Raw genomic sequence first — 47,237 nt, forward strand, 5'->3', positions numbered from 1 at the left:
TTCGGTTAGCTTGGAGAACTCTTGATCGTCTAATGGCTTGCCGTCAATAATGGGTGAAAAGCTAACCGCACCGTTTTCTTCATAGAGCACAACCTGCTTTTCCAGGGCTTTTTTCTCAACACGCTCAATGGCTTGTTCATAGCGCTGATCAAAAGAACGATGAATAGCTTTCTTTTTACGCTGATAACCTGGGTTATCAAAAGCGGCCGGAAAGGTGTCTAACAGCTCATCAATTAAGGCTTCCAGTTTTTTCACCAGTTGCCGGCCTTCACCGGGTAGCAACCGTAGCGTATTAGGTACCCGTTCATCATCAAAGTTACTTAGGTAGCACCATTCATCCGGCGTCGCCTTTTCACTGGCAGCTTGCTGCAAAATATCCTGTACCAGAGTAAAACGGCCCAACGCCGGCTCACCCATGACATATAAGTTATAACCTGGCATATCCATGCCAATAGCAAACTCCAATGCTGTACGCGCCCTATCCTGACCAATAAAGGCGGGAGGTAACTCTTGCTTCTGAAGTGCCTGACTAATCAGTTGTGGGTCCAGTTGCGTAGACAACTGTAGAGGGTTAAGCGCCAGCGAATGGCTTTGCTTTGTCATGTATCGCCTTAAAATCTATTGAACTGTCTATTTATTCAGGAAGTTGTTGTCAGGCAGCAATTTCAATAGCTGACAACAGCTTCGCTATACTAGCAAAAAGCCACCGGCTCTGCCCAGCGCTAAAGTTTCAGTAAAGCCCGCCGATAACAAAATAACTTAATGAACATTGTTAGCGGAGCCTTGCATGAACGAGCGTAGTTGCCTGGAAAAGATTCGTAACCTTGGGGTGCGCTTGCATGAATTGGAGTTAGCCCAACCCTTACCGGGGAAATCTTACGCCTCGGCAGCTCTGGATTTTTTATTTAATGAACATCAAATAGCGCGCCCCAGTGGGGCACCACTTGACCATACCTTGCAAACGTTAGGCAAAGCCTTGATAGAGAAACAGCAATTGAAATTTCAACGGCTGGATGCCGATAGTGTTATTGACTATTTTTGTCGGTTTTACCGGGTGCACTGAGTAATTTAAATTATTATTACCAACGCCACAAACGCCTGCTGAGTAACCAGCCAAAAGCCACAACAATACTGGCCGCTAACAAATATGCCGTTGCCAAATAAACCAACGCATCTACTGGGCAATGCAAACTGTAGACAGTAGCAGCCAGCAGCGCGGCACACAGTGGCACGGCCAAACGCAACGAACTCCGTTGTCCTGGCCTGGCACGACGCAGCAAACGCTGTAATATCAATACTGCCACCACACCAACGCCCCCAACCCAACTAACGCAGGCCCAGAACGAGCCGACTTGCATCGCCTCTTCAATGCTCAGTTCCATACCTAGTGCGGTAAATGCGATAAACAAAACACCGGCACAAAGTAGTAACAAGAACAAGCTCCAGCTATTTTGCCAAGAAGGTTGCTCTGGCCTACTCACGACTAAAGTCAGTTTCAGCGATGCCATGGTTAGGGTTAATAAGGCTGCACTTTTCAATAAGGCGGCTGCATGCCAGTCAGCCCGCAATCCCAACGGCATTAAGATAATCAAGGCACAGCCCGCTATCATCAGTAACGCCAGCAACAATAGGGGCTTAACTTTAAGCGGTGTTACCGCACGGTGCGAAGCAACCAGTTTCTCAATTAAAAAATCAGTGTTATCCGACATTACGCTGCTCCTCGTGGCTTGATACCGTCATCTTACCTTTATTAATTAAGGCGCTACTTCTCTGCTAATTCGGTGCGAAGTAACTGTATGGCCCGATACACATTAACCTTTACCCAAACGGCACTTCGCTGCAAAAGGGTTGCCGTTTCAGTAATGGATAATTCTTCAACCTTCGTCGCATACAATGCTTGAGCCTGTACCTCGCTCAAGGGCGCTAACAGGCGACTCACGGCACTGTATTGCTCATCTTCATCCAGTTCGACCGTGGGGTGCCAGCTTTCATCTTCGGCTAACGACTGCGTTCTCTCCTGTGCAGTTTGGCGCCAACTTTCATAGTGTTTGTGCTTTAGGATACCGCTTAGCCACGGCTCAACCGGTAAATCACCCTGATAGGTGTGCAAAATACGGTGTAGTGTGAGTAAAACATCCTGCACAAAATCATCTAGTTGCTGTGGTGCAACATAGCGGCGGGCACGCATGCGTAAAAACGGCACTACGGCCTTTAAAAAGGTATGGTAGGCCTGCTTATCCCCTTGCTGGGCACGCTGCAGCAGCGCTGGCCATTCATTCATACTTTATCCTGTTAACTGCAGTTCACTTCTACATATTGTCAACCTGGGCACCAAAGGTTACAGAAAAAATAAAAATATTTTTTGTAACCTTTTTCAATCTTACGACCAATTACTTGTTGTGGGCCCCTCTTAGCTCATCTAATAAACCTATCTAGCGGAGTACTGTTATGTTTAACACAAATATCACTAGAACTAATCTAAAACAGCTGGCTTTTACGGCAACGTTGTTACTAGGGCTGGCTGCTCAGCCCGTGTTAGCCACTAACCTGAGCTTACCAAGCTACAGCGCCGCACAACTGGCTGAAGTGGAGCAAAACGGCAGTTTTGTCCTGGTTGCGACTAAACCTGGCTGTCCGGTCTGTGCACGCCAGGTACCTGCTATCAAAGCCGCTTTGATGGATCCTGCCTTGCAAGATCTTACTGTTTTGCAATACAACCAACTCACTGAAAAAGCCTTGAACCAACGGTTTAACGTGACCGGACAAAGCACCATTATTGTGTTTCGTCAGGGCAAGGAGGTGTCTCGTAGTCGTGGTATGACCGACGAAATGGCCATTAAAGCCGAACTAGCCAAAGCCCTGTAACTCGGAGTGGTACCATGATCGATTATAGCTTGCTTCCCTTGTTATTACTGGCCGGAATGCTTATTACACTGTCACCTTGCATCTTGCCAGTGCTCCCGGTGATGGCAAGCTCAGGATTAGCCAAACATAAGCTTGCCCCAGTTTTTACTGGGGCAGGTTTAGCGCTCGGTTTTGCCTTGATGGGCATGCTATTGCATGGTCTAGGTCATGCTTTAGGTTTGAGCGAAAGTGTTACCCGCCCGCTCTTTGCCAGTTTACTGGTAGTATTTGGCTTGGCTCTGGTGCTACCCTGGCTTAAACAAGGTAGCACTGGCTTGCTAGCGCCCCTTGCGGCAAAAGCAGATCAACTGGCAACGCTGTTAGAGCAAAAGCCTGGCGGTGCATTTTGGTTAGGTATGTTGTTAGGAGCAATTTGGAGCCCTTGTGCTGGGCCCATTCTGGGGGCAGCCTTAGGCTTAGCTGGCACCTCAGGTTCAATAATAAACGCGGGATTGCAAATGCTCATCTTTGGAATTGGCGCGGCCTTACCTTTAATCGCTATTGCTTATCTTTTTGCGGGTTCAGCCAGAAAATACTTACCTAAGCTAGTGGCGGGGGGTGAGTTAGCCCGGAAAATCTTAGGCTACAGCCTAGTGCTAGTTGGTTTGATGATTTTAACTCAGTTAGATAAACTGCTGTTGATTTGGGCAACAGAGCATTTGCCGCAAGCCTGGTTAAATTTAGTAACACAGTACTAGTGGATGTTTTGTGCTAATACCCACTGAGATACTTGTGGCTTTACACCGTAACCATAACTGTTTAGGCTTAGACTATAATTAACGCTGTATGCAAAACATTTAGCTATCATGCAGCGAACTCCTATGAGGAAAGTAACATGAATAAACTAACCAAAACTCAATTAACACTTGCGCTTGGCGCTCTGGCGTTAAGTGCAGCAGCGACTGCGGCTGACAACCCTAATCCATTTCAAGCCCAGCAACTGACAATGGCATACCAGTTAACGGACGACAAAACTACGGGTAGTGGTGTAAAGGTTAAAGTCAAAGAGCAGGCTAACGAGAAAGCCAAAGAAATGAAATGCGGTGAGGGCATGTGCGGTGCCGATATGCAAAAAAAAGCGGCTGACGCTAAAAAAGCCGGTGCCGATAAAGCCAAAGAAATGAAGTGCGGCGAAGGCAAATGCGGTGAAGGCAAGTGTGGCGCTGAGATGCAGAAGAAAATGGCCGATGCCAAAAAAGCCGGAGCCGACAAAGCAAAAGAAATGAAATGTGGTGAGGGCAAATGCGGCGCTGAAATGAAAAGCAAAACCGCCGACAAAGCTGCTGATAAAGCAGCTGATGCCAAAAAGAAAGCCAGCGATAAAGCCAAAGAAATGAAGTGCGGTGAAGGTAAATGCGGTTCGATGTAACCTAAATGTACAGCACTATTAAGCCACAGAGCGCAGGCCTTGGTCTGCGCCGAGAAATGTTGCCGGAATTACTGCACGCCAAGCCATCCGCAATAGATTTCTTTGAAGTCGCCCCCGAGAACTGGCTGCCTTATGGTGGCAAGTTACAACGCGACTTTCGAACACTGACTGAACGCTATCCCTTTTTCTGCCATGGCTTATCGCTTTCTATCGGTAGCCCAGATCCACTAGACTGGCGCTTTATTCGCCAGCTCAAACAGTTTCTTGATGAACATAATATCCTGCTTTACAGCGAACACCTGAGTTACTGCTCTGCGGGTGGTCATCTATATGATTTAATGCCCATTCCTTTTACGGAGGAAGCGGTAAGCTATGTTGCCAACCGTATCCGGCAGGTGCAAGACATGCTGGAGCGACCGTTAATTATCGAGAATGTGTCCTACTATGCAGCTCCCGGCCAGCAACTTAGTGAGCAAGCCTTTTTGCTGGCGGTATTAAACGAAGCGAACTGCCAATTGTTGTTGGATGTTAATAATATTCATGTTAACGCCGTCAATCATGGTTACGATGCTAGCACTTTTTTAAACGCTATGCCGAGCGAACGCATTGCCTACTATCATGTCGCCGGGCACTATCAGCAAACCGAGACACTGTTAATTGATACCCATGGTGCTGATATACCTGATCCAGTCTGGCATTTACTCACGCAAGCCTATCAATGTCATGGCGTAAAACCTACCCTGTATGAGCGGGACTTTAATCTGCCGCCGATGTCCGCACTATGTGCTGAACTGCAGCAGATTAAAACCTTGCAACAACGCGCGACTTTGGAACTAACCTAATGTCAGCCTTAAGTGAAACACAGCTGGCTTTTGCTAACTATATCCGGGATCCGGCACAATATCCGGCGCCCGAAGCCATCGAAATTGAGCGGCTTGAGGTATACCGAGAATTATTTTTTAACAATGTGCGGGGCTTTCTCGACAATGCCTTTCCGGTTTTACATAGCCTTTACCCGGCAGACGCTTGGCTAACGCTGCAACAACAGTTTTTTGCTGGTTATGCCTGCCAATCTCCCTATTTTTTGCATATTGCCGAGCAGTTCGTCAGCTTTTTGCAACAGTACCCGCTGACAGCACAAGATCCGCCTTTTTTAACCGAACTAGCGCATTATGAATGGGCTGAGCTGTATATCGGCACTAAACAAGCACGCCACAGTTTACAACGACTCGCACCAGTGGAACTTACAACGAGCTCACTGGCGTTATCAGAACTGGCAATGTTAGCCGCCTATCAATACCCAGTGCAGCGGATCAGCAATCACTTCCAACCGAGTACAGCTGGTGACTTACAATGCTTCTTAATCTATCGGGATTATCAGGATGAGGTGATCTTTGTCAGTTTAAATCAAGCCACTCTGCTGTTGTTAAACCAATTAAGCGAAAAACCCGGACAAACGCTCTCTGAGCTAACTCAAGCATTAGCGCCTAGTTTAGCGCCGCTAACCCCAGCTCAATTAGAGGCAGCGGCGCTACCGCTATTGCAAGAGCTTGCCGCTAAAGGTGCCATAGTGCCAGCGTTTAAATAACCATTCAGGCGCTTCAAAAAATGAGTACAACGTTTACATAAGTTTAGCGCAACGCAGCTGCTTGAATTTTTTTCATGTAGCAACCAACAAATTTCAATTAACTTTAGATGGCCAGCCATCTAAATAGCTGTATACTACCTTTATAGCAATTTCAGCTGCGAGCTTTTTGAGGTATCTGTATTATGGCGTTATCATTACAGCAAAAAATTACCGATCCTAAACAAGGCGTCTATCTCATAGGTACCACACCACCTAAAACTGATACTGCTGCTGATAAAGTCGCGCGCATTGCCAAAAAATTGCTCGGTCGCTTAAATGAAATTGAGTACGATGGTCTAATTGTTTACGATATTCAGGATGAAAGCAGCCGGGTAGCTGCAGAGCGCCCTTTCCCGTTCCATAGCACTTTAGATCCGCGGGAATACGGGCAATTATTGCGCCAACTGGCCCAGCAAGATGTTATTACCTATAAAAGTGTGGCGCAGCGTGATGCCGCCGAGTTTAAGAGCTGGCTCTCGCAAACGGCTGAAGAATATCAATTACAAAATCTGGTATTAGTTGGCAGCCCTTCATCCAGTGGTGAGATCAAGCTTAGCCTGCCTGAAGCCTATCAACATCTGACAGAGCACAGTACCCTATTTTATCTGGGTGGCGTTGCCATTGCCGAGCGTCATGCCAAAAAAGGCAACGAACATTTACGTTTAATTGAAAAGTCAGTGCAAGGTTGTGAGTTTTTTATCTCGCAGGCTGTCTATAACGCGCAAGCGACTATAGATCTACTGACCAGCTATGCCAGAAGCTGCAAACAACAAGGCCTTAGCCCAAAGCGGATTATTCTTACCTTTACCCCCTGTGGTGGCGAACAAACACTGGACTTTATGCAGTGGCTGGGTATTTCTGTCCCAGAGGGTAGCAAATACCGTATTTTGGACGCAGATAACCCACTGAATGAATCAATAAAAATTTGCCGCGATAATTTGCAACAAATTTTGCAGCACTGCGCCAACCTGGATATTCCGCTGGGTTTAAACGTAGAAAGCCTGACCAACAGACGCGAAGAAATTGATGCTTCTATTCGTTTATTCAGGCTATTAAAAGCACTGATGGAACTGCACTTAGCTGAAAAGCAGGTGGCCTGATTCTCTTGTGCTTGTTTAAAACAACAGTCGTAACGTACGGCTACGACTGCTTAACAAGGCATCATCACACTTTAGGCTAGCTTTGGCGCATCAAAATTGGCTGGCTCATCACTGTAAATACAGACATTCCAGTCGGCTGCCAGGCCATCTTCGGCTAAACAATAGCGCTCGAAAAACTGTACTATTTCTGCACGTTGGCAATGCGCTTCAAAGCTCGGCAAGTCAGCCCAAATCTCATTAAAAGCAATTGGGAAGCTTTTACCTTCAGCAAAAGGACTGCTGATCTGACGCGTCACGATATATTGCAAACAACCATCTTCACGCAGCGTGTTAGGCTCTAAGCGTTGTAGTACCTGAAATAACTCAGCGTCTTTACCTTTTTTAGGTAAAAACTGCGCCACACAATAGACTTTTTTCGACATAAACCACTCTCTTATTCATCGCCCACCGCCAGCGGAGGTGGGCGTGATGTTTCTTAAGGACGACCAAAGATACTAAAAAGTTCGGCATTTAACCATAAATGACAGATCACACTGGCGGCATACCCTAACAAAATAACCGGTGCCCACTTTAAATGCCCGACAAAGGTGTAGTAACCACGTGCCTGCCCCATTAAAGCGACACCCGCCGCAGATCCTATCGACAATAAACTACCACCAACGCCCGCAGTTAAAGTAATAAGCAACCAGTGACCATGTGACATTTCCGGATTCATCGTAAGTACCGCAAACATCACCGGAATGTTGTCCACTACTGCCGACATTAACCCTAAAACCACGTTGGCGGCAGTCGGGTTCCAATTGGTATAAAGTGCGGTGGATAACAATTCCAGGTAACCAATAAATCCTAAACCACCAACACAAACCACTACCCCATAGAAAAACAATAAGGTATCCCATTCTGCCCGAGCTACCCGGCTAAACACATCAAAGGGTACCACCTGGCCCAAGGCACGGATCCGCTCCATATCGCCTTCACGCTCAGCAATCGCTTTTTTTCGTGCCAGCGAACCGGGCAAGGTTTTGCGTAGAAAGAAACCAAAAAACTGTAAGTAGCCAAGGCCGGTCATCATACCTAAAACCGGTGGCAACCCTAGGTACGAATGGAAAGCGACAGCAGTGGCGATAGTGAGTAAAAACAAAGTAAGAATACGTAAAGCCCCACGCTTTAATTCGACTTCCTCAGAAAAACCACCGGGCGAACGCTTCTCTACAAACAGGCTCATAATCAACGCTGGTACTAAAAAGTTCACTACAGCTGGGATAAAGAGGGTAAAAAATTCATTAAAGCTAATAATGCCTGCCTGCCAGACCATTAATGTGGTGATGTCGCCAAAAGGAATAAAGGCGCCCCCCGCATTGGCAGCTACTACAATATTGACGCAGGTAAGGTTTATAAACCTTTTATCCCCTTCCGCTACTTTCATGACAACAGCACACATCAACATGGCAGTAGTCATATTATTAGCAAACGAAGAGATAACAAAGGCTAAAACCCCGCTAATCCAGAACAGGCTGCGATAGCTGAACCCTGAGCGAATTAACCAAGCGCGCAGCGCATCGAACAGTCGTCGTTCTTCCAGGGCATTGATATAAGTCATCGCCACCAACAGGAATAGCATTAACTCCGAAAACTCGAGTAGTGTATGCCGAAACGCCGACTCTGCCGCTTCCGGCATCCCTGCTTGCATGTAGCGCCAGCCAATAAGAGCCCAGATAATACCGGCAGCCACCAATACCGGTTTAGATTTACGTAAATGAATCTTTTCTTCAGCCATAACTAGCATATACGCTAAAACAAATAAGCCTAACGCAATTAGACCTATGGGGCTTAGCGTTAAATTAATTGGGCCGGAGGCAGCAAAGGCCGTAGCAGGAATACATGCCACGGAAATCAGTAATACCGCGAAAGTTCTGAAATTAAACATGATGGCTTCTGTAACGTTATTAAGCAGGAGGAGGGTCTCTGCCTACCCCAGTGCAATAAGTGCACGGTGGCGACATTGAGGGCATATGATACGCCCTTTTCTCTAACAATACAGGCCTAAATCTGTATTACTGGCTACCTTAGCCCTAGCATTTAGTCTAATAAAACGGCAAACAGCGTAGGATAGTTAGCGCAGCACCAATAAAGCACATTTTGCATTGCGGATCATGGCCGTCGTAGTGCTGCCCAAAATAAACTGACGGATGCGAGAATGGCCGTAAGCGCCCATAATCATTAAGTCGATATGATGCTCTTGCTGATATTGGTTCAAAACGTTTTCTGGCTCACCAGCGATGATGGCAGTTTGAGTGGTAAAGCCCGCCGCAGCCAACTGCTCTGCAGCAGCATCCAGCTTGACTTGGCTGTCTTCAGCACGTCCCGTTGCTAACACGATATGCACCAATAACCCGCGGCATAGTGGGCTGGCAGCAAGCATCGCCAAACTTTTTTGCGCAGTGGCACTACCATCGAAAGCCAGCATAATTCGCAGTGGAGCCTTAAAGCGTTGCTGTGTTAATAACACCGGTTTATCTAAAGTACGAAGCAATTGCTCAACATGTAAGCCTAACTGACCATGCTCTTCAGCACTGCTGGCACCTCGCTTGCCTATCACTAATAAACGTAAGTCTGGCGCCAAACTTTTTAACGAATTTAACAAGGTATCAGGTCGCAGTATTTCTGCAACGGCACTAAGACCCGCTTGCTCGGCTCTCGCTCTGGCAGCAGCTAATATAAACCGTCCCCGCTCCAGCGCTAGGGTGCTCTGCTTTTCATCCAACTCGGCTAACTGTTGTAATAAAACTTCCTGTGAGCCCAAACCTAAGCTACCGCTTAAATCTGGGGTTTGGGTATGCTGAGCCTTATCAATGGCATGCAGTAAGGTCAGCGACGTCTGTAATTGAATCGCTGCCCACACCGCGTAATCACATACGGCTTCGGCATAAGGTGAAGCATCAATGCAGGCAACAACCTTAGCCTCTGTATTTAGCGCTGTCATCATTTACTACCTTATACTGCGTTCAAACTGGCAAGCCATCCCGGAAAAACTGCACACCACCACAATGGGCACAGCACAGCATCTCTGTAGGATGGGTATAATCGATACTCTGCTGGCATTGACTGCAACGGTAGCGCCCCATGCCAACATATTCGCCCTGATAGTAAACGCCCTGATGCTTAAAGTCCTCCATCAGCTCGGCCCACTCGACCTGAGTTTTATCGGTGATCTGACTCAGCTGCTGCCAAAGCTCCTCGGTCCACATCGACGGTTGCTGCTCTTCATCATGCGCTTCTGCAAACTGTCGCTTCAGGGTTTCTACAAATAATTGGCTTTCGTAGGCACTTAATTCTTTGCCTGCTTTTAAATAGGCTTTAAAGGTATCAGCAAACTCCAGCATATTTTGTAGCTGCTGTTGACTGGCCTGATTGAGCGTCTCGGTGAGCTCAGTGAGCCATTGTTGGTACTTTTGTTTAAATTCAGCCATCTCATACTCCGGTTAGCAAATGAAAACAAAGGACATAGCGCCTGGGGCGTGTTAAAACAAGTATAGACCAAGCACTGCTTATTGTTGTCAAAACCCGCCTAAGGTATGCTATAGCGAATTTTTGCCTGTGCTTTGCTTTAGCGCAAACTTACAGGCCCGCACCATACCCAAAATCATTGAAGATGCAGGTAGGCGGCAAGTGAACGAACGGGGGCGCCCGTGCGACCCATGAGCATAGGAATACTATGTGATTGGGTCGGACTGGCGTTCCAGTGAGCGAGCGCAGCCAACACCGCTGCAGCTTCAAGGATAACGGGTATAAGACTTTTCTGGAAGACGTAAATGCAACAGCAATATAATCCACAGCAGATTGAAACCACCCTGCAGCAGCAGTGGCAAGACAACAATGCCTTTAAGGTAACGGAAGATCCCAGCAAAGAAAAGTTTTACTGCCTCTCCATGTTTCCTTACCCAAGTGGCCGTTTGCATATGGGCCATGTGCGCAACTACACCATTGGCGATGTAGTAAGCCGCTTTCAGCGCATGCAAGGCAAAAACGTGATGCAACCTATGGGTTGGGATGCCTTTGGTTTACCGGCTGAAAACGCCGCGATTAACCACAAAACTGCCCCAGCCAAGTGGACTTACGAAAATATCGATTATATGAAAACGCAGCTAAAGCGGCTGGGTTTTGGTTACGATTGGGATCGTGAAGTGGCAACCTGCAAACCCGATTACTATCGCTGGGAGCAGTGGTTCTTTACTAAGCTTTATGAAAAAGGCTTGGTCTACAAAAAAATGGCTACGGTAAACTGGGATCCGGTTGATCAGTGCGTGTTAGCTAACGAGCAAGTCATTGATGGCCGCGGCTGGCGTTCAGGCGCTTTAGTCGAACAGCGCGAATTAGCGCAGTGGTTTATTCGTATTACCCAATATGCCGAAGAGCTGCTGCAAGATTTAGAGCAACTGACCGAATGGCCAGAGCAAGTGCGCACTATGCAGAAAAACTGGATTGGCCGCTCAGAGGGCGTCAATATCCGTTTTGCCATTGCTGGCCAAGACAGCGAGCTGGAAGTGTACACTACCCGCCCGGATACCTTATTTGGCGTGACCTATGTCGCTGTTGCGGCTCAGCACCCACTAGCACTGGCGGCAGCGAAAACCAACAGCCAATTAGCAAGCTTTATCGAAGAGATAAAAGGCGGCAAAATGGCCGAAGCCGAGCTTGCTACCATGGAGAAAAAAGGCTGTGCTACTGGCGTTTATGCGATTCACCCACTGACTGGCGAACAAGTACCGGTATGGGTCGCCAACTTTGTGTTAATGGATTACGGCTCAGGTGCCGTAATGGCAGTACCCGGCCACGATCAACGTGATTATGAATTTGCTACCAAGTATCAATTGCCAATCAAGCAAGTGGTCACGGCAGCGGATGGCAGCGCTACCAGCTTAGACACCGCGGCCTATACCGAAAAAGGCCTGCTGCTTAACTCAGGCGACTTTAATGGTCTAGACTTTGACGCTGCCTTTAAAGCCATTGCCGACAAACTAGGCAGCTTGGGTAAAGGCGAGATTAAAGTAAATTACCGCCTGCGCGATTGGGGTGTATCACGCCAGCGTTACTGGGGCACTCCTATCCCGATGTTAAACCTGCCTGATGGCTCTGTTGTGCCCGTGCCTGAAGATCGCCTGCCGGTGGTATTACCGGAAGATGTAGTGATGGATGGGGTTACGTCCCCCATCAAAGCCGACGCGCAGTGGGCCAAAACCGAATTTAATGGTGGCGATGCCTTTCACGAGACCGATACCTTCGACACCTTTATGGAGTCGAGCTGGTACTATGCGCGTTACTGTAGCCCGGATTATGACAAAGCCATGCTAGATCCGGAAAAAGCCAACTATTGGCTGCCGGTTGATCAATATATTGGTGGTATTGAACACGCTATTTTGCACCTGTTATATGCGCGCTTCTTCCATAAGCTATTGCGTGATGTTGGCTTAGTAAAGTGCGACGAGCCTTTTAAACGCTTGCTGTGCCAGGGTATGGTATTAGCCGAAACCTTCTATCGTGAAACGGCCAATGGCGGCCAGCAATGGTTCTCACCGCAAGACGTCGAAATTGAACGTGACGAAAAAGGCCGCATTACCCAGGCTACGCTGAAAAGCGATGGTCAGCCGGTGCTTTCGGCGGGCATGAGCAAGATGTCGAAGTCGAAGAACAACGGCATCGATCCGCAAAAAGTTATCGATCAATACGGTGCCGATACCGTGCGCTTATTTATGATGTTTACTGCACCGCCAGAGCAAACCCTGGAGTGGTCAGATTCGGCAGTAGAAGGCGCGCATCGTTTCTTAAAACGCATCTACACCCTAGTCAGCGAAGTACAGGCTGCCGGTGCCGCCGGTGAGTTAGACCTAACTGCGCTTAACGATGAGCAAAAAACCTTACGCCGTGAACTGCACAAAACCATCGCCAAGGTGACTGACGATATCGGCCGTCGTTATACCTTTAATACCGCTATCGCTGCGGTAATGGAGTTAACTAATAAGCTGCAAAAAGCCAGTTTAGCCACGCCGTTGGATAAAGCGGTGATGCGCGAAGCCTGCACTGCCTTGCTGCAACTGCTTAATCCGATAACACCGCATATTGCCCAGTATTTATGGGCGCAGCTTGGCAATACTCAAGGTATTGAACAAGCGGCCTGGCCGGTGGTTGATAGCGCAGCTTTGGTAGAAGACGAAAAACTAGTGGTGGTGCAAATTAATGGTAAAGTGCGGGCCAAAGTCACTGTTGCTGCTGATGCTAACCAAGAGCAAGTGCTAGCGATAGCCAAGCTGGATGAGAACGTGCAGCGCTACCTGGAAGGTGTCAGCGTTCGTAAGGTTATTTATGTCCCAGGCAAGTTGCTCAACCTGGTGGTTGGCTAAGATGGCGGCCCGTTTTCCTCTGGTCAGGCTAGCGTTACTCTGGCTAGCTGCCAGCCTGTTAACGGGCTGCGGCTTTCATCTGCGCGGTAACTTACCGCTCAGTCAGTATCCGGCTATTTACGTGCAGAGCGAGGCACATTCCGAGCTTGCCACACTACTAAAGCAACGTTTTTTGCAAAACAAAGTTGAGCTGATTAGTAGCTATCAAGCCGACAAGCCCGCACTGACACTAGTACGTGATACGCTGGAGCGGCGTACCTTATCGCTATTTGCGAATGGCCAGGTTGCTGAGTACGAACTGATTTATAAAGTTGAGTATCTGATCCAGTTAGTTGGACAGGAACCTCAGCGCTATCAGTTTGAGCTCTACCGTGATTATCAAGATGATCCCAATCAGGCGCTTGCTAAGGCTCAGGAATTAGAGCTGCTATTAAGCGAATTACGCCAACAAGCCGCTAACCGCATTATTCGCCAGTTGGCGCGTTTGGGCTAATGCAAAAGCTGTATGCCAATCAATTAGCTGCGCAACTAACACAGGGTCTTGCACCCTGTTACCTGGTTTTTGGCGAAGAGCCACTGCAAAAATTTGAAGCGGTTGAGGAAATCCGCCTTGCTGCCAAACAGCAAGGTTTTCTGGAGCGCATCAGTTTTAGCGCCGATGCGCAATTTGACTGGCAGGCACTACAAAATGAGCTAAGCGCCATGTCGTTGTTTGCAGAGCGGCGTTTAATTGAACTGGAATTGGTGCCCGCCAAAGCCCCAGCAGGTATGAATGAACAATTAAAGCTGCTCGTCAATCAGCTACATAACGATATTGTACTGGTGATTCATGGTAGTCGCAGTCATAGCGAAGTGAGCAAGCTAGCTTGGTTTAAACAGCTGCAAGCTCAGGCGGTACAAATCCCTATTTATCCTCTGGATGAACGGCAACAACGGCAATGGCTGCAACAACGAGCCCAACAGCTAAAAGTACAACTCACCTCAGATGCCGTGCAATTATTGCAACAACACTGTGCCGGCAACTTACTAGCAGCAAGACAAGAACTGGAAAAGCTGGCCCTAACACATCCAACCGAGCGGGTGGATGCAGAGCTCTTTAGTCGCTTTCTCGCTGATCATTCCAGCTATAATGTGTTCCAGCTGATCGATGCAGTACTTATCGGTGATAGTGCCGAAGCAATGCATCGGCTAAAACGCTTGCTAGAGCAAGATACCGAACCGGTAATGATTGCCTGGCAATTGCAAAAAGAATTACTACAATTGCGCCAGTTAAGCTTAGCCGCACAAAACGGTAATTTAAATGAACAATTTAAACAGCTGGCGATTTGGCCTAAGCGTCAGCCACTCTACCAACAAGCCATTAAACGCCTAACAGTGCGCTGGCTCGATTATGTGCTGCAAGAGCTAGCAGCCTTTGACCGACACTATAAAGCAGGTCAGTTAAGCGATCCGTTATTGGCATTGGCGCATCTGGTGACACTATTTTGTCACCCGTTAGCCCGCACTTTTTCGTTACAGCAGGCTTATGACTAACACGCTTATCGGTATTTTTGGCGGTACCTTCGATCCCATTCATAAGGGGCATTTGGCCTGCGCACGTTATGTGCTGGAGCATTGCCAACTGAACAGTGTTCGTTTAATGCCTTGCCATTTACCGCCACACCGGGCCACACCAGGCGTGAGTAGCGCAGAGCGTGCAAAAATGGTGCAGCTGGCTATCGCGGGTGAACCAAAAATGCAGTTGGAGTCGCTGGAGCTTAATCGTCAGGCTCCCTCATACACGGTTGACAGTTTACTCACGCTAAAACAACAGCATCCTAGGCAACCACTGGCCTTTATTATTGGTATGGACTCGTTGCAGTACTTTAAAAAGTGGCATCGATGGCAAGATATTTTGCAATTAGCGCATCTGATTGTTTGCCGTCGCCCAGGCTACTCAGCCGAACAAGGCGATGCCCCAGCATTGCTAAAGGAATATAGCGGTAACTTGCAGCAGTTAACTACGCAAGAGGCTGGCGTGATCCTGCTGCTAAATAACCCTGACTTTGCCGAAAGTGCTACCTTTGTTAGGCAACAGCTGCCGTTAAATACTGAGATACAAGCGATGTTAACTCCAGCAGTGATGCAATATATCCGCCAGCAACGACTCTATGGTTGCTAATGCCCAAACTGTGGTAAAATACGGCGCTTAAAATCGCCACTGAGGATTAAAGGTGCAAACTAACGAACTGGTCGCTTTTGTAACAGACAAAATCGACGACATGAAAGCCCGTGATATCGTGACACTGGATGTACGGGGTAAATCGAGCGTAACCAATTTTATGGTGATTTGCTCGGGAACTTCTAACCGTCATACCAAGTCTATTGCCGGGTATCTGGCAACAGAAATTAAGAAAGTCGGTGTACAGCCATTAGGCATTGAAGGTGAAGCATCCGGTGAATGGGTGTTACTGGATCTGGGTGATGTGGTCGTGCATGTGATGTTGGATGAAAGCCGGAATTTTTATCAGTTGGAAAAACTCTGGGGCGGTTAAGCAGTTATGAAGTTAATCCTGATTGCCGTAGGTACCAAAATGCCTGCCTGGGTACACACTGGCTTTGAGGAATATGCCCGCCGCTTTCCGCGCGATTTGCCATTTGAGTTAATCGAAATAGCAGCGGGTAAACGCGGCAAAAATGCTGACATTAAGCGCATTCTGGAGCTAGAAGGTGAAAAAATGCTGGCAGCTGTACCCAAGGGTAGCCGTATTATCACCTTAGAAGTGACAGGGGCTAATTGGAGCAGCCCACAACTTGCCGGTAAGCTACAAGAATGGCAACACGATGGCAGAGATGTCTGCTTCCTGGTCGGTGGCCCTGAAGGATTAGCACCGGCGTGCATCCATGCCAGTGAGGCCAAATGGTCACTCTCCGCACTCACTATGCCACATCCTATGGTGCGGGTTGTGTTGGCAGAGGCCTTATATCGGGCCTGGAGTATTAGTACTAACCACCCCTACCATCGCGAGTAAGCATGTTAAAAAAGCGCGTTGCCATGCAGGATGTAGCAGCAGAAACCCGGTTATTTAACCATCGGGCGCTGTTTGCTATGGTCTTCGTGGTCCTGATGTTTGGGGTGATCATCGCCAATATGTATCACCTGCAGGTCACCTCCTATCAGGTTTATCAAACCCGCTCTGAAGGTAATCGTATCAAAGTGGTGCCCTTGGCACCAAACCGCGGTTTAATCACTGATCGCAACGGTATTTTGCTGGCAGATAACCGCCCTGTCTTCTCTTTGGAACTGGTGCCAGAGCAAATTGATGATATGGCAGCGACTTTATCCGAGCTAGCCGAGCTTATTGAGATCAGCGAAGAGCAACAAAGCAACTTTTTAAAAGAAGTCCGCCAACAACGCCGTTTTAACAGTATTGCCATTAAAGAACAGCTAAATGATGAAGAAGTGGCCATTGTCTCAGTTAATCTACACCGTTTTCCTGGGGTTACCGTTGAAGCCCGCTTAAGTCGGCATTATCCCTTTGGTAATTTATTCACCCATGCACTAGGTTATATTGGTCGCATCAATACCACCGAATTGGCTCGGCTGGAAGAAAGCGAGCAACTGGCCAACTATGCGGCAACCCGCGATATTGGCAAAATTGGTTTGGAACGTTATTACGAAGCCGAATTACATGGCACCATGGGTTATCAGGAAGTAGAGGTGAATAACCGTGGCCGTTTGATCCGGGTGTTACGCTCAGTACCTGCACATTCTGGTAAAAATATTCGGCTGAATTTAGATGTTGGTTTACAGCTTACCGCCCAGCAAGTGCTGCTGGAAAAACGTGGCGCCATTGTGGCCATGGACCCGCGTGATGGGGCGGTGCTGGCGTTTTACAGTAACCCGAGTTACGATCCCAATTTATTCGTGCATGGTATCAGCAGTACTAATTATAACGCCCTGCTTAATTCACCCGATCGGCCGCTGATTAACCGGGTAACCCAAGGTATTTATCCCCCTGCCTCGACCATTAAACCCCACCTGGCGCTGTTAGGACTGGAAACCAACACCATTACTCCTAGCACCCGTATTTGGGATCCAGGCTTTTTCCAGTTGCCCGGAGTTGAACATCGCTATCGTGACTGGAAGCGTTGGGGCCATGGTTGGGTCGATGTATACACAGCTATTGTCGAAAGTTGCGATACCTTTTTTTATGATATGGGTGTAAAACTGGGTATAGACCGCATCTCTGACTATATGCAAAGCATGGGCTTTGGTGAGAAAAGTGGCATAGATATTTTGGAAGAGTCTAATACCAATATGCCATCCCGCGGCTGGAAACGCGCCCGGCACAATCAACCCTGGTATCATGGTGATACCGTAGCAGTAAGTATCGGCCAAGGCTATTGGACAGTGACGCCTTTGCAGCTTTTGGTGTCTACTGCAGTATTATTAAATAATGGGATGCAGCCTACGCCGCATATTGCCAAAGAGCTCACTGATGATCTGGGTACCGATAGTGTTAGCACCAGTTTGAAAAGTAGTACGCCCGTGGTGAATCCCCGTAACTGGCAGGTAATACGTGATGCCATGCTACAAACCGTTAATACCCAAAAAGGCACCGCCTTTAACGCCTTCCGCGGCGCCAACTATACCTCTGCTGGTAAAACAGGTACGGCACAGGTGGTTAGTATTGCTCAAGATGCCAAGTACGATGCCAATGCGCTGGACGAGCGCCTGCGAGACAATGCCATGTATATTGGCTACGCACCAGCAGATTCACCTACTATTGTGATCGCCGTTACCGTAGAAAACACCGGTGGTGGTGGTAGCACTGCCGCCCCTATTGCCCGCCAAATGCTCGATTACTATTTTAGCGCCGGAGTAAATAACGATGAATGATAGCCTGGTCAATCCACAGAGTAGGATCAGCCGACTGGCATTTTTTCATATTGATACGCCGTTATTGCTCGGCTTACTGGCACTGATTGGTTATGGCTTAGTGGTGCTGTATAGCGCTTCAGGTCAAAGCGAGCGAATGGTTGAAGGCCAACTGGTGCGCTTGGGTATCGCCTTTGCAGTGATGATAGGCTTTGCACAAATTAATCCGCAAACCATACGTCGTTGGTCATTACCGCTGTTTCTAGTAGGAACAGCCCTACTGATTTGCGTGCTACTGTTCGGACATATCGGTAAAGGCGCACAACGTTGGCTAGATTTGGGTTTTATGAAGTTTCAGCCGTCTGAAATTATGAAACTGGCAGTACCTATGGCAATTGCCTGGTTTATTGCCTCACACAATTTGCCACCGCGGCTGCATCATTTGCTGATCGGTTTTATTATGTGCGCCATTCCTACTTTGCTCATCGCCAAGCAACCAGACTTGGGTACAGCATTACTGATCTCCACTGCCGGTATCTTTGTGCTTTTTATGGCCGGAATGAGCTGGAAACTCATCGGCTTTATTATTGCGCTGATCTCTGCTTTTGCACCGGTACTTTGGACCTTTTTTATGCATGATTATCAGCGGCGGCGCGTGTTAACCTTTCTCAACCCGGAAAGCGACCCGCTTGGTTCTGGCTATCATATTATTCAATCAAAAATTGCCATTGGCTCCGGCGGTGTTGATGGCAAAGGCTGGCTGCAAGGCACACAGTCACAACTAGAGTTTTTACCCGAACGGCATACCGACTTTATTTTTTCAGTACTGAGTGAAGAGTTTGGCTTAATCGGTGTGTTGGTTTTACTCGTGATATATTTGTTTATTATTGGCCGGGGCTTGCTAATCGCCGCACGGGCACAGGATAATTACAGCAAGCTGGTAGCAGGCAGCTTCACCCTGACATTTTTTGTTTACGTCTTTGTGAACATTGGTATGGTGTCTGGGTTGTTACCTGTTGTTGGCGTGCCATTGCCGCTGGTGAGTTATGGTGGCACTTCTATGGTGACGATGATGGCCGCTTTTGGCATTATAATGTCGGTAAGTACTCATAAACGAAGTTTAGCCAAGACCTGATATGACTAGAATACTTTTTAGCTGCCTCTGCCTGGTAACAGGCTTATTTTTAACGGCTTGTAGTAGCAAACCGTCTGCACCAGAACCCAAACCGACCAGCAAGAAAATGGTGTCGCCAAATGAAGGACGTTACCAGCAGGATCAGGATAGCAAGCCCGATAGATTGCCGACTATATTAGAAATGACCGATCCCACACCAAAGGCAGAGCCATTAAGCCGTGGCGGTAACAACCCTTATAATATTTTTGGGGTAAATTATTTACCGGTATCTCACCTGACTTCCCATCAGGAAATTGGTATCGCCTCCTGGTATGGCAATAAGTTTCACGGTCATTACACCTCTAATGGTGAAGTCTACAATATGTTTGCGATGACCGCGGCGCATAAAACCTTACCGCTACCTTCTTATGTCCGCGTCACTAACCTTGATAATAATCAAAGCGCTATCGTACGGGTAAACGACCGGGGACCTTTTCATCAAGACAGAATTATCGATTTATCATATTCGGCAGCCTATAAAATAGGCATGTTGCAGCGCGGTACAGCCAGGGTTAAGGTAGAACTGCTAAAATCGCCGGCGATGCTGGCGCAGCAAACAGTAAATACCAGCGGTTCAGGTGTATCCTTGGCCAGACAATGTTATATTCAGTTACTGGCCAGCAGCGATAATCGCCGTGCCACGCAGCTACAGCAACAAGTCGCTAAACAGTGGTCAGTACCAACAGAAGTTCGCAGTGGTAATGGTTTGCACCGATTATTAGTCGGCCCAACCTCCGATATGCAGCAAGCACAAAACTGGCTAAAACGCTTTCGGGCGGCAAATTACCCCGAGGCCTTTTTCTTCGATAACCGCCAATGCGGTTAATTTACTGAATTTCAATAACTTTAACTAAAGAACAGGTGCCATGACTCGTTATCAATATATTATTAGTGCCGCCGCGCTTACTATCAGCAGCGTGTGTTTTACCGCCACGCTAAGTGCGCAAACTGTCACGCCACAAGCGCCAACCGTTGCAGCTAAGGGACATATCCTGGTTGACTATGATACGGGCACAGTGTTGTCTGAAGAAAATGCAGATATGTCGCTTGCTCCTGCCAGTTTAACCAAAATGATGACCATTTATGTGATTGGTATGGAGTTAAAGCAAGGCAATATCAGTTTAGCGGATATGGTGACCGTTAGTGAACGCGCCTGGTCAAAAAACTTCCCGGGTTCATCGTTAATGTTTATCGAGGTCGGCACCCAGGTTAAGGTAGAAGACCTGGCCCGCGGCATTATGATTCAATCAGGTAACGATGCCTGTGTTGCTATGGCAGAGCATATTGCTGGCACCGAAGACGCCTTTGTCGATTTGATGAATGCCCACGCTGAACGTCTGGGTATGGCCAATACCCGTTTTAGCAATAGCCATGGTCTGCACTTAGAAGACCAATATACTACCCCTCGAGATATGGCAGTGTTATCACGCGCCTTAATTCGTGATGTGCCGGATCTCTATGCCCTTTACTCCGAACGTGAATTTTCTTACAACAATATCCGCCAATCTAACCGCAACTCTTTATTATGGGATCGCAGCTTAGAAGTAGACGGTATAAAAACCGGCTATACCAAAGAAGCGGGCTTTAGCCTAATTACCTCAGCGACTCGTGAAGGTATGCGTTTAGTTTCAGTGGTCATGGGTACCGCTAATGAACGCGCCCGCGCTGCCGAAAACAAGAAATTACTGACGTACGGTTTCCGTTTCTTTGAAACCTTTTCGCCTTATCAGGCCGGCGAAAAATTTGCCGATCAGCGTATTTGGCAAGGAGCCAAAGAAACTATCGCTTTGGGGTTAGCACAAGACACTCCTATTACGTTAGCCCGCGGCCAGCGCCGTAACTTAAAAGCTGAAATTAGCTTGGATCAACAGCTGGTCGCCCCCATATCCAGAGGCCAGGTGGTTGGTAAAATTTACCTACGCACCGCTGAGCAAGATATTGCAGAGTATCCGCTGGTCGCGTTAGAAAGTGTAGAAAAAGGCGGCTTTTTCGGTCGGATGATCGATTATATTAAAATGAAATTTAATTAAGCTCTGCTGGTTTTCAAGAGAAGTCCCGGCATATGCCGGGATTTTTTGTTAGAATAAGGCAGTTAACGGTTTAGAGACAGCACAATGGTAACTGAAGTTAAAAATACCAAATTTGATGAGTATCTGGAGTTTCCCTGCCAGTTTAATTTTAAAGTACTAGGCTTAGCCGAAGCGCGGCTGGTGGACGAAGTGATGGCAGTTATTCAGCAACACACTGAAGCTACCGACTATAGCCCAACGGTAAAACCCAGTGCGAAAGGCAATTATCACTCGGTGTCGGTAAAAGTGACCGTGACCAGCAAAGATCATATTGAGCTGCTGTACACTGAGCTTGGCAAAATAGAACTGGTACGATACGTACTCTAGGGTATTTAGCCCTGTAGAGGTATTCGTATTCATGGCACTAAGCATTATAATGCCTGTTTATACCCGGAGTTTACCGTGTCTATCACTCAGCAACTTGTGATCCGTGAGCTAGGTCTGCAAGACTATACCCAGATCTGGCAAGCCATGCAGCAGTTTACCGATCAGCGCAACAGCGAAACCTTGGATGAAATTTGGTTGCTGGAGCATCAACCGGTATTTACTCAGGGGCAAGCCGGTAAAGCAGAGCATCTGCTTTTTCCAGGGAAAATTCCGGTAGTACAAGTTGACCGCGGTGGTCAGGTAACCTATCACGGGCCGGGGCAATTAGTCGCCTATGTATTGCTCGATATCAAGCGACGCAATCTGGGTGTACGGCAGCTGGTAACGATGCTAGAGCAGATTTTAATCGAATTACTCGCCGGTTATCAGATTACTGCCGCCGCCAAGAGTGACGCGCCTGGGGTTTATGTTGATGGCGCTAAGATTGCCTCACTAGGTTTAAGAATTCGCAAAGGCTGCAGCTTTCATGGTCTGGCTTTAAATGTCGATATGGATCTGGCACCCTTTAGCCAAATTAACCCCTGTGGTTATGCTGGTATGAAAATGATAAGAAGTGCCGATCTCGGCGGGCCGCTGCAGGTTTCCGACGCCAGTAAGCAACTGGCTGCATTATTTCAACAACACCTGGCCATTAGCGAGCCAGTGTTTAAAACGGGGTTAGATAACTGATATGACCAAAACAGCACGTATGGAACCCGGCGTAAAATTGCGCGATGCCGATAAGATGGCGCTGATCCCCGTTAAAGTACTCCCTACGGAACGTGACGAACTGTTACGTAAGCCCGAGTGGCTGAAAATCAAATTACCAAAAAGTACCGAGCGGATTGACGAGATCAAAGGCGCGCTGCGCAAGCACGGCTTACATTCGGTATGCGAAGAAGCTTCTTGCCCTAACCTGTCAGAATGCTTTAACCACGGCACTGCCACCTTTATGATTTTAGGGGCAATTTGTACCCGCCGCTGTCCCTTCTGTGATGTTGCCCATGGCCGTCCGTTGCCACCCAGTGCTGAAGAACCAGAAAAGCTGGCACTGACTATCCGGGATATGAAGCTAAAGTATGTCGTTATTACCTCGGTAGACCGCGACGATTTACGTGATGGCGGAGCACAACACTTTGCTGACTGTATTAGCGCCATTCGTAAATACAGCCCGGAAATTAAAATTGAAGTGCTGGTACCCGATTTCCGTGGCCGTATGGATGTGGCACTAGAAATTTTAAGCCAAAGCCCACCAGATGTGTTTAACCATAATCTGGAAACTGCGCCACGCCTATATAAACTAGCGCGGCCAGGTGCTGACTATAAATGGTCACTGCAACTGTTAAAACGCTTTAAAGAAGCGCATCCTAATGTTTCAACCAAATCAGGTTTAATGGTTGGCTTGGGCGAGACTACCGAAGAGCTGCTAGAAGTACTGCGCGACCTACGCGAGCATAATGTGGATATGCTGACCGTTGGTCAATATCTACAACCCAGTAAGCATCACCTACCGGTAAGACGTTTTATGCCGCCGGCAGAGTTTGATGAGATTAAAGCTTACGCTAACGACATTGGCTTTAAACACGCCGCTTGCGGTCCTTTTGTGCGATCTAGCTACCACGCCGATCGGCAGGCGGCAGGAGAGGATATTGTGACTTACAACGCTAAATAGTACTCCACAATGCTATTTTGTACTGTACATCGCTATTTTGTACCGCCACTTCGTAGTAATAGCGGAGTGGCTTAGTGAAGGGGATTCCAGGGATCAAGGAATTCCCCTCCGATAATCGTTACTGGCGGGTTGATTGGTTCGGTGCCATTCAGCCCAACCCCAAGCTCCTACGCGAGCCAGTACTGCAAATTGTTATCACCCCATTCAAAACACCTGATATTAGCGCTCTGCCCCCTAATAAGCTGGCTTCTGCATCCAGCGGTTTGATGGATTACACTGATCAGCGAACCATCAGCATAGGTACCGGCCAGTTGCCGGCGTTGTGTGTTGGATCTATCTGGCGCAACAGTGAATGTCAGTTGCAGCTTGCAGGGCAACTGACTGAGTTCAAAGAGTTAGAGATTTCTGGCCATACCTCTCAAGTGCTAAATGCCAGTGCCAAAGAGCATAACCAGTACATCATTCCCTACAGTCATTACAAATTTGGCAAAGCCGGTTACCTAAGCAAAATGGTCGCTATTGAATATAACGGTGACCCTTACGGCATTTTAATCCCAATGGCAGAGCTGGTGCGGTTTTACTATGCCGTGTCGACCGACCTGGCTGATGTGATTTTCTCCGGTGACTTAAAACACAATTTGCATGCAGTGCTGAATATGGAACACACCTGGTCAGAGCCGGAAGAACAGCGCGAAGTTATTGGGCTACGCCAGCGCTTTTCGGACCAAGACGGCTGGATACTGGCCCGAATTCTAAATTCTCCCGAAGCCTGGTCAGGTGCCACAGCAGTGCACGACGCCATGCTAAAAAGTCGTGTAAATGGCGTAGCGGCGCATATTGAAAGTAATTTTCCGTTTGCCGGCAACACGAACCTGAGCGCCCGTTGCAAAATGCTCCCTACGGCTGATCCGAATAAATGGCGTTACCTGGTATTGTCACTCGTTCGCTGCTCTGCTGCTTTCCCCTTCCGGCATCTGACCGTGTATCGAGATAACGACAACAACCGAGCCAAAGATGGCGAAGACAAACCCGATGACGAGAAAAAGCCAGGCTGGGGCGGCCCCCTTGTAGTTCCTGGACAGCAAGGCAAACCCTTTCAAAGTCAGCAAGCACCGAATAAAAACGCAGCTACAGAAATATTTAACCTGCCAACAGACAGGTTTGGCGATATTGCCGGTAAAGAGCTCGATAAGCCCACTAAAGAACAGTGTGAATATAAATCCGCCTCCACCTTAAAGCCACCTGTCGACACCAATCAACTTAGTAGTGCTCAAGGTGATAATACCGACTCGACAGTGGGCACAGGCCGGTTAAATAGCACTTACGAGCGAGCTAAAGCACTACCAGCGAGTTTTGAGACCTTTATTAAAGCTATCGAGCATCTGAATAACTATAAAGGCTTTAGCGCCAAGATAAGGGAACCGGATGAACTGACCAGATTTATTCCACTTACTAAACCTGAAGGGTGTTGGCAGTGGTCTTATTTGGAATCAAAACTTTTAACTCACCGCCAGGTTCTAATTGCAGATATTAAGTGCGATGACCAATATTTTACTTTAGTTGAGTTTGAACAACGAACTTCTGATAGCTGTCGAATTGGAGCACTACATGTTAATAATGGATCAAAAATTCTAACACCTATACTACATGGCATATTAGCAGGTGTTGCAGAAGAAAGAGGTGTCTGGTCTAACATTAAGCCTTATCGTTTAAAAAATATCTTTTTAGATTCCTACAAACATGTTTGGCCAACCCCACATAATTTCTCAGAAAGTATTATAAGCAAGCTGTTGAAAAAATTAGAAATGCATTACCAAAAATATTCACCCTAGACAACTCAGCCTAAATAACTAAGCTGCTGCCGAAATAATTTTCAGTTCGTTAGACATAACAACATCATCACTTACAATCAGCAACTCCGTGCCTATCCTTTTGTTAGCTGCACTGTAATTCAAATTAAATCTAAACTGCCGCCTACCATGATAAAGCTCTTGAATATGTGGAGAGTTATCATAAGTTAAAATCCATGGACGTTGCAACGCAGTCAAAGTATCAGCGATATGTTTATGATCCTTTGGTTCATAAAAGTTTGTATACAGAGTTGAGCCTTTAACAAAATATGGCGGATCAATACAGTAAATACTGTTTTCAGGAAGGAATCCGTCTGATTCATTTATAAAATCAACAGCATCCATATTATACAAATGGATACGATGTTTGTATTTTTCAATCCGTCGTATTCGTTCAACCAGACCTACCTTATTAAAACGGCAGTCAATCTTGTAGTCACCAGCTTGTGCGATTCCACCGATTACTCCAGCTTTAAGGATCACTCCTGACCGATTTGTCCGATTTAGAAAAAAGGAAGAAAATGCTAAGTCAAAATCGTCGACAATGTCTTTATTCTCTTGTACCTCACGTTGACGATACCATTCTTCAATAGTTACATCAGTGGATTGAATTCTGTCAACAAAATCATCTGTTCTATTTAAAACTGCGTTCCAAAATGACCAAATAGAACGATCTAAGTCATTTAGGTGAAGTTCATGAACATGACCTTTAAACAGCAGAGATAAAGCCAACCCCCCCCCTCCAGCATATGGTTCAGCATAATGACCTTTTGACAGTTCATTGTCTGTAATAATTTTAGATACCAAAGGCCAAATAGCGGTCTTTCCACCGGGGTATCTGAGTGGTGATGGTGTTTGTGGCATATATCCCCCTGCCGTAGATCTTCAGTCCAATTTTACTATGAATACCTTCATTTGGCCATAGCTGCCAGTTTATATTTTACACACGTTTCAACATGTATTTAATGATCTCAGAAATATTGTCAAACTCTCTTTTTAGCTGTTTTGGATCAGGGTAAATACCGGCATGAGCATTGGCACCAAGCGTTTTAGGTGACAATGCATTCATTTCATTAGATTGCACTCGCTTTAATCCCGCGACTGCATTTTTTTCAGACTTCGAAAGATTTGAGTCCAACTCAATTTCTTTGATAACTTTGTCCATAAGTATGTGGGTCTGTACTTGCTGGTAACTTCCTGTGACAGCCTCAAAATACAGTACATATAAATTTTCTAAGAATGCTCTGGTGATCTGAGACACAGCTAATGGCTTGTCATCAATATCTATCGTTTTCATTTCCTCAAATACTCTGCGAAGTATTTTGTTGTTAATCGCCACTTTAAAATCGTGAGGAACAATAAATTTTCTGTTGTCTGGATTTCTTGTGTTGCTATCTCCGGTTGTGCCATTTCCGCTGGCACCTGCACTTCCTCTATCACTTTCTCCGTTTCCGGTCGAACTACTATTGTCTGAACCGCTATTTGGCGTAGTGTTTCCCGTACCAGCTCCTGTAGAAGTGGGATTATTGTTAAGCAGACAGCTATCCAACAAATGAGTCTTTACCCTCTGCTTGGGCGCCACAGACTGTTCAATTAGCAAGCGACCGTAAGCTATCCAATCATCCTTATTTGTGCGCGAGTGAACAACAGTATTCTCAACAAGATCTGCACAAAAGCGCTCCAATACCTTGTCAAAATCTGAGCAAGAAACGTTAATTTTTACGTCTGATTCTGAACGTGGGCTAACGATCCCGAAAGTTTCTCTAATAAATGGATTACCAACATAGCGAGCCGCTGTAGTAATGATCCTTTCCGTTTGATCGTGGTGTAATATGTTTTTCTTAACTGCATACTCAATTAGAACAAGAGCTAATGCGTTTTGGTCACGTTTGTTAACACGTCCATTGTGTCTGGTCTTCTGCTTCGGGTCCCAATTTCTAATCCCAATCCCGTCTTGCTCACCGTTGTGGCGAACTCCCATCCATACATTCGCCTCTTCTAAACTATCAAATAGGACACAGTTGATGGAGACGGGAATAGATGCACTGCTTTCAGAAAGTCGTTTGAAGTAAGGAACTTCGCCTGAGGGAGCTTTTTCTGGGTCATTAAGAAGCAATAAGGAACATAGTCGTCGATTACCCTCGACTACAACATAATTACCTTCTTCATCTTTGATTACACCAATAGAATCCAGCGGATTAACGCCATGCGTAGCAATATGACGAGCAAGGTTCTTTACTCTTTCATCTTTAAGAAGATGTTCAATAATTGAAGGCTGATCATAAATTGGGTTGTGCCTAGGGTTCTCTGAATCAAGGTAAATATCTAGCACGTTCAAAAGCATATTACTGCTCATAACATAGTCCCTTATTTGTGTGTAATCTTAGTAATTTTTATTAATTATTTCGCTCAATAAGTTGGCATTCCTAATTTAATACTGAAGATTACTTCAATTACACACTATCAGTCCATATAAAATTTGTATTAAAACTACAATGACTTGCCGCCACGCTTGCTCGCAGGAAGCGACAAAAATAATTGCAATGAGATCTTTTCGCTCCCCTTTAAATCTCGATACACCTGATTCGAAGGCAACATCCGTTTTTGTATCGCAGTGCGAAGCTTACGTTCAGTCTGAGTATCACTGATCCAGGCAGCTAGCCCCTGCACGTAATGGCGTTCCTGAATATCTCGTTGTTCAAAAGCCTTTCGACTCTTAACCAGTTGTCGCAAGGGTTGTTTTACTACGTTGCAGATATAGTGTTGCAAGTCAGGCGCAAGGTTTTCGCTGACTATCAACCTACACATCTGATGCCATAAGATTAACCGTGCTTTATTAAACGGACCGCAATCTCTAAACTGCCGGTCTACGATCTTCAGCAGAGTTTCCCATTGGGTGAATGGTCTTTTGTGCCACTTATCGACCGGCACTTTTGGCGCTTCGCTAAGCAGTGTGTTGCAATTCCAGCAGTGGTTCATGTCACCGGCATCGAGCAGGTTAGCTTTGCCCAATTCAACCCGATGAAACGCAACCGGCTGCTGACACTGATGGCAACGGTCATGCAGCATAATTTGATGTTTCGGGCAGAAGGTGTAGAAGGCCAGCCGCCACCCGAGCCGAAAATATGGGATGGCATCTTCTGCCAGACACTGCGGGCAATACTGAATACCGAAGTTGCGGTAAATTCGATGGTACATTTTCAAAGGCAGCCACCAGCGTAGCTGGCCGCTGAGGTTCTTGGATTGAAACAGCCGCCCTTCAAACAGTAGCGCAGTCATCTTTTTAACCTGTGCGAGCGGCGTACCGGTGCGTTCACTCATTGTTAGCAGTAGCCAGTCAGGCGCAAACCGATCAATGTCACGATTCCACAACTGCCTTTGATGGCCAAAGTTGCGCACGGCAAAGGTTTGGGCTTTCATACCGTTGGCGTGGGCGCAACGAATAAACCAGGAAGATAATGCCTCACCAGGCAAAGGTCGGGGATGAGCTGGCCATAAAGTCCCCGATAACATGGTTTAGACGGTCAAAAACTGACGCCGACGCTCTGAAGGCGGCGTCCAGTCAATATGTTCTAGGGTATCCAGCGTAATACATTCATTACCGCTTAGAATCGCCAGCTCAGCAGCAGTGTTTAATACGCTGGTTAGCTCACCAATATTCCCCTCGCTCATAGCATATAGTCTGGTGAAGATGGCCTCGCTATGTAACTTTGACGGCTGCTTAAGCGGTAACATGGCCTCATAACTGGCCAGTAATCGCTTAAAGTCGTCATTCATTTCCCACCGCGGCAGGTGTATTGGTTTAAAGCGATTAGCCAGCTGTGGCTCAGTCTGTAGCGCTCTTAGTGCATCTTTGGTACCTACACCGACAATTGATATTTGCAGCTCGTTGCTTAGGTACTTCAGTACATTTAAAAAGGCGCGTTGTCGGTGCAGACTGCCGGCAAGGATTTGGTGTATTTCATCAATTACCAGCACCTTTAGCTGCGCATACCGTAACAGTTTTAGTACCTGGTGCTGCTTTTTATCAACGCGCTCACTCGGTTTGTAAGGCGCAAATAGCAAGTCGAGAATAGCATTATAAAAGCGCCCTTCATCCGGTACGGGTGGTGCCTGCACATACATCACTGGCGCAATCACAGATTCACCCTCTGGATTGTCGACCGCAGGGTTTAGCTGACAGAAACGTTTTACCAAGGTGCTTTTACCGTTATTCGAATCACCAATCAGGATGATATTGGGCATCCGGTTTACCCTGGGGTGTTGCAGCAAATCATCCAGTTGCTTTAGTACCACCTTGGCGTAAGGGTAGCCAATCCAGCGGTCTGACTTAATACGAAAAACCCGCTCAGCATCGGTCAGACCAAGTGCTTCACGGGCGCTGGCTGTCAGGTGGCTGGCATTGTTAGTCATAGCTCGTCCAGCTCATCAAACGGCAAAAACTCCGCATCATCATCTTGCTGAACTCCTAGCTGCAAAGGTGCTTCAGTCTTATTTGGCCGGCTTTGCTCAATCACGGTATGCGATAGCTGATGCGTTTTACGCCGTTGATTCATGCGCCGAACCGCCTTACTGGTTTTTACTGCTGTGGTTTCAATTTCACGCATACGATCATAGGCATCAAAAATGGCCTGTTCATCTATTTCTTTTACACCGGCTTCTTTGGCGCGTTTACGCGCTTCACGCAGCTCCCAAATGCTAATAGGCGGGTGCGACAGATTACGATATGGTATGGCGTAATAGGTTGCCAGCTCCGGATCATAGAACCAAATTTGGCTTAGATCTCGTGGGTCACGCCGAAACATGAATTTACGCTTGCGCTTTGAATCTTTGGGAGCAGGTGCGTTAATCCACACCCGCAACACGTCTGAATAATAGTGGATTTTGTCAATTTGTACGCCGTAATCTAGCACAGCTCGTAATTCAAATGGCATGAGATCCAGGCGAAGTTTAAACTCGTCGGCAATTTTTGCCGGCAAGCCAGAACCTGGTGCTTTATCTGAACCCAAAATACCTTGCTGCCAGGCCTGTGCGGGTGACATACCAAGGCTGCTATGTATTTTCTGGTGGTATACATCAACAATGTAAATCGTTAGCCACTGCTCGAACTCGGATAAAGTTAACGCTGCTTTACCTTCGGAGTCATACTCACCTTTCTCTCGCGGATTAGAAAAGGTGGTACCAGGTAGCGTATGAATTTCTTGCGCGAAAGAGCCCAGTGCACGTTCTACATGAGCACCGAAATTCGGCCGACCTACCGGACGCCATTCCAGGTCGATACCATACTCATCACAACCCCGTTGCATCATGCTGCCACGAAACTCTTTAGCGTTATCAAGATGCACTTTGGCTGGCAGCCCCCACACTAACCATTGGTTTTGCGTTGGGTACCTGGTCAGCCATTTATCTTTCGTTAGAATTGCATGGGTTAAACACAAGCCGGTCGATAAGGCGCTCGGCGGATCGAATGAAACATAAAATCCCGTTACTACCCTGGTACAGACATCAAATGCCAAAGTAATCCACGGCCTGCCAATCGGTTGCCGGTAATGATCATCAACCAAGATAATATCGAGTTTGGTGTGGTCAATTTGTACTACGGCCAGTGGGTAATCAGCACCTGGGAAGCTGCCCTCATGCGGCTTGTAACTTAAGTCAGCGGTTTTACGACCAAGGCGACGGGCGGCAACCAATTCGCCCTGCAATTGCTTAATGCGATTTCGAACACTGTTGCCATGTGGTACCGGCAGGTTCTGTCTTAAACAATGCTTTCTGACTTCATCGCATACTTTCTGCTGGCTCTTTTTCTGCTTCGTCAGGTATTCGCTGTCAATCACCTCACGGATAATCTTCTCAACCTCGGAGGTGAGCCTAACCGCACCCTTATCACTGCGGGTTTTAGGTAGTAGAGATGAGCGTAGTCCACTTTGTTCATAGGCCCTGAGCCAACCATACACCGTATTGGTATGCACCGAGTGCGCTGCGGCCTGTGTTGCGACATCTTCCCGCGTACGGTCGGGCTTATCCAGCAACGGTTTAATAATGTCATAGCGCTTTTGCGCAACCGCCCAGGCTGCTTCGCCAATTGCTTGCAGATCGGTGTGGGTCTGCTCGTTGCTTTGCTCAGCAGGTTGCAGCTCATCAACCTTGGTGACAATGACCGCTTGATTAGCATCATCCAGCAGTTCTACGTTTTCTAATGAATTAACACGGCGAATGCGGTGCACCTTTCCTTGGAAAGATACCAACTTGCCTGGCTTAAGCTCAACCAATGCCACTCTAGTCATTGGCCACGCTCCATACTTTGCTGGCCATCGTCAGTTTCTGTGTCAAATCGGCTCCCACTCGCTTCGTACCTACCAAATACCATAGTAGCGGAATATATTCTGCCTGAACCATAGGGTTCGCATCGATGCTGGTTAGCAGCTCTTGCACGGAACAGCTTTCTACTTTGACGAGCGAGTTTAGTAACTGTGGAGCAAGTTCTGAATCATCAGGAACACGGCGAGTAAAAGGCAGCAGAAACTTGGCGTTATCGAGCAGCTGGGTGCGGATATGTTTTTCAGTTATCAGCTTAAACCGCCAGCCCCGATCTTTGGCAAACCGGTACGCAGCCTGAAACTTCGGTTTGAACTGCGCCCAGTGTTCACGAAGCTCATCGCGATATTTCACTTCACACAATAATGGCTTACGCCCAGGCTGGTAGTAATAGACCAGTACATCAGGCGTGTACGAGCGCTCTTTACCCTTTTCATCAAACCACGGCACTTTAACCGGCTGCACTTCAAATCGTTCCACTTCAGCAGAAAACTGCAGCAACGTCAGCCAATCCCGCTCCAGAGTAGACTCAAACATCGCTTTACCTTCAGCCTTCGAATTAGCGGCAACACCGGTAACGTTACGGTAGCTTTTAGGAATGTTACGGATTGGCATGCTGCATTAAATCTCTTCAAACGGAGTCACTTCTTTATGACCAAGAGTAACTTACTTGATACCTATAGTAACCACAAGAACGCAGCCATTAATCAGGCCTTTATACCCAAGCAGGTTAGCTATATGCCGGTTGTGCTCACCGGCATTTCAATTAGCGCTGGATATTCAATAGTCAGCTGCAGTATGCTGGTTTAACCAGCAATAGAGCCAACCAACTGTATAGTCAGGTCCGCACAAACTAAGGGGGAAGTATGTCTGAATCGTCATTTGACAGAGAATTTCATATTACTGATCTGCAGTCTGCCAAGCAGCTTCTACAGGATTTAGAAAATCCGCAAGCAGTCAGGTACGCCAAACGAGATTTGCTCCAAGATAAAAAGAAAGGTATCGAACTATTATGGAAAAAGTTTGATGCTCAAAAAATAGCGACGCCTCAGCGTTAAGCTATGCCTTATTAAAAAGCCAACTCAGCCATGAGCAATGTGCTAATACCTTTTGCAAAGCGCGTATCTGACGGTCAGGGAGTCGGTATTGACGAAGTACCAAATGGCTTGGCCTGTAATTGCGTTTGCTTGTCATGTAACGCTGCGCTTGTGGCAAAAACAAAAGTAACAACTAAAACTGCGCACTTTGCACATCACAAAGCTGGTAGCGCTGGTGAAGCCTGCGTGGTCACTTTTGAAAACAGTGTACTGTGGATGGCCAGCGAGCTACTGAAGAAACCTGGTAACTTCTTAGTACCTGGTTTGCACGACTCACAGTACAGGCTGTTAGTTAAAGAAGCCGTAAGACCGTATGATGCAGTAGAAGCTGTCGAAAAGGGCCTTCAGCATTTAAGCTGCTTGATGTTAATTGAGCATAAAGAGCAAATACATCCGCTAGGCCTAACCTTGTACTTTCCACCTGACAGACCTATCGGCCCATTCAAACATGCCGGCAAAGAGTACCCACACATCGGTATAAACCTTGATACCCTGCACGTTATTTGGGCTTCAGCAAAAAGTAACTTCACCGAAGCGCTATACCATCTGATCTTTGCAATGCCCGAAGTCAGAGACTGGATCTTTCATGAGAAAAAAGTCTCTCCGATACCGACTCAGTCACAACCACCAATTCTGCCGGCAAACCATCCGCAAGGCTTTACACCTGAAGAGCTAAAAAACCTGGATGCTTTGGCTGCAACGCTGAAAGGGTGGAAAAAGTAGATGGGGTCAAGTATACTGATTGCGTTAAACAGCGGCGGCAGAGCTGCCCTGCATAAACAACGAAATAGCTCATTTATCGTAGTGGCGGCACCGGGGACCCCACATAAAAAATGTAATGTCCGGAAAAATTGCCAAGTCATACTTCAGCAACTTTCTCAAAAATATTTGCAAAATTGAAACTACATTAGTCATTCAAATAATGTGTTATCAAACTCTATTTATTAGCTAGCAAAAAAAATTGGCAATATATGCGGCGTTATTTTACAATGAACGCAATTAACCTACCGATATACTCTGTCTTATCACGTAATCCGTTAAATCGGAACCTGATGAGCTAGTGTTGGGACAGTAGGCGGGAGAGTCACCAGTTCACCTTTTGTGGATAGTGTGAGGATGCTTCCTAACGCCCTCAACAGAGTAGAAAGTTGGAAAGGTAAGAGAAGCGGGGAATAAACTTGAACTATATTGGTCTATTTGAGCAATATAATTCTATTCCCCGTTTTGATTTATTTATGCCAGTTGGTCATTACTAAACATGTTCAAATGCGTATTGCCTGATACGCTGTGTGTTTGCTCATGACAGTCAATAAATAGTCCAGAAATACTTGTATGACTTTTACTCTCTTTGGTCAGATTGTAATGTCGTCTAACATCAATTTTAGAACCAAACCTGTAGTATCCTGTCAATTTACAAAGCAATGAGTGAGGGCTACCTGTTGCTAGCTGGGCATGCTGCTCCAAGCCATACTGGAATAGTTTTTCTTCATCATCAACAAAATACATTGTCGCATGACTACATTTACGTCTAGGCCGTCTTCTGGCTCTCAATGTCTCAACAATAGAATTAAGTTGGTTGGCAAAATTCGGATCTAAAATATTTTGTCTAAACAATGCCGTAAGATTGCTTATTTCAGAGCACTTGAAATTCCGTAGGGGTAAAAGTAAGGCCTGTTGATAAGAACCATCGTCGACCAATCTTTTGTACAAAAAGAAATTCTTTATTCCTTGAGCTAAGATTCTCGAGAAAAAGTTTTTGTAGTTACCTTGTTGTACTAGTGAAAAATCTAAAGGAATAATGAAACAAGCATTCGATAAATTTTCAGCTATATGCAACGAGCCTTTATCGACAAGGAGTATTATTGCGTGATGTGTATCTCTTTCATATAGGAAGTTTAGAAAGTCTCTTTTCGCCGTTCTAGGATTATAGACCCGTGTCTGAAACTCGACTTGATGTCCACTTCTACCCAATTGCTGAACAAAGGATTTTGGAACTAAACCTTGCCTATTTTTCTGAACTACCGAAATAACATCTAAATTATCTGATATCAGATATAAACCGATCTGCATTCTTATTTCAGAAGTTTAATTAAAACTGACATCGGGATTACCACTTTATCAGCCTCATTTTCAGGTAGTGACTCTAGAACCCTAAGAAATGCTAATGTTGCTGATTGTGTACTCCGAACTTTAACAGGTAGATCTGATACATCTGAGAAGCTGTATTCACTCTCAAATGGAACTACACCAACCTTAGCTTGCTGAAGAGGATGCTCTACTAACTTGTATCCCCCCGCCTTTGCTGTCTCAGAGATAAAATCTTTGAGTCTTTTGCCATTTAAACATGATTGCAGATCAGGGCAATCCTTCGCGAGCATCTTTGGCAACCCACTAAGGAGCAAAGGCTTCTGATGAATATTCCAATAATCCTGAGTGACAGACTGGATTATATTTTCTAGCGTTGCATTAGTTTGCATAGTTCGGCCCTTGACCAAATAAACTCGGGATAACAAATAGCAGAGCAAATCTGTAATCCGACCCAAAATAAGCATAAATCTGCCATAAGTAACTTTGAATCGCAATCGCTTGTACCATCAAAAAACTGAAACCAGTACAATATATCAATGTAGAGCTAGGCGTCTTAATTTCTCATTCGCCAATAAATGTGTAGAATGTGGCTATTGGGGCTAATGCCGATACAAATTAACTTTGTAATTCACAGATATAAGCTAGGCCCTATAGCAAAAACAAAAGCCAGATAGTCTCTATCTGGCTTTTGTTTTTTAGTGCTATGCTCACGCGCTAATACAAACTTATTTAAGCCCGTGCTATTTCGCAGACAGGCAACACTTGCTAAGCTTACAGCAAGTCAGTGGAGGGGTTATGGAACAAAGACACTTTAAGCGGGTACGTTTTTTCAGCGAGGCGCAATTGGAAATTGATGGTCATACCTATCCAACTGAGTTACTGGATCTCTCGCTAAAAGGCGCCCTGGTAAAGAAACCTGCAGAAACCTTGCCAACTAATCCCAAAGCTGTTTTCTTAAAACTACCGCTGAGTGATTCAACCGAGCACTTGATCATGCAAGTCAGTATTGTCCATCACCATGCAGACTTTCTCGGATTGCATTGCGAAAAAATAGATATCGACAGCATTAGCCACTTACGTCGCTTACTCGAACTAAACTTAGGCGATCCAGAGTTACTCAGCCGTGAATTAGCTGAATTGAGTAACGGCGACTAATTTCCATTAAGCCTAACCTTCAACAGCAACTGCCAAAGCACTAATCGCTGCCGGATAGCCAAAGGCGGCAGCACCTTGCATATAACGTTGCCAATTTTGCCAGGATTGTTCTTGCCGTGCCAAATAAGCAAAGTAATACTGTACAGGCATTAAACGCTGCGGTTGCTGAAATGCCTGTTGCAACAGCTGCTCATAGAGTAAGGGTAAATCGGCTTCAAAATGCCGCATAGGGTTTATAGCTGCGATCGGCCTATAGGCTTGCAGGCCCACAGCATTGCAGGTGTCTACTGCAGTAAGTTGGATCTCTGCCGCGGTAAGCTGATAGCGGTGCAAGTAGCGTGCGAGCGTATTCTCATCATCACCAATCAGTAAATTAGGGGCGATGCGCCCTGCCTTGCAAACCGCTTTAGCAACAGTAGGACTTAACACATACTCATCCAAAAAACCGGCAATATGCATAAACTCGTGTCGCAGCAGCGCCAGGCTGGCATCATCCGGCAATTGCACTATCCCGTTGTTATAACTAGCCAAGCCGCGTCCAGCAATCACCAGTAATTGCTGAAACTCGCCACTGAGCACCTGAGGCGCTAATGTCTGATAATCGCAGCGTATTCGTTGTCCAGGCTGCTCAGTGCAATTGAGCGCTATGCTATCTAGTCGTAACAAAGGTTTAAAACATACTGGCAGCGTTGCTAGTTGGGAATCTTGTTGCCAGGCCTGCAGTAGGTTTTGCCAGGTCCGCTCGCCTTGTGCCTGAGCAATCACGGGCTGTAACAGCAGTGCGCAGCCTGCTTCGCTCTGCCAGCCCTTATGCTGCTGTGCTACAGTACTATGCCAAAAGCCTAGTTCAGCCAACAGCGGCTCACTTACTTGCCCCGGTACACTGTGTTTTACACTATCCAACCAATGCGCTGTGGCTAACTTACCTTCTAAGCGCAATTGCAATCTTACTGCATGTTCCAGCGCCGCTTCTGAACCCAGGGTCGCTGCATGGCGCCACCAATGTAACGCCGCGTCTAATTCATTTGCAGCCAAACGCTGCTTGGCGAGTTGCTCAGCAGCAGTCACATTGGTTTTGGCTGCAGTAATTAGCTGTTGTTCTGGATCGGGGGCAACAGGCTGGCAGGCCGATAATAGACCCAAAAGAAAAAAGCCAGCGAACCGGCCTTTTTTAAGAGGTAATCTAAGGTTAATTGATTTCAGCATCGTCATCAGCTAACTCTTCACCCCGCATCCGCGCCATTTCAAGCCGCGTATACCGGTGCTCAACAAACTCGTAAACGTTAGTTGCTAGCGTTTTATGATAGTACACCAGCGCTTGAGGTAAATTTCCCCTGGCTTGGTGCCATTTCGCTAAATAAAAATAAGCTTCACATAGACGCTCGGCAAGTTGCTTAGGCCCAGTTAACTCGACCAGAATAGACTGCAACAACGCCTGCTCGCTTATTTCACCAGCATAAAAGCGTACCAAGTTAGTACCCCAATCGGCCGGATCCAGGTTTGCCAGTTGCACTTTTAAAGCCGCTTGTGCTGCTTGTGGTGCAGATTCAGCAAAACCAATATAGCGCCACAGCACCCTATAAGGATCTGTAGGCTTGACCTGGTAAAACTGCTGAAAATCAGGCTCGGCTAAATCAAAACGCCCGGCGTAATAAAACGCAATACCACGGTTTAAGTAAGCGAAATCATAGTTTGGAGCCAATTCTAACGCTGAATCAAAGGCTTCATAGGCTTGGTCAAAGTTACCGCTTAGCGTGTAATGAATGCCCAGAAAATTATAGGCATCTGGCATATCCGGCTTTAAGCGCAGTGCCCGCATAAAATCCAGTCGCGCCAGCGAGCGTAAGCCAACGCTGTCGTACATCACGCCACGATCATAGAATAATTGGGCACTTTGCTCTTCAGTAAGTTCTGCACGTTGCAGGATCTCACTTAAGCGGGCAATGGCTAATTCATTCCGATAAGGTACTTGCAAGGGCTCTGGTGTTAACCAGATCTCTTGCAAGTTAGCAGGCTGCTGTGCGCAACCTGCCAGCATGACCAGCCCTGTTGCCAGGGCTAGTTTGAGTAACGTCTTAGTCAATTTAGGCTTCAGTAGCCGCTTCAGCAGCTGGTTTGGCAGTCGCTTCTTTGATACTCAGACGCACACGGCCTTGTTTATCCACTTCCAGTACTTTAACCGCAACTTTCTGACCGACCTGCAGATGCTCGCTGACATTTTGCACACGCTCATCAGAGATTTGCGAAATGTGTACTAAGCCATCTTTGCCTGGTAAGACGTTAACGAAAGCACCGAAATCAACGATCCGTACCACTTCACCTTCGTAAATAGTACCGACTTCAATCTCTGCGGTAATCGCATTGATCTTGTCGATAGCAATTTGCGCGGCTTTAGCCGTAGTGGCGGCAATTTTGATACTGCCGTCATCTTCCAGCTCGATAGTAGTGCCAGATTCTTCAGTGATTTGACGAATTACCGCACCACCTTTACCGATAACTTCACGGATTTTCTCCGGGTTAATCTTCATGGTGTAGATACGTGGCGCGTATTCAGACATCTCTTCACGGTGACCGCTGATCGCCTGATCCATTACGTTCAGAATATGCAAACGTGCCGCTTTAGCTTGCTTCAGCGCAATTTGCATGATTTCCTGGGTAATACCGTCGATCTTAATGTCCATTTGCAGTGCAGTAATACCTTCGGTAGTACCGGCCACTTTAAAGTCCATGTCACCTAAGTGATCTTCATCACCTAAGATATCTGACAGAACAACGAAGTCATCACCTTCTTTCACCAAGCCCATAGCGATACCCGCTACAGAGGCTTTGATAGGTACGCCGGCATCCATCAGGGCTAATGAAGAACCACACACAGAAGCCATAGAGCTTGAACCGTTAGATTCGGTGATTTCAGACACGATACGCACAGTGTACGGGAAATCATTAAAATCTGGCATTACCGCTAACACACCACGCTTAGCTAAACGGCCGTGGCCGATTTCGCGACGCTTAGGTGAACCTACCATGCCGGTCTCGCCCACACAGTATGGCGGGAAGTTATAATGCAGCATAAAGGTATCGGTTTTTGCGCTTAACAAATCATCGATGTTTTGGGCATCACGGGCAGTACCTAAGGTCGCTGTTACCAACGCCTGAGTTTCGCCACGCGTAAACAGGGCTGAACCGTGAGTACGTGGTAATACGCCAGTCATTACGCTTAAGCCACGGATCATTTCTGGATCGCGGCCATCAATACGCGGCTCACCTTTAGTGATACGACCACGTACTACTTTTGATTCTAATGCGTGGAAAATCTCACCCACTTCATTCTTATTCAGCTCTTCGCCTTCAGCCAGCTCAGCAGTCAGTTTTTCTACTAAGGCGGCTTTAATCTCGCCGATACGCTCATAGCGTTTAGCTTTTTCAGTGATCTGATAAGCTTCGCCTAATTGGGCGCGGGCCAGCTCATCAATTTTAGCAATTAACGGCTCGTTCTTGGCAGGCGCTTGCCAGTTCCACTTCGGTTTGCCGCCTTCAGCAGCAAATTCATTGATGGCATTAATGGCAATTTGCATTTGCTCATGACCATACATGACCGCACCTAGCATCACGTCTTCAGACAGGATACCCGCTTCTGATTCCACCATTAATACCGCACCAGCGGTGCCGGCAACCACTAAGTCTAACTTAGAGGTTTTCAGCTCGTCTTCTGATGGGTTCAGTACATACTGGTTATTGATATAACCAACACGGGCGGCACCAATAGGACCAGCGAATGGAATACCTGATAAGGCTAAGGCGGCAGAAGTACCAATTAAGGCGACGATATCTGGCTGGATTTCAGGTTGTACTGATACCACAGTCGCAATAACCTGAACTTCGTTATTGAAGCCTTCTGGGAACAACGGACGAATAGGTCTGTCGATTAAACGCGAAGTTAAGGTTTCGCCTTCACTTGGCCGGCCTTCACGCTTAAAGAAACCGCCCGGGATCCGGCCAGCTGCATACATTTTTTCCTGGTAATTTACGGTTAATGGAAAGAAGTCTTGACCAGGTTTGGCTTCTTTTTTACCAACAACAGTTACTAATACTGAGGTATCTCCCAGGCTTGCCAGCACTGCGGCATCTGCCTGACGGGCGATTACGCCGGTTTCTAACGTTAAAGTGTGTTGGCCGAACTGGAATGATTTTACGATGGGAGTCACGTGGTATGTTCCTTTGCTTTAATCGCCGAATTGCGATGTCTTACTCTGTTTTATTTACTAGCACAGTATACTCTGTAACCTGGAACAAAAGATAGTTCCGCAGCTTGGCGATAAAAAATTTTGCGCATAAAAAAAGAGGCTCGAAAGCCTCTTTTTTTGCGTACTGTCTTAGCGACGTAAGCCTAAACGCTCAATCAGGGTCGCGTAGCGGCTCTGATCTTTGCCTTTTAAGTAGTCTAACAGTTTACGGCGCTGGCTAACCATGCGCAGCAGACCACGACGAGAGTGGAAATCGTGCTTGTGTTCTGCAAAGTGACCTTGCAGGTGGTTGATAGAAGCAGTTAACAGTGCAACTTGAACTTCTGGTGAACCAGTGTCGCCTTGCTTAACAGCGAAATCAGCAACAATTTTAGCCTTATCAGCAGCGTTTAAAGCCATGATATATCTCCAAATGTGAGTGAACTAAGATACGCTCACCGCCGATCACTCATCCAGCGGTAGCAAAAACAGCTGCGTATTTTACCTGCAGCAAGCTATTTATACAAGCAGATTACGCGCTAAGCAGTTCCAGGTTAACCAAGCGGCGGCTAAATAATTCACCGGTAGTCACTTCGCCAATCCCCAGCAATTGCTCGGTCTCACTGTAAAGCTTTACGCTGGCCGTATCCGGCAAGGTTACTTTACAGGATTGACCATGCATTATATGTTTTTGTTGCTCAGCATCTAAGGTAAGGCGAGTAAGGCCAACTAAACCGGCATCCATAGGTAACAACAAGGCATCTAAGGCTGGCCAGTTAGCGTCATTGTTCAATGCTTCCAACTGCGCCGGTGTTACCATTTGCTCGGCGCTAAAAGGCCCAACCTGGGTTCTGTGTAACTTAGCAACATGGGAACCACAGCCTAAGGCCTCACCCAGATCATCAATTAAGGTGCGGATATAGGTGCCTTTAGAGCAATGCACAATAAAATCGGCACTGTCGTCCTGTCTTGCAACTAATTCGAAACGGAAAATACTAATCGGCCGGGCTTCACGCGGTACTTCAATGCCTTGCCGGGCATATTTGTAAAGCGGCTGGCCCTGATACTTCAGCGCCGAGAACATCGTAGGCACTTGCAAAATATCACCGCGTAGTGCTTGCATCGCCTGCTCTAGCTCCGCATCCGTAAAGGTGACAGGCTTTTCGCTAATCACCTCACCTTCTGCATCACTGGTGGTGGTGCGCACGCCAAATTTAGCCGTTACCTGATAGGTTTTATCGGTATCCAGCAGAAACTGGCTAAACTTAGTGGCTTCACCAAAGCAAATAGGCAATAAGCCCGATGCCATAGGATCCAGTGCCCCAGTATGGCCCGCTTTTGCTGCCTGATACAACCAGCGTACCCGCTGTAAAATACCGTTGCTGCTCACCTCTAAAGGCTTATCCAGCAGCAAAATACCATGGACTTGCCGCGCGTTTTTACGAGCGCGCATTACTCTTCTTCTCCGCCCTTTTCTGGCCGATCAGTTTCTTGCCCTGCTTCTTTGCGACGGCGCTCGTCATCACGGCGTACGGTTTCCACTAAGCTCGCCATCCGGATCCCTTCGTTCAGCGACTCGTCAAACGCAAAACGGATATGCGGCACAATACGAGTTTGAATACGTTTACCTATCAGGCTACGTACATAACCCGCTGCATCATTTAATATCTTTAAGTTATCTTCAACTTTATCGTTATCCATGCCTAAAAAGGTCACGAATACCTTGGCGTGAGATAGATCACGCGACACTTCAACGTCTGATACAGTAATCATGGTATGCAGGCGCGGATCTTTAATTTCGCGTTGCAGAATCACTGCCATTTCTTTTTTCACTTGTTGTGAAAGCCGGTCAACCCGGGAGAATTCTTTAGCCATACCTTGTATTTCCTAGTGGTTTTTTGGCGTCTAAACGTAACAGGGGCAACATGTGCCCCTGTAATACTATTGTGCTACAGCAGTAACTATAGCGTACGCTCAACCTGAATGGTTTCGAATACTTCGATCTGATCGCCTTCGCGCACGTCGTTGTAGTTCTTCACACCGATACCACATTCAAAGCCGTTCCGTACTTCGCTAACGTCATCTTTAAAGCGGCGCAGTGATTCCAGCTCACCTTCGTAAATGACCACGTTATCACGCAGTACGCGGATTGGGGCGTTACGCTTAATGATACCTTCGGTGACCATACAGCCAGCAATAGCACCAAACTTCGGCGAACGGAACACATCACGAACCTGTGCCAAACCAATGATCTGTTGTTTAAACTCAGGCGCTAACATACCGGTCATGGCGGCGCGAACTTCGTCTAACAGCTCATAAATGATACTGTAGTAGCGTAAATCAAGACCTTCGTCTTCTACCAGTTTACGAGCAGTACCATCAGCACGGACGTTAAAGCCGATAACGATAGCAGAAGAAGCCGCAGCCAGAGTGACGTCAGTTTCAGTAATACCACCAACACCTGAGCCGACAATCTTCACTTTAACTTCATCGGTTGACAGCTTCATCAAGGATTCAATAATGGCTTCTACCGAACCTTGTACGTCTGCTTTCAGCACGATATTCAGCTCAGAAACATCACCTTCGGCCATGTTGGCAAACATGTTTTCCAGTTTCGATTTCTGTTGGCGAGCCAACTTAACGTCACGGAATTTGCCCTGGCGATACAGTGCCACTTCACGTGCTTTACGCTCATCTTTAACAACAGTAACTTCATCACCGGCTTGTGGTACACCGGATAAACCTAAGATCTCAACCGGAATAGACGGGCCAGCCGACTTCACTTCTTTACCATTTTCGTCACGCATTGCCCGCACACGGCCGTACTCAAAACCACACAGTACAATGTCGCCCTGCTTTAACGTACCTTCCTGCACCAGGATTGAGGCAACCGGTCCACGGCCTTTATCTAAGCGTGATTCAATAACCACACCGCGGCCAAGACCTTGATGTACCGCTTTTAATTCCAACAGTTCAGCTTGGTTTAGAATCGCTTCTAATAAGTCGTCGATACCTTGACCCGTTTTAGCCGATACTGGCACAAACTGGGTATCACCGCCCCAATCTTCCGAAATAACATCGTACTGTGACAACTCATTTCTTACCCGATCCGGATCGGCTGACGGCTTATCAATCTTGTTCACGGCAACCACTAAAGGAACATTACCTGCTTTGGCATGCTGAATTGCTTCTTTAGTTTGTGGCATAACACCATCGTCAGCCGCAACCACCAAAATAACGATATCAGTCGCTTTAGCACCACGAGCCCGCATTGAGGTAAAGGCAGCGTGACCTGGTGTATCCAGGAAGGTCACCATACCGCGTTCAGTTTCTACGTGGTAAGCACCGATATGCTGGGTAATACCACCGGCTTCGCCAGCAGCAACTTTCGCTTTACGAATGTAGTCAAGTAATGAAGTTTTACCATGGTCAACGTGACCCATTACCGTAACTACTGGCGCACGAGGCTCAAGTTCGCCTTGACCTTCGCGGTCAGACATTACCGCCTCTTCCAGCTCATTTTCTTTAGTCAGGGTAAATTTATGCCCCATCTCTTCACAAACGATAGCGGCTGTTTCCTGATCAATTACCTGATTAATGGTGGCCATAGCTCCCATTTTCATCATCGCCTTGATCACTTCAGAGGCTTTTACGGCCATTTTGGCCGCTAACTCGGCAACCGTAATGGTCTCACCAATTTTTACTTCACGCTCTACTGGTTGCGCTGGCTTGTTAAAACCATGCTGCATACTCACTGGCGTTTTCTTTTTCTTGTGGCGATTGGCACGATTAAAGGCTTCTTTATCGTTCACATCGTCTTTCGTTTTCTTGCCTTTCGCTACCGGGGCTTTCTTGCCCACACCGCGGCGACCAGCGCGCTCTTCTTTAGCGTCAACTTCATCTTCTGCTTGCTTAGCAAACTCGTTGCTGGTCAGGTGATAGTCGTCAGTGTCAGCAGGCTTAGCTTTTTCTTCCTGCGCCCAACGCTCGCCATTCTCTTCAGCTAAACGACGTGCTTCTTCAGCCTGCTTGCGCGCTTCTTCTTCCAGCTTACGCAAGGCTTCCGCTTCTTGCTGCTGACGAATACGCTCGGCTTCTTTGCGTGCTTCTTCTTTCGCTGCACGACGGGCCGCTTCTTCCGGATCGTCTTTGGCTAGCTGAGCATGCTTTTGCTCTTCACGCTTCTTCGCTTCAGCCGCTTTACGTTCAGCCTCTTCTTTAGCTTTCAGCTGTGCAGTTTCACGCGCCTGACGTTCAGCTTCTAAACGCGCTGCTTCAGCTTCTGCTTTAGCTTTTTCTTCAGCAATACGCGCTTCTTCCTGCGCTTTTAAGGTCGCCTCATCTAGCATAGGCTTTTTGATAAAGGTTTTTTGCTTACGCACTTCTACCTGAATTTCGCGGTTACGGCCTGCGCCACCCGCAACACTTAGGGTAGTTTTTTCTTTACGTACCAGCGTTAACTTGGCAGGCTCATTCGCCTTACCACCGTGCTGCTTACTTAAGTGCTCTAACAGCGCTTTTTTCTCTTCTTCGGTTACCGACTGGCCTTGGGCCTTGGTAATACCTGCATCAGCAAATTGTTGCACTAACCGGTCAACAGTTGTACCGACATCACTGGCCAATTTTTCTATGGTTACTTCTGCCATTTGTGTTGTTACCTCCGTTGACTACTTAGTTACTTTCATTAAACCAAACGATATTACGTGCAGCCATAATTAGCTCTGCTGCCTTATCTTCGGTCATTTGGGCAATTTCTAACAAATCATCTACACCTAATTCAGCCAAATCATCCAGGGTAGTTACCCCTTTGCTGGCAATTACATAAGCAGTGTGCGTGTCTAACCCCTCTAATGCTAACAGCTGTTCTGTTGGCTTAGCATCTTCCAGCGATTCTTCACTGGCTAATGCCCGAGTGGTTAATACATCTTTGGCACGGCTGCGTAATACTTCTACTGTGTCTTCGTCTAAGCCATCAATAGATAACAATTCACTGATGGGTACATACGCAATCTCTTCTAAGGTAGAGAAACCTTCTTCAACCAATACATCAGCAAAGTCTTCGTCTATTTCCAGTGCGTCCATAAATACCTGACGTACTTTCTCAGTTTCTTCCTGATGCTTTTTCTTCATATCAGATACTGACATAACGTTCAGTTCCCAACCGGTAAGCTGGCTAGCTAAACGTACGTTCTGACCGCTACGGCCAATGGCCATCGCCAAGTTTGAATCTTCAACCGCAATATCCATAGAGTGCGTATCTTCATCAACGATGATAGACGCAACTTCTGCAGGAGCCATGGCATTAATCACATACTGGGCATCGTTATCATCGTACAATACGATATCAACCCGCTCACCGCCTAACTCGTTAGAGACAGCTTGGACACGTGAACCACGCATACCCACACAGGCACCTACAGGATCGATACGGCGATCATTGCTTTTCACAGCAATTTTAGCGCGAGAACCAGGATCGCGGGCAGCACCACGCAGTTCAATCATCTCTTCGCCAATTTCTGGCACTTCGATACGGAACAATTCTAGTAACATTTCTGGCTTGGCACGGCTTAAAAACAGCTGAGCACCACGGGCTTCTGGTTTTACATCAAATAGTAAGGCACGGATACGATCACCCGGGCGATAAGTTTCGCGCGGCAGCATTTCTTCGCGCGGTAACATGGCTTCAGCATTATTGCCAAGGTCAACGATAATACTTTCGCGGTTAACTTTTTTAACCACACCCGTTACTAGCTCGCCAACCTGGTCGATATAAGCTTCAACCACTTGTGAGCGCTCGGCTTCACGCACTTTTTGCACAATAACTTGCTTTGCCATTTGCGTAGTGATGCGGTCAAACTCTACGGAGTCAATCTGCTCTTCTACATAATCACCCAGCTTAATAGAGGGCTCATCGTATTGTGCAGCAGATAAGGTCATTTCACGATATGGATGCTCCATAAGAGCGTCATCGGCTACCACTTCCCAACGACGGAAGGTTTCGTATGAACCCGTTTTACGGTCAATCGTTACCCGAACTTCGATATCGCCTTCATTTTTCTTTTTTGTGGCTGCTGCTAATGCAAACTCAAGTGCCTGGAAAATCTTTTCCCGAGGTACTGATTTTTCATTTGAAACTGCATCAACAACTAATAATATTTCTTTTGCCATTGTATATGCCTCGCTCTGACGCTACCCGGTTACCTTAAAAAACCGGTACCACGTTTGCTTTATCAATATTATCGAAAAGCAAACTGCAGGGTTTGCCATCCACTTCCATTACCAACATATCGCCATCAAACGACGTCAGTAACCCTTTGAATTTGCGTCGACCTTCTTGTGGAACGGTAAGTTTCACTTCAATTTTCTGGCCAACATATTGGGTAAATTGTGCTTCGGTAAATAACGGGCGATCCATACCAGGCGACGACACCTCTAAGGTGTATTCATTAGGAATAGGATCTTCAACATCCAGCAAAGCACTGACTTCACGACTCACCAGAGCACAGTCTTCGACCATGATGCCCTCAGCTTTGTCGATAAAGATTCTAAGTGTAGTATGACGGCCAGCACGAACCAGCTCGATACCCCACAATTGATAACCAGCTGCTTCCACAGTCGGCGCCAGCAGCTCTGTCAGTTGCTGTTCTTGTTTAGCCAAAAAGACCTCCGAAACACAAATAAAAAATGGGCGAAGCGCCCATTACTACATAAAACACGGACTCCAGATGCGAAAACGCCCCGAACAAGCGGGGCGAAGTACATCCAGTCATTAAGCATATCGCCAATGCATAATGGTTGTTAATTTGGTTGCGTGAGCAGGATTTAGACCTTCGCACTGCCGTTATGGAGAGGAGCCCACGGGCTTTTTCGCCATAACATACCATTTTAAATTTGGTTGCGGGAGCCGGATTTGAACCGACGACCTTCGGGTTATGAGCCCGACGAGCTACCAGGCTGCTCCATCCC

General features: G+C 46.8%; 48 protein-coding genes and 1 tRNA gene. 24 read left to right on the forward strand and 25 right to left on the reverse strand.

Annotated features, from left to right (window positions below; translation table 11 throughout):
- Window positions 1-603: Lon-like protease helical domain-containing protein (locus IE163_RS17845; protein WP_229833570.1), on the reverse strand; the 603-nt coding region annotated here is incomplete at its 3' end.
- 184 nt (window positions 604-787) lie between these two features.
- On the opposite strand from IE163_RS17845, the gene IE163_RS13285 reads away from it, so the two are divergent.
- Entirely contained in the window at window positions 788-1,063 is a 276-nt protein-coding gene (locus tag IE163_RS13285; RefSeq protein WP_189433470.1) for a hypothetical protein, read from the forward strand.
- 16 nt (window positions 1,064-1,079) lie between these two features.
- On the opposite strand, the gene IE163_RS13290 is transcribed toward IE163_RS13285, so the two are convergent.
- Together IE163_RS13290 and IE163_RS13295 are read right to left on the reverse strand one after the other, a co-directional pair.
- Window positions 1,080-1,709 carry an NrsF family protein gene (locus tag IE163_RS13290; protein ID WP_189433471.1) on the reverse strand — a complete coding sequence of 210 codons (630 nt, stop codon included), beginning with the start codon at window positions 1,707-1,709 and terminating at the stop codon, window positions 1,080-1,082.
- 53 nt (window positions 1,710-1,762) lie between these two features.
- Window positions 1,763-2,281: an RNA polymerase sigma factor gene (locus IE163_RS13295; RefSeq protein WP_189433472.1), complete on the reverse strand. Its 519-nt coding sequence runs from the start codon at window positions 2,279-2,281 to the stop codon at window positions 1,763-1,765.
- Window positions 2,282-2,448: 167 nt separating this feature from the next.
- Between IE163_RS13295 and IE163_RS13300 the strand changes: the two genes are divergently transcribed.
- The 6 genes from IE163_RS13300 (at window position 2,449) to IE163_RS13325 (ending at window position 7,000) form a co-directional block, all read left to right on the forward strand.
- Window positions 2,449-2,865: a thioredoxin family protein gene (locus tag IE163_RS13300; protein WP_189433473.1), complete on the forward strand. Its 417-nt coding sequence runs from the start codon at window positions 2,449-2,451 to the stop codon at window positions 2,863-2,865.
- 14 nt (window positions 2,866-2,879) lie between these two features.
- Complete coding sequence (locus IE163_RS13305) at window positions 2,880-3,602, forward strand: cytochrome c biogenesis CcdA family protein (RefSeq protein WP_189433474.1); 723 nt, start codon at window positions 2,880-2,882, stop codon at window positions 3,600-3,602.
- Window positions 3,603-3,739: 137 nt separating this feature from the next.
- Complete coding sequence (locus tag IE163_RS13310; protein WP_189433475.1) at window positions 3,740-4,273, forward strand: HvfA family oxazolone/thioamide-modified RiPP metallophore; 534 nt, start codon at window positions 3,740-3,742, stop codon at window positions 4,271-4,273.
- Window positions 4,274-4,278: 5 nt separating this feature from the next.
- Window positions 4,279-5,115 (forward strand): HvfB family MNIO-type RiPP peptide maturase, encoded by an 837-nt coding sequence (locus IE163_RS13315; RefSeq protein ID WP_189433476.1) that lies wholly within the window; start codon window positions 4,279-4,281, stop codon window positions 5,113-5,115.
- On the forward strand, window positions 5,115-5,861 hold the full coding sequence (locus IE163_RS13320; RefSeq protein WP_189433477.1) for an HvfC family RiPP maturation protein: 747 nt from the start codon (window positions 5,115-5,117) through the stop codon (window positions 5,859-5,861). Before IE163_RS13315 ends, IE163_RS13320 begins: the two co-directional genes overlap by 1 nt.
- 182 nt (window positions 5,862-6,043) lie before the next feature.
- Window positions 6,044-7,000 carry a hypothetical protein gene (locus IE163_RS13325; protein WP_189433478.1) on the forward strand — a complete coding sequence of 319 codons (957 nt, stop codon included), beginning with the start codon at window positions 6,044-6,046 and terminating at the stop codon, window positions 6,998-7,000.
- Between the two features lie 71 nt (window positions 7,001-7,071).
- On the opposite strand, the gene IE163_RS13330 is transcribed toward IE163_RS13325, so the two are convergent.
- From IE163_RS13330 to IE163_RS13345, 4 genes are all read right to left on the reverse strand, one after another.
- Window positions 7,072-7,422, reverse strand: a complete 351-nt coding sequence (locus IE163_RS13330; RefSeq protein WP_189433479.1) for a putative quinol monooxygenase — start codon at window positions 7,420-7,422, stop codon at window positions 7,072-7,074.
- 53 nt (window positions 7,423-7,475) lie between these two features.
- Window positions 7,476-8,927, reverse strand: coding sequence for a sodium:proton antiporter NhaD (gene nhaD / locus IE163_RS13335; protein WP_189433480.1), 1,452 nt, complete (start codon window positions 8,925-8,927; stop codon window positions 7,476-7,478).
- 186 nt (window positions 8,928-9,113) lie between these two features.
- Window positions 9,114-9,986, reverse strand: coding sequence for a universal stress protein (locus IE163_RS13340; RefSeq protein WP_229833571.1), 873 nt, complete (start codon window positions 9,984-9,986; stop codon window positions 9,114-9,116).
- Window positions 9,987-10,005: 19 nt separating this feature from the next.
- Window positions 10,006-10,470, reverse strand: coding sequence for a zinc ribbon-containing protein (locus tag IE163_RS13345; RefSeq protein ID WP_189433481.1), 465 nt, complete (start codon window positions 10,468-10,470; stop codon window positions 10,006-10,008).
- Window positions 10,471-10,812: 342 nt separating this feature from the next.
- Here IE163_RS13345 and leuS point away from each other — a divergent pair, with 342 nt between their 5' ends.
- The 14 genes from leuS (at window position 10,813) to IE163_RS13415 (ending at window position 25,372) form a co-directional block, all read left to right on the forward strand.
- Window positions 10,813-13,398 (forward strand): leucine--tRNA ligase, encoded by a 2,586-nt coding sequence (gene leuS / locus IE163_RS13350; protein ID WP_189433482.1) that lies wholly within the window; start codon window positions 10,813-10,815, stop codon window positions 13,396-13,398.
- A gap of 1 nt (window position 13,399) precedes the next feature.
- The gene (locus IE163_RS13355) at window positions 13,400-13,891 is read left to right on the forward strand and encodes an LPS-assembly lipoprotein LptE (RefSeq protein WP_189433608.1); all 492 of its coding nucleotides are present in this window, start codon (window positions 13,400-13,402) and stop codon (window positions 13,889-13,891) included.
- Window positions 13,891-14,931, forward strand: a complete 1,041-nt coding sequence (gene holA / locus IE163_RS13360) for a DNA polymerase III subunit delta (RefSeq protein WP_189433483.1) — start codon at window positions 13,891-13,893, stop codon at window positions 14,929-14,931. Before IE163_RS13355 ends, holA begins: the two co-directional genes overlap by 1 nt.
- Window positions 14,924-15,559 (forward strand): nicotinate-nucleotide adenylyltransferase, encoded by a 636-nt coding sequence (gene nadD, locus IE163_RS13365; RefSeq protein ID WP_189433484.1) that lies wholly within the window; start codon window positions 14,924-14,926, stop codon window positions 15,557-15,559. Before holA ends, nadD begins: the two co-directional genes overlap by 8 nt.
- Before the next feature lie 52 nt (window positions 15,560-15,611).
- On the forward strand, window positions 15,612-15,932 hold the full coding sequence (rsfS, locus tag IE163_RS13370) for a ribosome silencing factor (protein WP_189433485.1): 321 nt from the start codon (window positions 15,612-15,614) through the stop codon (window positions 15,930-15,932).
- A gap of 6 nt (window positions 15,933-15,938) precedes the next feature.
- Window positions 15,939-16,409 (forward strand): 23S rRNA (pseudouridine(1915)-N(3))-methyltransferase RlmH, encoded by a 471-nt coding sequence (gene rlmH / locus IE163_RS13375; protein WP_189433486.1) that lies wholly within the window; start codon window positions 15,939-15,941, stop codon window positions 16,407-16,409.
- 2 nt (window positions 16,410-16,411) lie between these two features.
- On the forward strand, window positions 16,412-18,280 hold the full coding sequence (gene mrdA / locus IE163_RS13380) for a penicillin-binding protein 2 (RefSeq protein ID WP_189433487.1): 1,869 nt from the start codon (window positions 16,412-16,414) through the stop codon (window positions 18,278-18,280).
- Window positions 18,273-19,394 (forward strand): rod shape-determining protein RodA, encoded by a 1,122-nt coding sequence (gene rodA / locus IE163_RS13385; protein WP_189433488.1) that lies wholly within the window; start codon window positions 18,273-18,275, stop codon window positions 19,392-19,394. The genes mrdA and rodA overlap by 8 nt, the downstream gene beginning before the upstream one ends.
- A 1-nt stretch (window position 19,395) precedes the next feature.
- Window positions 19,396-20,259 (forward strand): septal ring lytic transglycosylase RlpA family protein, encoded by an 864-nt coding sequence (locus tag IE163_RS13390; RefSeq protein WP_189433489.1) that lies wholly within the window; start codon window positions 19,396-19,398, stop codon window positions 20,257-20,259.
- Window positions 20,260-20,299: 40 nt separating this feature from the next.
- Window positions 20,300-21,463 (forward strand): D-alanyl-D-alanine carboxypeptidase family protein, encoded by a 1,164-nt coding sequence (locus IE163_RS13395; RefSeq protein ID WP_189433490.1) that lies wholly within the window; start codon window positions 20,300-20,302, stop codon window positions 21,461-21,463.
- 84 nt (window positions 21,464-21,547) lie between these two features.
- Window positions 21,548-21,829 carry a DUF493 family protein YbeD gene (gene ybeD / locus IE163_RS13400; RefSeq protein ID WP_189433491.1) on the forward strand — a complete coding sequence of 94 codons (282 nt, stop codon included), beginning with the start codon at window positions 21,548-21,550 and terminating at the stop codon, window positions 21,827-21,829.
- An 81-nt stretch (window positions 21,830-21,910) separates the two neighbouring features.
- Entirely contained in the window at window positions 21,911-22,558 is a 648-nt protein-coding gene (lipB, locus tag IE163_RS13405) for a lipoyl(octanoyl) transferase LipB (protein ID WP_189433609.1), read from the forward strand.
- A gap of 1 nt (window position 22,559) precedes the next feature.
- Window positions 22,560-23,540, forward strand: coding sequence for a lipoyl synthase (lipA, locus tag IE163_RS13410; protein ID WP_189433492.1), 981 nt, complete (start codon window positions 22,560-22,562; stop codon window positions 23,538-23,540).
- A gap of 74 nt (window positions 23,541-23,614) precedes the next feature.
- A complete protein-coding gene (locus tag IE163_RS13415; protein WP_189433493.1) occupies window positions 23,615-25,372 on the forward strand; it encodes a hypothetical protein in 1,758 nt (585 codons plus the stop codon).
- 18 nt (window positions 25,373-25,390) lie between these two features.
- On the opposite strand, the gene IE163_RS13420 is transcribed toward IE163_RS13415, so the two are convergent.
- The 6 genes from IE163_RS13420 to IE163_RS13445 form a co-directional block, all read right to left on the reverse strand.
- The gene (locus IE163_RS13420) at window positions 25,391-26,254 is read right to left on the reverse strand and encodes a DNA adenine methylase (RefSeq protein WP_189433494.1); all 864 of its coding nucleotides are present in this window, start codon (window positions 26,252-26,254) and stop codon (window positions 25,391-25,393) included.
- 76 nt (window positions 26,255-26,330) lie between these two features.
- Window positions 26,331-27,746 carry a ParB N-terminal domain-containing protein gene (locus tag IE163_RS13425; protein WP_189433495.1) on the reverse strand — a complete coding sequence of 472 codons (1,416 nt, stop codon included), beginning with the start codon at window positions 27,744-27,746 and terminating at the stop codon, window positions 26,331-26,333.
- A gap of 134 nt (window positions 27,747-27,880) precedes the next feature.
- A complete protein-coding gene (locus IE163_RS13430; protein ID WP_189433496.1) occupies window positions 27,881-28,903 on the reverse strand; it encodes a TniQ family protein in 1,023 nt (340 codons plus the stop codon).
- Window positions 28,904-28,906: 3 nt separating this feature from the next.
- Window positions 28,907-29,803: a TniB family NTP-binding protein gene (locus IE163_RS13435; protein ID WP_189433497.1), complete on the reverse strand. Its 897-nt coding sequence runs from the start codon at window positions 29,801-29,803 to the stop codon at window positions 28,907-28,909.
- Complete coding sequence (locus IE163_RS13440) at window positions 29,800-31,677, reverse strand: TnsB C-terminal domain-containing protein (protein ID WP_189433498.1); 1,878 nt, start codon at window positions 31,675-31,677, stop codon at window positions 29,800-29,802. The genes IE163_RS13435 and IE163_RS13440 overlap by 4 nt, the downstream gene beginning before the upstream one ends.
- Window positions 31,670-32,323 (reverse strand): TnsA endonuclease N-terminal domain-containing protein, encoded by a 654-nt coding sequence (locus tag IE163_RS13445; RefSeq protein WP_189433499.1) that lies wholly within the window; start codon window positions 32,321-32,323, stop codon window positions 31,670-31,672. Before IE163_RS13445 ends, IE163_RS13440 begins: the two co-directional genes overlap by 8 nt.
- A gap of 251 nt (window positions 32,324-32,574) precedes the next feature.
- Between IE163_RS13445 and IE163_RS13450 the strand changes: the two genes are divergently transcribed.
- Together IE163_RS13450 and IE163_RS13455 are read left to right on the forward strand one after the other, a co-directional pair.
- The gene (locus tag IE163_RS13450) at window positions 32,575-32,766 is read left to right on the forward strand and encodes a hypothetical protein (protein ID WP_189433500.1); all 192 of its coding nucleotides are present in this window, start codon (window positions 32,575-32,577) and stop codon (window positions 32,764-32,766) included.
- Window positions 32,767-33,021: 255 nt separating this feature from the next.
- Entirely contained in the window at window positions 33,022-33,528 is a 507-nt protein-coding gene (locus IE163_RS13455; protein ID WP_189433501.1) for a hypothetical protein, read from the forward strand.
- Between the two features lie 510 nt (window positions 33,529-34,038).
- Here the strand turns inward: IE163_RS13455 and IE163_RS13460 are convergent.
- Both IE163_RS13460 and IE163_RS13465 read right to left on the reverse strand, forming a co-directional pair.
- Window positions 34,039-34,875, reverse strand: coding sequence for a hypothetical protein (locus IE163_RS13460; protein ID WP_189433502.1), 837 nt, complete (start codon window positions 34,873-34,875; stop codon window positions 34,039-34,041).
- 2 nt (window positions 34,876-34,877) lie between these two features.
- Window positions 34,878-35,282 (reverse strand): hypothetical protein, encoded by a 405-nt coding sequence (locus tag IE163_RS13465; protein WP_189433503.1) that lies wholly within the window; start codon window positions 35,280-35,282, stop codon window positions 34,878-34,880.
- Window positions 35,283-35,688: 406 nt separating this feature from the next.
- Between IE163_RS13465 and IE163_RS13470 the strand changes: the two genes are divergently transcribed.
- A complete protein-coding gene (locus IE163_RS13470) occupies window positions 35,689-36,048 on the forward strand; it encodes a PilZ domain-containing protein (RefSeq protein WP_189433504.1) in 360 nt (119 codons plus the stop codon).
- 12 nt (window positions 36,049-36,060) lie between these two features.
- On the opposite strand, the gene IE163_RS13475 is transcribed toward IE163_RS13470, so the two are convergent.
- From IE163_RS13475 to IE163_RS13520, 10 genes are all read right to left on the reverse strand, one after another.
- Complete coding sequence (locus tag IE163_RS13475; protein WP_189433505.1) at window positions 36,061-37,260, reverse strand: hypothetical protein; 1,200 nt, start codon at window positions 37,258-37,260, stop codon at window positions 36,061-36,063.
- Window positions 37,238-38,131 (reverse strand): lipoprotein NlpI, encoded by an 894-nt coding sequence (gene nlpI, locus IE163_RS13480; protein ID WP_189433506.1) that lies wholly within the window; start codon window positions 38,129-38,131, stop codon window positions 37,238-37,240. The genes IE163_RS13475 and nlpI overlap by 23 nt, the downstream gene beginning before the upstream one ends.
- A gap of 1 nt (window position 38,132) precedes the next feature.
- Window positions 38,133-40,253 carry a polyribonucleotide nucleotidyltransferase gene (gene pnp, locus IE163_RS13485; protein ID WP_189433507.1) on the reverse strand — a complete coding sequence of 707 codons (2,121 nt, stop codon included), beginning with the start codon at window positions 40,251-40,253 and terminating at the stop codon, window positions 38,133-38,135.
- A 168-nt stretch (window positions 40,254-40,421) separates the two neighbouring features.
- Window positions 40,422-40,691 (reverse strand): 30S ribosomal protein S15, encoded by a 270-nt coding sequence (gene rpsO, locus IE163_RS13490; RefSeq protein ID WP_189433508.1) that lies wholly within the window; start codon window positions 40,689-40,691, stop codon window positions 40,422-40,424.
- Between the two features lie 112 nt (window positions 40,692-40,803).
- Entirely contained in the window at window positions 40,804-41,724 is a 921-nt protein-coding gene (truB, locus tag IE163_RS13495; protein ID WP_189433509.1) for a tRNA pseudouridine(55) synthase TruB, read from the reverse strand.
- On the reverse strand, window positions 41,724-42,146 hold the full coding sequence (gene rbfA, locus IE163_RS13500) for a 30S ribosome-binding factor RbfA (RefSeq protein WP_189433510.1): 423 nt from the start codon (window positions 42,144-42,146) through the stop codon (window positions 41,724-41,726). The genes truB and rbfA overlap by 1 nt, the downstream gene beginning before the upstream one ends.
- An 86-nt stretch (window positions 42,147-42,232) precedes the next feature.
- On the reverse strand, window positions 42,233-44,917 hold the full coding sequence (gene infB / locus IE163_RS13505) for a translation initiation factor IF-2 (protein ID WP_189433511.1): 2,685 nt from the start codon (window positions 44,915-44,917) through the stop codon (window positions 42,233-42,235).
- Window positions 44,918-44,942: 25 nt separating this feature from the next.
- The gene (gene nusA / locus IE163_RS13510) at window positions 44,943-46,439 is read right to left on the reverse strand and encodes a transcription termination factor NusA (protein ID WP_189433512.1); all 1,497 of its coding nucleotides are present in this window, start codon (window positions 46,437-46,439) and stop codon (window positions 44,943-44,945) included.
- A gap of 34 nt (window positions 46,440-46,473) precedes the next feature.
- A complete protein-coding gene (rimP, locus tag IE163_RS13515; protein ID WP_189433513.1) occupies window positions 46,474-46,929 on the reverse strand; it encodes a ribosome maturation factor RimP in 456 nt (151 codons plus the stop codon).
- A gap of 234 nt (window positions 46,930-47,163) precedes the next feature.
- Window positions 47,164-47,237 (reverse strand) — tRNA-Met (locus IE163_RS13520).

It is taken from the genome of Alishewanella longhuensis, from assembly GCF_014653435.1.
Taxonomy (GTDB): Bacteria; Pseudomonadota; Gammaproteobacteria; order Enterobacterales; family Alteromonadaceae; genus Alishewanella; species Alishewanella longhuensis.

Excerpts from the sequence above, each read along its gene's own strand:
- IE163_RS13285 (WP_189433470.1), top strand. The coding sequence starts at position 788 with ATGAACGAGCGTAGTTGCCTGGAAAAGATTCGTAACCTTGGGGTGCGC.
- IE163_RS13290 (WP_189433471.1), bottom strand. The coding sequence starts at position 1,709 with ATGTCGGATAACACTGATTTTTTAATTGAGAAACTGGTTGCTTCGCAC.
- IE163_RS13295 (WP_189433472.1), bottom strand. The coding sequence starts at position 2,281 with ATGAATGAATGGCCAGCGCTGCTGCAGCGTGCCCAGCAAGGGGATAAG.
- IE163_RS13300 (WP_189433473.1), top strand. The coding sequence starts at position 2,449 with ATGTTTAACACAAATATCACTAGAACTAATCTAAAACAGCTGGCTTTT.
- IE163_RS13305 (WP_189433474.1), top strand. The coding sequence starts at position 2,880 with ATGATCGATTATAGCTTGCTTCCCTTGTTATTACTGGCCGGAATGCTT.
- IE163_RS13310 (WP_189433475.1), top strand. The coding sequence starts at position 3,740 with ATGAATAAACTAACCAAAACTCAATTAACACTTGCGCTTGGCGCTCTG.
- IE163_RS13315 (WP_189433476.1), top strand. The coding sequence starts at position 4,279 with ATGTACAGCACTATTAAGCCACAGAGCGCAGGCCTTGGTCTGCGCCGA.
- IE163_RS13320 (WP_189433477.1), top strand. The coding sequence starts at position 5,115 with ATGTCAGCCTTAAGTGAAACACAGCTGGCTTTTGCTAACTATATCCGG.
- IE163_RS13325 (WP_189433478.1), top strand. The coding sequence starts at position 6,044 with ATGGCGTTATCATTACAGCAAAAAATTACCGATCCTAAACAAGGCGTC.
- IE163_RS13330 (WP_189433479.1), bottom strand. The coding sequence starts at position 7,422 with ATGTCGAAAAAAGTCTATTGTGTGGCGCAGTTTTTACCTAAAAAAGGT.
- nhaD (WP_189433480.1), bottom strand. The coding sequence starts at position 8,927 with ATGTTTAATTTCAGAACTTTCGCGGTATTACTGATTTCCGTGGCATGT.
- IE163_RS13340 (WP_229833571.1), bottom strand. The coding sequence starts at position 9,986 with ATGATGACAGCGCTAAATACAGAGGCTAAGGTTGTTGCCTGCATTGAT.
- IE163_RS13345 (WP_189433481.1), bottom strand. The coding sequence starts at position 10,470 with ATGGCTGAATTTAAACAAAAGTACCAACAATGGCTCACTGAGCTCACC.
- leuS (WP_189433482.1), top strand. The coding sequence starts at position 10,813 with ATGCAACAGCAATATAATCCACAGCAGATTGAAACCACCCTGCAGCAG.
- IE163_RS13355 (WP_189433608.1), top strand. The coding sequence starts at position 13,400 with ATGGCGGCCCGTTTTCCTCTGGTCAGGCTAGCGTTACTCTGGCTAGCT.
- holA (WP_189433483.1), top strand. The coding sequence starts at position 13,891 with ATGCAAAAGCTGTATGCCAATCAATTAGCTGCGCAACTAACACAGGGT.
- nadD (WP_189433484.1), top strand. The coding sequence starts at position 14,924 with ATGACTAACACGCTTATCGGTATTTTTGGCGGTACCTTCGATCCCATT.
- rlmH (WP_189433486.1), top strand. The coding sequence starts at position 15,939 with ATGAAGTTAATCCTGATTGCCGTAGGTACCAAAATGCCTGCCTGGGTA.
- mrdA (WP_189433487.1), top strand. The coding sequence starts at position 16,412 with ATGTTAAAAAAGCGCGTTGCCATGCAGGATGTAGCAGCAGAAACCCGG.
- rodA (WP_189433488.1), top strand. The coding sequence starts at position 18,273 with ATGAATGATAGCCTGGTCAATCCACAGAGTAGGATCAGCCGACTGGCA.
- IE163_RS13390 (WP_189433489.1), top strand. The coding sequence starts at position 19,396 with ATGACTAGAATACTTTTTAGCTGCCTCTGCCTGGTAACAGGCTTATTT.
- IE163_RS13395 (WP_189433490.1), top strand. The coding sequence starts at position 20,300 with ATGACTCGTTATCAATATATTATTAGTGCCGCCGCGCTTACTATCAGC.
- ybeD (WP_189433491.1), top strand. The coding sequence starts at position 21,548 with ATGGTAACTGAAGTTAAAAATACCAAATTTGATGAGTATCTGGAGTTT.
- lipA (WP_189433492.1), top strand. The coding sequence starts at position 22,560 with ATGACCAAAACAGCACGTATGGAACCCGGCGTAAAATTGCGCGATGCC.
- IE163_RS13420 (WP_189433494.1), bottom strand. The coding sequence starts at position 26,254 with ATGCCACAAACACCATCACCACTCAGATACCCCGGTGGAAAGACCGCT.
- IE163_RS13425 (WP_189433495.1), bottom strand. The coding sequence starts at position 27,746 with ATGAGCAGTAATATGCTTTTGAACGTGCTAGATATTTACCTTGATTCA.
- IE163_RS13430 (WP_189433496.1), bottom strand. The coding sequence starts at position 28,903 with ATGTTATCGGGGACTTTATGGCCAGCTCATCCCCGACCTTTGCCTGGT.
- IE163_RS13435 (WP_189433497.1), bottom strand. The coding sequence starts at position 29,803 with ATGACTAACAATGCCAGCCACCTGACAGCCAGCGCCCGTGAAGCACTT.
- IE163_RS13440 (WP_189433498.1), bottom strand. The coding sequence starts at position 31,677 with ATGACTAGAGTGGCATTGGTTGAGCTTAAGCCAGGCAAGTTGGTATCT.
- IE163_RS13445 (WP_189433499.1), bottom strand. The coding sequence starts at position 32,323 with ATGCCAATCCGTAACATTCCTAAAAGCTACCGTAACGTTACCGGTGTT.
- IE163_RS13450 (WP_189433500.1), top strand. The coding sequence starts at position 32,575 with ATGTCTGAATCGTCATTTGACAGAGAATTTCATATTACTGATCTGCAG.
- IE163_RS13455 (WP_189433501.1), top strand. The coding sequence starts at position 33,022 with ATGGCCAGCGAGCTACTGAAGAAACCTGGTAACTTCTTAGTACCTGGT.
- IE163_RS13460 (WP_189433502.1), bottom strand. The coding sequence starts at position 34,875 with ATGCAGATCGGTTTATATCTGATATCAGATAATTTAGATGTTATTTCG.
- IE163_RS13465 (WP_189433503.1), bottom strand. The coding sequence starts at position 35,282 with ATGCAAACTAATGCAACGCTAGAAAATATAATCCAGTCTGTCACTCAG.
- IE163_RS13470 (WP_189433504.1), top strand. The coding sequence starts at position 35,689 with ATGGAACAAAGACACTTTAAGCGGGTACGTTTTTTCAGCGAGGCGCAA.
- IE163_RS13475 (WP_189433505.1), bottom strand. The coding sequence starts at position 37,260 with ATGACGATGCTGAAATCAATTAACCTTAGATTACCTCTTAAAAAAGGC.
- rpsO (WP_189433508.1), bottom strand. The coding sequence starts at position 40,691 with ATGGCTTTAAACGCTGCTGATAAGGCTAAAATTGTTGCTGATTTCGCT.
- truB (WP_189433509.1), bottom strand. The coding sequence starts at position 41,724 with ATGCGCGCTCGTAAAAACGCGCGGCAAGTCCATGGTATTTTGCTGCTG.
- rbfA (WP_189433510.1), bottom strand. The coding sequence starts at position 42,146 with ATGGCTAAAGAATTCTCCCGGGTTGACCGGCTTTCACAACAAGTGAAA.
- infB (WP_189433511.1), bottom strand. The coding sequence starts at position 44,917 with ATGGCAGAAGTAACCATAGAAAAATTGGCCAGTGATGTCGGTACAACT.
- nusA (WP_189433512.1), bottom strand. The coding sequence starts at position 46,439 with ATGGCAAAAGAAATATTATTAGTTGTTGATGCAGTTTCAAATGAAAAA.